The following is a 57,671-nucleotide window of genomic DNA, read 5'->3' on the forward strand; positions in this document are numbered from 1 at the left end:
GAGGAGGCATCACAAACGCCGAGGCGAAAGCGTTTTCCAGGGCGAGCCGCAGGGATGCGGCGAGAATAAGCGCCGCGCCGGGAGCGCGTCGCGCATGGTCCGTCAGGAAAAGGCTTTTGCCGAGGGCACCCACGAAGTGGGCGGTTGTGTTTGCCGGATAGCGCGGGTGCAGGGCCGGGGCGACTGCCGGCCCTGCTCGGGCAGGCTTTAGCCTGGACGAAATGGCCTTTGACCTTGACCTGGGTTTTGACCTTTAGAGGCATCACAAACGCCGAGGCGAAAGCGTTTTCCAGGGCGAGCCGCAGGGATGCGGCGAGAAGGCGCGCTGAGCCGGGAGCGAATCGCGCCTGGTCCGTCAGGAAAAGGGTTTTGCTGAGGGCACCCACGAAGTGGGCGGTTGTGTTTGCCGGATAGCGCGGGTGCAGGGCCGGGGCGACTGCCGGCCCTGCTCGGGCAGGCTTTAAGCCTGGACGAAATGGCCTTTGACCTGGCCCTGCCCGGCCCGCCGTCAGGCAAAAAAAAAGCCCCATTGCTGGGGCTTCTTATCAGGGTAAGGCGTGGCTTATGCCTGGCCTTTCACTTCTTTCAGACCGTTAAACGGTGCTTTTGAACCCAGCGCTTCTTCGATACGAATCAGCTGGTTGTACTTAGCAACGCGATCTGAACGGCTCATTGAACCAGTTTTGATCTGGCCCGCTGCGGTACCTACTGCCAGGTCGGCAATGGTCGCATCTTCGGTTTCGCCTGAACGGTGAGAGATCACTGCAGTGTAACCAGCGTCTTTCGCCATTTTGATCGCAGCCAGCGTTTCGGTCAGTGAACCGATCTGGTTGAATTTGATCAGGATGGAGTTAGCGATACCTTTATCGATGCCTTCTTTCAGGATCTTGGTATTGGTTACGAACAGATCGTCGCCAACCAGCTGGATTTTGTCGCCCAGCACTTTGGTCTGGTAAGCAAAGCCGTCCCAGTCAGATTCATCCAGGCCATCTTCGATGGAAACGATTGGATACTGCTTGGTCAGATCTTCCAGGAAGTGGGTGAACTCTTCTGAAGTGAAGGCTTTGTTGCCTTCGCCAGCCAGCACATACTTGCCGTCTTTGTAGAATTCAGAGGCCGCACAGTCCATCGCCAGGGTGATATCTTTACCCAGCTCATAGCCTGCTGCTTTAACCGCTTCAGCGATAACAGCCAGTGCTTCAGCGTTAGAGCCGAGGTTTGGCGCGTAGCCGCCTTCATCGCCAACGGCCGTGTTCAGGCCTTTAGCCTTCAGCACTTTCGCCAGGTGATGGAACACTTCTGAACCCATACGGACCGCTTCTTTCAGGCTTGAAGCGCCAACCGGCTGGATCATGAATTCCTGGATGTCGACGTTGTTGTCGGCGTGCTCGCCGCCGTTGATGATGTTCATCATTGGCAGTGGCATAGAGAATTTGCCTGGAGTGCCGTTCAGCTCAGCAATGTGCTCATACAGCGGCATGCCTTTAGAGGCAGCTGCTGCTTTGGCGGCTGCCAGAGAAACGGCCAGGATCGCATTAGCACCAAAGTTGGATTTGTTCTCAGTCCCGTCCAGATCGATCATCACTTTATCGATGTTCGCCTGATCTTTCGCATCTTTGCCTTTCACAGCATCTGCAATCGGGCCGTTTACCGCAGCTACCGCTTTGGTCACGCCTTTACCCAGGAAACGAGATTTGTCGCCGTCACGCAGTTCCAGTGCTTCACGTGAACCGGTAGAAGCCCCTGATGGTGCCGCTGCCAGACCCACAAAACCGCCTTCAAGATGTACTTCCGCTTCCACAGTCGGGTTACCACGTGAATCAATGATTTCACGACCGATGACTTTTACGATTTTGGACATTAGATTTTCCTCAGTACTGGTTAAGCTAAGCTTGTTACGATCCTAAGACAAACAACGCGCGAAAAGTTCGCGCGCTGCTCGTGAATACTGCTTACTTCGCTAAACGCTTCTGGTGCTCGCTGGCCGCTTTCACAAAGCCGGCAAACAGCGGATGCCCATCGCGTGGCGTTGAGGTGAATTCCGGATGGAACTGGCAGGCAACAAACCATGGATGATCGGGAATTTCGATAATCTCTACCAGTTGGTCATCTCCGGAGCGACCGGCAATACGTAAGCCCGCCTCTTCGATGCGATTTAATAGCATGTTATTCACTTCATAGCGATGACGGTGACGCTCAACGATGGTGTCAGTACCATACAGCTGACGCACCAGGCTGTCGCCGGTGAGCTGGCACTGCTGGCTGCCAAGGCGCATGGTGCCGCCAAGATCGCTCTGTTCAGTACGCACTTCAACGTTGCCGTTTTCATCACGCCATTCGGTAATCAGCGCCACAACCGGGTATTTACAGTCCGGTACAAACTCCGTGGAGTTCGCGCCTTCCATGCCCGCTACGTTGCGCGCAAATTCCATCAGCGCAATCTGCATGCCGAGACAAATGCCCAGGTACGGCACCTTGTTCTCACGCGCATACTGCGCGGTCATCAGCTTGCCTTCCACGCCGCGATAGCCGAAACCACCAGGGATCAGGATAGCATCTAAATCTTTCAGCAGTTCGACACCGCGCGTTTCTACGTCCTGCGAGTCGATCAGCTTGATGTTCACCGTGACGCGGTTTTTCAGGCCACCGTGCTTCAGCGCTTCAATCACCGATTTGTACGCGTCTGGCAGTTCAACATATTTGCCCACCATACCGATGGTGATTTCACCGCCCGGATTGGCTTCTTCATAAATGACCTGCTCCCATTCGGCGAGATTCGCTTCCGGTGCATTCAGATTAAAGCGTTTACAGATGTAGTCATCCAGGCCTTGCGATTTCAGCATGCCCGGAATTTTGTAGATAGAGTCGACATCTTTCAGCGAGATAACCGCTTTTTCCGGCACGTTACAGAACAGCGCGATTTTCGCCCGCTCATTGGCCGGCACGGCGCGATCGGAACGGCAAATCAGCACGTCTGGCTGGATACCGATCGACAGCAGCTCTTTCACCGAGTGTTGGGTCGGTTTGGTTTTCACCTCACCCGCTGCCGCCATGTAAGGCACCAGCGTCAGGTGCATATACATGGTGTGTTCACGGCCAACATCTACCGCCATCTGGCGAATCGCTTCAAGGAACGGCAGTGATTCGATATCACCCACCGTGCCGCCGATTTCCACCAGCACCACATCGTGCCCTTCACCGCCCTCAAGGATGCGCTCTTTGATCGCATTCGTAATGTGCGGGATTACCTGAATCGTGGCGCCAAGATAGTCGCCGCGGCGCTCTTTGCGCAGCACTTCAGAGTAAATACGGCCAGTGGTGAAGTTGTTGCGGCGTGACATTTTAGTGCGAATGAAACGCTCGTAGTGACCCAAATCGAGGTCAGTTTCGGCACCGTCATCGGTGACAAACACTTCCCCGTGTTGCGTCGGGCTCATGGTACCCGGATCCACGTTGATATAGGGGTCCAGCTTCATGATGGTCACGTTCAGACCACGTGCTTCGAGGATGGCTGCGAGGGAGGCTGCGGCAATGCCTTTACCCAGAGAGGAAACAACCCCGCCGGTCACAAAAATATAGTTCGTTGTCATGCTGAACCTGAGAGTTTAGGTTTAAAGACGATGGAATAACCAGGACGGGAAAACAGTATACCGGAACTCCCATAAGGCCACAATTGATGATTCATTTTCACTCCATCGTCTTATTGCGGATAAAGTAGCCGATTGGCCCGGATTGAATTTTGATGTGCGTCACAAAATCGACGCTTTGCTGAATCGTGTAAGCTCAACTGTCGAAAGGTTGTGCAATCCGCTGCGCCGGGCCGATTTCAGCTCAGCGCAGGGTGAACTTATGCCTGGTTTTTTTCGCCCTGTTTAACCTGCTGCCAGGCGGCCTCCATCTGTTCCAGCGTCGCCTCCTGCATTTGCAGTTGCTGGCTGGCAATGATCGCCTCTACCTGTCGGAAACGGCGTTCAAACTTGTCGTTGGCCTTTTGCAGCGCGGTCTCCGCTTTTTTACCCAAATGTCGCGACAGGTTTACCGTGGCAAACAGCAGATCGCCCATCTCCTCTTCGAGCTTATCCTCGTCAATAACCGTCTGCTGGGCCTCGTGCATCACTTCATCAATCTCTTCATGCACTTTCGCCACCACCGGCCCCAGCGTGGTCCAGTCAAAGCCCACGTTGCTGCAACGCTTCTGGATCTTATGGGCGCGCATCAGAGCGGGCAACGCGCGAGGAATGTCATCCAGCGCCGAATGCTGCGCTTTATCGGCTCGCTCTGCGGTTTTGATTTTTTCCCAGTTTTGCAGCACCTGAGCGCTGTTCTCCGCCTGTGCATCGCCGAAAATATGGGGATGACGGCGCTCAAGCTTGTCGCTGATAGCGTGGCAGATATCGTCAAAGTTGAAGCGGTGTTCTTCCTGCGCCATCTGTGCGTAAAACACCACCTGGAACAGCAGATCGCCTAACTCCCCGCGCAGATCGTCGAAATCCTCGCGCTGAATGGCATCCAGCACTTCGTAAGTCTCTTCCAGGGTATAGGGCGCAATGGTGGCAAAGGTCTGTTCGCGATCCCACGGGCAGCCGTGTTGTGGATCGCGCAGGGTTTTCATGATGTTCAGCAGGCGGTCAATAGCGGTCATAGCGGCGGTCTCGTCATTCTGTTCAGGTGCAATGTTGTCCACATTGCACCTGAGATCGGGCGCGACCGCAAGCTGGCTTAGTGCAGGCGGCGCGCGTCGATGATATCCGGCACCTGATTCAGGCGCGCTAAGACACGGCCCAGCACCTGCTGATTGTAGATTTCAATATCCATATCGATGGTCGCCAGCTGCTTACGGGTATCGCTGCGGCTGGCAACGCCAAGCACGTTGACCTTCTCATTAGCCAGAATGGTGGTGATGTCACGCAGCAGGCCGCTGCGATCGTTGGCGGTGACGCGCACCACCAGCGAATAGCCACTGGAATAGCTTTCGCCCCACACCGCATCGACAATCCGCTCCGGCGCATGGGAAATCAGATCCGCCAGCTGGTCGCAGTCGGCACGGTGAATCGAAATGCCGCGGCCCTGAGTGATAAAACCGACAATATCATCGCCGGGAATTGGCTGGCAGCAGCGCGCAATGTGGTGCATCAGATTACCGACGCCTTCTACCACCACGCGGCCGCTCTGTTTGCTGCTCGGCGCGTGTGACTTCTGTGTCAGCTGGCGCAGCGCCTCACGATCTTCCTCTTCGGCGCTCGGCTTATTCAGCTTCGACTGCAGGAAGTTGACCATCTGATTAAGACGGATATCGCCGCCGCCAATTGCCGCCAGCAGCTCATCCAGCGAGGTGACGTTATAGCGCGGCAGCAGCAGTTTTTCCGCCTCTTTCAGGCTGATGTCGAGCTGGCTCAGCTCGCTGTCGAGAATTTGTCGTCCGGCAACAATGTTTTTGTCGCGATCCTGCTTGCGGAACCAGGCGTGAATTTTAGAACGCCCTCGGCTGGTGGTGATGTAGCCAAGATTGGGATTGAGCCAGTCGCGGCTCGGGTTCGGCTGCTTCTGCGTGATGACCTCGATCTGATCGCCCATCTGCAGCTGATAGGTAAAGGGCACGATGCGGCCGCCAATTTTGGCGCCAATGCAGCGGTGACCGATATCGCTGTGAATATGGTAGGCAAAATCCAGCGGCGTGGAACCCGCGGGCAGATCGATAACGTCGCCTTTTGGCGTAAACACGTAAACCCGATCGTCAAAGACCTGGCTGCGCACCTCTTCCAGCATTTCGCCAGAATCGGCCATCTCTTCCTGCCAGGCGATCAGCTTACGCAGCCAGGCGATGCGCTCTTCGTGGCCCGCCGCGCCGCGCGCATGGCTGCTGCTGGTGGAGCCCTCTTTGTATTTCCAGTGAGCGGCAACGCCCAACTCGGCATCTTCATGCATCTGCCGGGTACGGATCTGGATCTCTACCGTTTTGCCGCGCGGGCCGAGCACCACGGTGTGAATGGACTGATAGCCGTTGGGTTTCGGGTTGGCGACGTAATCGTCAAACTCGCTGGGCAGGTGGCGATAAAGCGTATGCACAATGCCGAGCGCGCCGTAACAATCCTGCAGGCGCTCCGCCACAATACGCACCGCGCGCACATCAAACAGCTCGTCAAAGGCCAGCGCCTTTTTCTGCATCTTGCGCCAGATGCTGTAAATATGTTTCGGACGGCCGTAAACCTCCGCCTTCACGCCCTCTTTCACCATTTCGGTGCGCAGCGAGTTAACGAAGGTATCGATGTATTGTTCACGGTCGATACGGCGCTCGTGCAGCAGTTTGGCGATGCGTTTGTATTCGTCGGGATGCAGATAGCGGAAGCAAAAATCTTCCAGCTCCCATTTGAGCTGGCCGATGCCGAGCCGGTTGGCCAGCGGCGCATAGATATTGGAACACTCTTTCGCTGCCAGCACCCGCTCATCTTCGGTACCATCTTTCACTTCGCGCAGGTGCGCGATGCGCTCCGCCAGTTTCAGCACCACGCAACGGAAATCTTCTACCATGGCCAGCAGCATGCGACGTACGTTATCGACCTGTTCAGAGGCCATGGAATCGTTGTGAATCGCCTTCAGCTGGCGAATTGCATCCATGTCACGTACGCCATGCACCAGCGAGACGATGCCCTTGCCGAACTGCTCTTCCAGCGTCTCTTCCGACACCACGTCGGCGTTAGCCAGCGGGAAAATCAGCGCGGCGCGCAGGCTGTCGATATCCATACTGAGCATCGAGAGGATTTCCACCATCTCAATGCCGCGCCAAAGCAGCAGTGCCTGATCGGGATGATTTTCGGTGGCGGCATGACAATAGCGCCAGATTTCGGCAAGGCGTTCACATGACTGTTGGTTGGTGATCCCCAAACTGGCGATCCATTGGTCGATCGCGAACTCGCCAGCCGTATTCAGATGTGCACTTCTTACCGCAACCATATCCTCTCCTGATCGAACGCTCCGCAGAGCGCTTAGGTTTTGCTGAAAAGCACCATGGATTCGAGATGACCGGTATGTGGAAACATATCGAGCATCGCGACCCTCTCCAGGTGGTAACCGGCAGCCAGTAAAGTCTGACTGTCCCGCGCCAGGGTCGCTGGATTGCACGACACGTACACCACACGCTGTGGGGCCAGCCTGGCGATATGCTGCATTACGCCTGCGGCCCCGGCACGCGCCGGATCCAGTAACACCTTATTAAAGCCTTGCGCCGCCCATGGCTGGCGCGTCACGTCATCGTCTAAATTTTCATGAAAGAAGGTGACGTTATTAAGATTATTCAGTGATGCATTATACGCACCCTGGCGAACTAATGCTGCAACACCCTCCACACCGACAACATTTTCTGCCTGTTTCCCCGCCGGAAGTGTGAAATTTCCCATCCCGCAAAAGAGATCCAGCAGCCGATCTTGCGGCTGCAGATCGAGCCAAGCGAGCGCGCGACTCACCATCTGCTGATTCACCGCATCGTTAACCTGAATAAAATCACGCGGACTGAAACTCAGGCGCAAACCTTGCGAGTAATAAACCGGCGGCTCGCCGTTGACCTGCTCCAGCGTCTCGCTGTCCGGGGCCAAAAACAGCGATACCTGCTCTGTATGCGAAAACTGTTCCAGTTTTTGCCGGTCGGCGGCGCTTAGCGGCTCAAGATGGCGCAGGATCATCAGCGGTCCGTTATCGGCCTGCACCAGCTCAATGTGTCCCAGACGGCGCGCCGCCTGTAAACTGCGCAGGCACTGGCTGAGTGGCGCAATCAGTGCATTAAGTTCGGGCATCAAAACAGGGCATTCGGTGATTTCCACCAGTTCAGCCGAGGCGGCCTGGCGAAAGCCCATCTGCAACCGCTTCTCTTTCGGCAGGTAATTCAGGCTCAGGCGCGCGCGACGACGATAGCCATATTCACTGCCGCTGATGATTTCATCAATGGCGATATCGCGACCCGCTTCCCGGCTGAGCTGACGCGATAACGCCCGCGCCTTGCTCTCCTGTTGTAGCGCAACCGACGCATGCTGCTGCTGGCAGCCGCCACAGCGTGAAAAGTAGGGGCAACGTGGCGTCACCCGCTGCGGGCTGCGGGTGATCAGCTTGCTGGCTTTGCCGCGCGCATATTGGCGCTTCTCCTCCAACAGCGTGACCTCCACTTCCTCGCCCGGCAAGGCGCCGCTAATAAACAGCGCCTTGCCCTGATGACGGGCAACGCCCTGACCAAAGGGATCGAGATCGTCGACCGTTACGGTGATGCGTTGGCGGGTCGTCACGCGCCGCTTTGCAGAGTAGAATTGCGCCATAATGTTCTCGGGATAAGAGTAAAATCGCGCGTAATCTACCGCAGGTGCTGGCGATTTACGACTTCAATGCGCGTTACGCGGCGGCATCCTCGCTGCCCTGAATGGGATAGTATGACCAAATATAGCCTGCGGGCGCGAATGATGATTTTAATCCTGGCCCCGACGCTGATGATCGGGCTGCTGCTCAGCACCTTTTTTGTGGTGCACCGCTATAACGAGCTGCAGCGTCAGCTGATGGACGCCGGCGCCAACATCATTGAGCCGCTGGCGGTCTCCAGTGAATATGGCATGGCATCGCACAGCCGCGATGCGGTGCGCGAGCTGGTCAGCCTGCTGCACCGCCGCCACTCCGCTATCGTGCGCGCCATTACCGTATTTGATGACAACAACGAGGTTTTCGTCACCTCTAATTATCAACAGCATGGCGATCTGCTGCGGCTGCCTGCGGGCGTCGAGCCACCTCAGGCGCTGGCCAGTGAACGTCACGGCAACGTGATTATTCTGCGCACGCCGATTCTCTCCGAAACCTGGTATCCCGACGAGATGCGCGGCAAAGCGCTTAAGCCCACCGGCAATCCGCTCGGCTACGTCGCCATTGAGCTCGATCTGCAATCGGTGCGCCTGCAGCAGTACAAAGAGGTGTTTGTCTCCACGCTACTGCTGCTGTTTTGCCTCTGCATCGCCATGCTGTTCGCCTACCGCCTGATGCGTGACGTGACCGGTCCGATCCGCAATATGGTCAGCACCGTGGATCGCATTCGTCGCGGCCAGCTCGACAGTCGGGTTGAAGGCCATATGCTCGGCGAACTCGATATCCTGAAAAACGGCATTAATTCGATGGCGATGTCGCTGACCGCCTATCACGAAGAGATGCAGCACAACATCGATCAGGCGACCTCGGATCTGCGCGAAACGCTGGAGCAGATGGAGATACAGAACGTCGAGCTGGATTTAGCACGCAAACGCGCACAGGAAGCGGCGCGCATCAAATCTGAGTTCCTTGCCAACATGTCGCATGAGCTGCGCACGCCGCTCAATGGCGTGATCGGCTTTACCCGTCAGACGCTGAAAACGCCGCTCAGTGCCACCCAACGTGACTATCTCAATACCATCGAACGCTCGGCCAATAACCTGCTCAGCATCATCAATGACGTGCTGGATTTCTCCAAACTGGAAGCGGGCAAGCTGGTGCTGGAATCGATCCCCTTTCCGCTGCGCGCCACGCTGGATGAAACTATCGTACTGCTGGCGCCCTCGGCGCATGAAAAAGGGCTGGAAATCACCATCAGCCTGCAAAGCGACGTACCGGATAACGTTATTGGCGATCCGCTGCGTTTGCAGCAGATTGTCACCAACCTGATCGGTAACGCGGTGAAGTTTACCGAGCGCGGCAATATCGCCCTACGCATCGATAAACGCGCGCAGAATCATGAAAAAATTGAGCTGACGCTGCGCGTGCAGGACAGCGGTATTGGCATCGCGGAAGAACAGCAGTCGCAGCTGTTTCAGGCGTTTCGCCAGGCCGATGCCAGCATCTCCCGTCGGCATGGCGGCACCGGCCTTGGCCTGGTGATTACCCAGCGGCTGGCCAACGAAATGGGCGGGGATATCGCCTTTCAAAGTCGGCCCAATGAAGGATCAACGTTTTGGGTGCACTTCTCGCTCGATCTTAACCCCAACGCCAGCAGCAACCCGCATGCGCTGATGGCGCTTCAGGGCAAACGGCTCGCCTACGTCGAGGAGAATGCCATTGCGGCGCAGGCGACGCTGAACATGCTCAGCAGCACGCCGCTGGAGGTGAGCTACGGCACCAGCCTCAACGCCCTGCCCGATGCGCATTTTGATATTTTACTGATGGGCATGCCGGTCAGCCGTCAGCCGCGCGCCATTCCTGCTGAACTGCTGCAGCGCCAGCTGGCGATCGCCAACAGCGTGATCATGGCGTTACCGAGCCAGATGCTGATCTATGCCGAAGAGCTGAAGGCGCGCGGCATTGATGCCTGCATCGCCAAACCGGTTACCTATACGCGCCTGATGCCGATCGTGCTTGAGCTACACACTCGCACGCTTTATGACCTGCCGCCGTCGACGCGATTACCGCTGACCGTGCTGGCGGTGGATGATAACCCGGCCAACCTTAAGCTGATCGGCGCGCTGTTACAGGAACAGGTCGAGCACACGCTGCTCTGCGACAGCGGCGAGCAGGCGATCGCCATCGCGCGCCAGCAGCGACTGGACGTGATCTTAATGGATATTCAGATGCCGGATATTGACGGCATCCGCGCCAGCGAAATCATTCGCGCCATGCCGCAGCATCAGCACACGCCGATTGTGGCAGTCACCGCGCACACCATTGATGGCGATCGCGAGCACCTGATCAAAGCGGGCATGAACGATTATCTTGCCAAGCCGATTAACGAACAGAAGCTGGCGCTGTTGCTGGCGCGCTATTCGCCCGGCGTGGTACATGAGTCGCAGCCGGTGCCGCATCTGCAACTGCCGTCGCTGGACTGGTCGCTGGCGCTGCGGCAGGCGGCCAACAAAACCGATCTCGCGGAGGATATGCTGGGCATGCTGCTCGATTTTCTGCCCGACGTGGCGCAGCAGGTTGAACAGTTTATGGAGCAAAAAGATGCGCAGCGTCTGCGCGATATCATCCATAAACTGCACGGCAGCGCCAGCTACAGCGGTGTGCCGCGACTGAAACAGCTCTGTTTGCAGCTGGAGAAAAGCCTGCGTCAGCAGGAGGATATTGCAGAGTTTGAGCCGGAGATTTTTGAACTGCTGGATGAGATGGAAAACGTTGCCCGCGAGGCAAAACGCCTGCTGGCACGCTAAAGTAAAACCGGGCAGTCCGCGCCCGGTTGCACATTACTTCAGCTGCTGGCCCATCTTCAGCAGCGCGGCAACGTTGCGTGAGCTCAGCCGCAGGTTTTCAGCGGCCTTTTCCAGCGCCTCTTCCAGCGTACAGATACTGTAGATAATGCTGAAGACCGCATCGATACCGTGCTGATGCACCACGCCAACGTCAGCGGTCAGGCTGCCTGCAATGCCAATCACCGGCTTGTTGTAGCGCTTCGCCACCTTCGCCACACCAATCGGCACTTTGCCGTGAATCGTCTGACTGTCGATGCGGCCTTCACCAGTAATCACCAGCGTGGCATCTTTGACCAGCGCATCCAGTCCCAGCGCCTCGGTGACAATTTCAATGCCGCGGCGCAATTCCGCCTGGCAAAACGCATGCAGCGCGGCACCCATGCCACCGGCCGCACCGCCGCCTGGCACGTGCAGCACGTCGATATCCAAATCGCGCTGAATGATCGCCGCATAGTGTTGTAACGCAGCATCCAGTTGCGTGACCTGCGCCGGTGCCGCGCCCTTTTGCGGGCCAAAAATAGCCGATGCGCCCTCTTTGCCGGTTAACGGATTAGTGACATCACAGGCCACCTCAAAGCGGCACTGTTTGATGCGGGCATCGAGTTGACTGTTATCGATACGCGCCAGATCGGGCAATGCGCCGCCGCCAAAACCGATCTGCTGATCCTGCGCATCTAACAACTGCGCACCCAGCGCCTGCATCATCCCTGCGCCGCCGTCATTGGTGGCGCTGCCGCCAATGCCGATAATAAAATGCTTAACGCCTTTATCCAGCGCGTTATGAATCAGTTCACCGGTGCCGTAAGAGGTGGTAATCAGCGGATCGCGCTGGGCGGCAGGCACCAGTTCAAGGCCGCTGGCGGCAGCCATTTCGATAAAGGCGGTTTGCTCATCGCCGGAGAGACCATAAAAAGCGTCGACTTTTTTGCCCAACGGCCCGGTTACCTCCAGTTTGACAATCTTTCCCTGTGTCGCCGCCACCATCGCTTCCACGGTTCCCTCGCCGCCGTCGGCAACGGGCAATTTGACATAGTGCGCCTGCGGGAAGATTTCGCGGAACCCCGCCTCAATCTCCGTGGCGACCTGCAGGGCGGATAAACTCTCTTTATATGAATCCGGTGCGATAACTATTTTCATAAGCGTTCCGAGCGCGGGTGAACTGACAGCCGTCAGTCAGGTATCAGCCTGCTGATGAGACCCGGCGCAACGGCGCCGGGCCAGGATCAAACCTGCCGGGAGACTTCGATCTTCGCTAACTTCTCATAATAGCAGGCCAGCGCGCTGTGGTCGGCGGTGCCCAGACCATCGGCTTTCAGCGCCTGCATCATCTCCATTACCGCGGCGGTCAGCGGCAGCTGTGCACCGATGGAGTGTGAAGTATCAAGCGCGTTAGCCAAATCTTTGATATGTAAATCGATGCGGAAGCCTGGCTTGAAGTTACGGTCCATGACCATCGGCGCTTTGGCATCCAGCACCGTACTGCCGGCAAGGCCGCCGCGAATCGCCTGATAAACCAGATCCGGACTCACGCCCGCCTTGGTGGCCAGCGTCAGCGCTTCGGCCATCGCGGCGATGTTCAGCGCAACAATCACCTGGTTAGCCAGCTTGGTCACATTACCCGCGCCAATTTCACCGGTGTGCACCACCGAACCGGCCATCGCTTTCATGATGTCGTAACATTGATCAAACAGCGTTTTGTCGCCGCCGACCATCACCGACAGCGTGCCTTCAATCGCTTTTGGCTCACCTCCGGAGACCGGCGCGTCCAGTAGGGCAATCTGCTTTTCAGCCAGCGCAGCATGAATTTCGCGGCTGGCCAGCGGCGCAATCGAACTCATGTCGATCACCACCGTGCCCGGCTTCGCGCCGTCCACTACGCCATTTTCGCCCAGCACCACTTCTTGCACCTGCGGGGAATTGGGCAACATGGTGATGATCACATCACTCTGCTCCGCCACTTCTTTAGCCGTTTTGCCCACGGTGGCACCCAGCGCCACCAGCTCAGCTTCGTTTTCTGCATTGTGATCGCGCACCACCAGGCTGTAACCCGCTTTAATCAGGTTTTTGCTCATTGGCTTGCCCATGATACCAAGGCCAATAAATCCAATTTTCATCTGTGACTCCTCACTTTATTTTTTAAAACGATCGCACAGCGCCTGGGTGGCATTGCGGAAAACCCCTAAATCACTGCCGACGGCGACAAAACCTGCGCCCCATTCCAGATAACGGCGCGCATCTGCTTCCACCGGCGCCAGAATACCGCTGGGTTTACCGGCGGCTTTGGCGCGCTCAAAAAGGTACTGGATCACCTTGAGCACTTCCGGATGCGCAGGCTGGCCGAGATAGCCCAGCGCGGCAGAGAGATCGCCCGGCCCGACAAAAATGCCGTCCACCCCTTCCACCGCGGCAATGGCATCAATGTTGTCCACCGCCTGCTGCGTTTCGATCTGCACCATCACCGTGATGTTGTCGTTCACCGTGCTGTTGTAATCGGGCAGCGTGCCGTACATGTTGCTGCGGTGAGAAACCGACACGCCGCGAATACCGGCCGGTGGATAGCGCGTTGAGGCAACCGCCAGCTGCGCTTCCTCTGCGGTTTCGACAAACGGAATCAGAAAGTTGTAAAAGCCGATATCGAGCAGGCGTTTGATGATCACCGGTTCGTTACAGGGCGGCCGGACCACGGCGGCGCTGCTGCTGCCCTTGAGTGCCATCAGCTGTGGCACAAAGGTGGTGATATCATTCGGCGCATGTTCGCCATCCAGCACCAGCCAGTCGAATCCCGCCAGGCCGAGCACTTCGGTGGTCAGCGGATTGGCCAGCGCACACCAGCTGCCAATCAGGGTTTCGCCGGCCAGCAGACGCTGACGAAAGCGGTTCGGATAGATCGCGTTGCTCATAATGACTCCTGTTAATCAGGCTTCGCGCGTGACGCCAAGCCAAAAAGTTAGCGCACCAGGCAAGGACGCTTATTGTCGAAGGTCCAGTCTGGCACCAGAAACTGCATCGCCTGCGCGTCGTCGCGGGCGCCCAGCCCATGCTGTTGATACAGCGCGTTTGCCTTCATCACCTGATCCATATCCAGTTCGACGCCGAGGCCCGGCTTTTGCGGCACCTGCACCATGCCGCCTTTGATTTGGAAAGGCTCTTTGGTCAGCCGCTGATTACCCTCCTGCCAGATCCAGTGGGTATCTATGGCGGTAATGCTGCCCGGCGCGGCGGCGGCAACGTGGGTAAACATCGCCAGTGAAATATCGAAATGGTTATTGGAGTGCGAGCCCCAGGTCAGGCCAAAGTCATGGCACATCTGCGCCACGCGCACCGAGCCTTGCATGGTCCAGAAGTGCGGGTCGGCCAGCGGAATGTCCACCGACTGCAACGACAGCGTATGGCCCATTTGTCGCCAGTCGGTGGCGATCATATTCGTGGCGGTAGGCAGGCCGGTGGCACGGCGGAACTCCGCCATCACCTCGCGGCCGGAATAGCCCTGTTCGGCACCGCAGGGATCTTCCGCGTAGGCGAGCACGCCGGTCAGCTGTTTGCCGAGCAGGATCGCCTCATTCAGCGACCAGGCGCCGTTGGGATCGAGCGTGATGCGCGCCTCAGGAAAACGCTTCGCCAGCGCGGTCACCGCTTCTGCCTCTTCGCTACCGCGCAGCACGCCGCCCTTGAGCTTGAAGTCATTGAAGCCATATTTTTCATAGGCTGCTTCAGCCAGCCGAACGACGGCGTCTGAGGTCAGCGCCTCTTCGTGGCGCAGGCGATACCAGTCACATTTGTCATCACGCTGGTTTTGATAAGCCAGCGAGGTTTTGGTGCGGTCGCCGATATAGAACAGATAGCCAAGCATCTCTACGCTATCGCGCTGCTGCCCTTCGCCAAGCAGGCTGGCGACGTTAACCTGCAGGTGCTGCCCGAGCAGGTCGAGCAAGGCGGCTTCGATGCCGGTGACCACATGAATGGTGGTGCGCAGATCAAAGGTTTGGTTGCCGCGTCCGGCAGCATCGCGATCGGCAAAGGTCGTGCGTACCAGCGTCAGCAGGTTTTTGTATTCGCCCACCGTTTTGCCAATCACCAGCCTGGCGGCATCTTCCAGCGTCTGACGAATTTTCTCGCCGCCGGGAATTTCGCCCACGCCGGTATGGCCTGCGTTGTCTTTGATGATCACGATGTTACGGGTGAAAAAAGGCGCGTGCGCCCCGCTCAGGTTAAGCAACATGCTGTCGTAACCGGCGACCGGAATCACCTGCATGTCGGTGATTTTTGGCGTGCTTGTCTCGTTCATTTGCAGCTCCTTTTACTGATAATCGCGGCCAAACGCCGGGCGTTTACGATCGAATGTCCAGCCAGGAATGAGGTATTGCATCGCCTGAGCATCGTTGCGCGCGCCCGCAGGCAGCGTTTGATACAGCGCATGTGCTTCATGGACTTTGTCCCAGTCGAGCTCGATGCCGAGACCGGGCCGATCCGGCACGGCGATCTTGCCGTCGCGGATTTGCAGCGGTTCTTTGGTCAGCCGCTGATCGCCCTCCTGCCAGATCCAGTGGGTATCGATAGCGGTGGGTTTGCCGGGCGCTGCCGCACCGACGTGGGTAAACATCGCCAGCGAGATATCAAAGTGGTTGTTGGAGTGACAGCCCCAGGTCAGGCCCCACTCATCGCAGAGTTGCGCCACGCGCACAGCGCCGCTTAACGTCCAGAAGTGCGGATCGGCCAGCGGGATATCGACCGCATTGAGCATCACCGCATGGTTCATCTCACGCCAATTGGTGGCGATCATATTGGTGGCAACCGGCAGGCCGGTGGCACGGCGAAACTCCGCCATCACCTCGCGCCCGGAATAGCCCTGTTCGGCGCCGCAAGGGTCTTCTGCGTAACTCAGCACATCCTGCATGTTTTTACAGAGCGCAATCGCTTCTTCCAGGCGCCAGGCACCGTTGGGATCGACGGTAATTCGCGCCTGTGGAAAACGTTTTTTAAGCGCCGACGCCGCCTCCAGCTCGTGCTCGCCCGGCAACACGCCGCCTTTCAGCTTGAAGTCTTTAAAGCCATATTTGTCCTGTGCCGCTTCGGCGAGGCGCACAATCGCCGCGCTATCCATCGCCTGCTGGTGACGCAGGTGATACCAGTCATGGCTGGCGCCTGCGCCATCGCGATAGGCCAGATCGGTTTTCTCACGATCGCCGATATAGAACAGATAGCCGAGCACGGTGACCTCGTCGCGCTGCTGGCCGGGTCCTAACAGTTCCGCCACCGGTACGCCGAGATGCTGACCGAGCAGATCCAGCAGCGCCGCTTCCAGCGCCGCCACCGCATTCACCCGCAGTTCAAAGGTCCAGGCGCCCTTGCCGAAGGTATCGAAATCTGCCGACTGATTGCCTTTATGCACCTGCTGCACCAGACGGTTCATGCGGGCAATCTGCTGGCCTTCCACCTGCGGAATAGCCTGTTGCAGCGTCTGCAAAATGGTTTCCCCACCGGGCGCTTCACCTACGCCGGTGTGCCCGGAGCTGTCGGTAAGCACCACGATATTGCGGGTGAAGCAGGCGCCGTGCGCGCCGCCGATGTTGAGCAACATGCTGTCGTAGCCCGCGACCGGGATCACCTTCATGCTGGTGATCACCGGGCTGCTTTGCGTCGTCATAGTGGATCCTTGTGCATCGGTTTCAGTTCAAAGCGTTTGATGTCGCCGGTGATGAACAGGAAGCTGAACGCAGCGACAAAGGCGTGGATGCCGACATAGACCAGCGCGCCGTTATACGATCCGGTCGTCGCGATGATGTAGCCGATAGCGATAGGCGTTACGATGCCCGACGCGTTACCAAACATGTTGAACAGACCGCCGCTGAGACCGCTGATCTCTTTCGGTGCGGTATCGGCCATCACCGCCCAACCCAGCGCGCCAATGCCCTTGCCGAGGAAGGCCAGCGCCATAAAGAACACCACCACCCATTCGGTATCGACATAAATACAGACCACCATGGAGATCGACATCAGCATGCCCACCACAATCGGCGTCTTACGGGCGATGTTCAGCGAGCCGGTTTTGCGCATCAGCATGTCGGAAATTACCCCGCCCAATACGCCGCCGATAAAGCCGCATACCGCGGGAATCGAGGCGACAAAGCCCGCCTTCAGAATCGACATGCCGCGCTCGTTGACCAGATAGAGCGGGAACCAGGTGATGAAAAAGTAGGTTAGCGCGTTGACGCAGTACTGGCCGAGATAGATGCCCAGCATCATGCGCGAGCTAATGAGCTGGCGAATCTGGAACATTTTTTCGTCCCAGCCGACTTTGCGCTCCTCTTTCTTCTTGTCCATGTTGATCAGCGCACCGCCCTGCTCAATATATTCAAGCTCCGCTTTGTTGACGCCCGGATGATCGTTGGGATCGTGGATCACCTTCAGCCAGACAAAACTGAGGATGATGCCCAGCCCGCCCATAAACCAGAAAACGTGTGCCCAGCCGACGGCAGAGGTCAGCCAACCCATAATCGGCGCAAAAATCACCGTGGCGAAATATTGCGCCGAGTTAAAGATGGCCACCGCCGTGCCGCGCTCCTGCGCCGGAAACCAGGCAGCAACAATGCGGCTGTTGCCGGGGAATGAAGGGGCTTCCGCCAGACCCACCAGGAAGCGCAGGGTGAACAACGCAATCACAATGCCGAAGCCATCAAAGACGTCGACAAAACCCTGTAACAGCGTGAACAGCGACCAAATGAAGATGCTGTAGAAATAGACGCGCTTTGAGCCGAAGCGATCGAGTAACCAGCCACCCGGAATCTGCCCGATCACATAAGCCCATGAGAATGCAGAGAAGATATAACCCATGCCGATCGGATCGAGTCCGATATCCCTGGCCATTGATGTGCCAGCGATGGAGAGCGTGGCGCGATCACCGTAGTTAAACGAGGTGACGATAAATAACATCACGACGATCCAATACCGCGCGTTGGTTCTTTTCTCCACCGCGCTTTTGGCGGGGCTGATTGTACTCATGATGCACTCCTGAAACTGTTTTCACTCTGCATGCATACACATCGCGTTGGGTATCAGAATGAGGTCGGGTTAAAAACAGCGATTTTATTGTTGGCAAACAATCTCTTTGCGCAGTGTCAGGTCATATCCTGGTGCAACGTTGAAAAGTATATGAAGGGCGGCTGGCGCAGGCATTAGATGAACGCACGAGTATTTGCACTAACAAACATCGTTTTTATGGCATTTGCACATTTGAGTGCGCGAGCGCTCACGAAAACTGTTTTTAGCGACGATTTATTACGTCAAATCGCATGCTTTTATCGGGCTTTGTGAGAATCTTCACTTGTACCTGGTGAAGCGCCAGAAAATAGCCGTAATCAACCGGTGAATGGCCGACATTTGCACAGTGTGGTGCCCCCCGCGGCTGCCTATACTTTTTCCGGCAAACAATTTCCGCAGTTGATGTGTATCGCATCACTTTTACCGTTTTCTCACTGTGGGCAGATGAGCAATGAATAAAATCACCGTAGAGACACCGCTTTATATCAAGGTGCATGAGTCGGACAATGTCGCCATTGTGGTGAATAATCATGGCCTTCCCGCCGGTACGATGTTTGCCGGTGGCCTCAGACTGATTGAGCAGGTGCCGCAGGGCCATAAAGTGGCGCTCAGCGCCATTGCCCGCGGCGAACCGATTCTGCGCTATGGCGAAATTATTGGTTATGCCGTGCAGGATATTGCCCAGGGCAGCTGGGTAGAGGAGTCGCTGGTGGCCCTGCCGGAAGCGCCGCCGCTGGCAAGCCTGCCGCTGGCGAATCAGGTGCCGCCGCCGCTGCCACCGCTTGAGGGTTACACCTTTGAAGGCTATCGCAACGCCGATGGCAGCGTTGGCACGCGCAATCTGCTCGGCATTACCACCAGCGTGCATTGTGTGGCGGGCGTGGTCGATCATGTGGTCAGGATCATTGAGCGTGAACTGCTGCCGCGCTATCCCAACGTCGACGGCGTGGTGGCGTTGAATCACCTTTACGGCTGTGGCGTGGCAATCAATGCCCCGGCAGCGGTGGTGCCGATCCGCACCGTGCATAACCTGGCGCTCAACGCTAACTTCGGCGGCGAAATTATGGTGGTCAGCCTCGGCTGCGAGAAGCTGCAGCCAGAGCGTCTGCTGGCGCCGGGCGGCGGGCTGGAGGCGATTAACGTCGGCGATGATGACATTATTCGTTTACAGGATGAGCAGTTTGTCGGTTTTGAGGCGATGGTGACGTCAATTTTGCAGGTGGCCGAGCGCCATTTGCAGCGGCTTAACCAGCGCCAGCGTGAAACCTGCCCCGCCTCAGAGCTGATTGTCGGTATGCAGTGTGGCGGCAGCGATGCTTTTTCCGGCGTGACCGCCAATCCGGCGGTCGGCTTCGCTTCCGATCTGCTGGTGCGCTGCGGTGCCACGGTGATGTTTTCAGAGGTCACGGAAGTACGCGATGCGATTCATTTGCTGACGCCGCGCGTGATCGATGAAGCGGTAGGCAAGCGCCTGCTGGAAGAGATGGCGTGGTATGACGACTACCTCAATCAGGGTAAAACCGACCGCAGCGCCAATCCCTCACCAGGCAATAAAAAAGGTGGCCTGGCGAACGTGGTAGAAAAAGCACTGGGTTCGATTGCCAAATCAGGACGCAGCGCCATTGTTGAGGTGCTTTCTCCCGGCGAACGCCCTACCCGTCGTGGCCTGATTTATGCCGCTACGCCAGCCAGCGACTTTGTCTGCGGCACGCAGCAGTTGGCATCGGGCATTACGTTGCAGGTGTTTACCACCGGCCGTGGGACGCCTTATGGTCTGGCGGCCATTCCGGTGATCAAAATGGCAACGCGTAACGCGCTGGCGGAGCGGTGGCATGATTTGATGGATATCAACGCGGGTACTATCGCCACCGGGGAAGAGACGATTGAGCAGGTGGGCTGGCGGCTGTTTGAATTAATTCTGGATATTGCCAGCGGCCGCAAACAGACCTGGTCCGATCGCTGGGGAATTCATAATCAGCTGGCGGTATTTAACCCTGCGCCGGTGACCTGAAGGCCGCCAGCACAGGCTGGCGACGCTGGAATTACAGCAGTTGCATCCACTGCTCAACCCATGGCATGGCCACGGACTCCGGCTCAGGATGCTCTTCAGCATCAATCAGCAGCACGTCGCCCAGCCGTTGCGCGCCCTGCTCCTGCAGCAGGGCGTCAAACTTCTTGCCGCCGCCGCAGAAATGCTCATAGCTACTGTCGCCCAGCGCGATAACGCCGTAACGCAGATCGGGCTGGTGGCCCAGCTTTTCACGCATCTCTTCGTACAATCTGCCGATGCTGTCAGGCAGATCGCCCTGGCCAGTAGTCGAGGTGATAATCAGCGTCACCTCACTGGCGTAGGGTTGCCAGTCAGCCAGCGTGGCGTCTTCATAAACATGCACATCGTGCCCGGCCGCCTGCAAAACAGGCTGCGCTTCTTCCGCCACTAACAGGGCATTGCCGTACATCGTGCCCACAAATATTCCAATCCTGGCCATTGCTGCTCTCCTCAGGGTAATGCGATATCCTGGCCTGCCGACGGCGTAATTTCAACCCGAGGGAGATCGGGGAGAAGCTGCTGCCAGCCAAAATGCGTCATCATCGTTTGCCAGACACCATCAAGCCCGGCGGTAATGCACAGTGGCTCACCGGTTACAGGGTGCGTTAATGCAAGTTTACTGGCGTGCAGCATGAGCCGATTGCAGCCCCAGTGCTCGGCAGCGGCGCGATTCTGTTTGAGATCGCCGTGATTGGTATCGCCAATAATCGGATGGCGTAAGTGCACCAGATGGCGACGCAGCTGGTGTTTACGGCCGGTTTTTGGCTTCAACTCAACCAGGCTATAGCGCGCGCTGTCGTAGCGCCCGACCGCAATGGGCATTTCTACCCTGGCCAGCCCGCGATAATGAGTCACCGCAGGCTGCGGCAGACGATCGGCGGAGGCAAACTTATCTGCCACCTTGTCCAGCTCTTCCACCAGCGGGTAATCCAGCAGCGCTTCATCCTGCAGCCAGCCGCGCGTCAGCGCATGGTAGGTTTTTTCGATTTGATGCTGCTCAAACTGCTGCGACAGCAGCCGACCCACTTCACTCGACAGGCCCATCAGCAAAACGCCGGAGGTCGGACGATCGAGACGATGCACGGTAAACACATGCTGACCAATCTGGTCGCGCACCGTCTGCATCACTACCACTTTTTCTTTGCGATCCAGCCAGCTACGATGTACCAACCAGCCAGCGGGTTTGTTCACCGCGACCAGCCACTCATCCTGATAAAGAATCTCCAGCATTAAGCCTGACCGTCCGTAAATACTGCATCCAGACGATTCAGCACCAGCAGCAGTTCGGTGCGGCCACTGAGATCGGCCTCCAGCGCCATCTCGTAATAAGGCACAATGGCAAAGCTGCCCGGCAACGGCCGTTGCGCATCCAGCAGCGCACGCATCCGCGGAATTAAGATCCATTGCAGCCACTCAAGTGCATGCATGGTATCGACGCAGAAAGGCTCCACGCTGGTGAAAGCGGCTGCGTCAGGCGCTGCGGTGCGCCACAGATCATATTTTTTTAGCACCTGCTCAATCTCATTCAGATAAGCGGCGACTTGCTGTTCAGGCGTCAAAAGCATCTCCGGGGGAACAGATTTGGGGGCGAAAAGGATAGCACTGGTCGGCCAAAATCAGCATAAAAAAAGGGAGCACTGTAAAAACAGTGCTCCCGGTTCGTTTGTAGACGTCCTGCTACGCTTATGCTCCCTGCTCGTCCATGAAAACTTTTCCTGCGTGACATCCTGCCACTCTCGTCATCATGACCTGTATTCCTTTAGCATCCTGGCCCACCGCACATTCCGTAGCGGCTCTCATTCTCCATCCTGGAGGTGTCCTTTATCCTCATCCTGAGGTGTCCTGCTTCAACCCTGAAGCCTTCCTTGAGGCGCGTATCCTTCTGCGATCCGCTTCTTCATCCTGAATCGACATCATCCTGATGCCGCTTAATCCCGGTGGTCTCCTGACCGACCTGCAACATTCTGCCAGACTCTTATAACGACACAAGGTAACGAATAATTTAACGATAAGTGCTTACAGGTTAGCAAATCGTCACGCTTATATAATTTTTTGATTTATTTACATTTTTGTAACGTCTGAAGAATTAAACCCAGCATTATTTTGGCGATCTCTCACAAGCTATGTGCGAGATCTCTTACAAAGCATATAGCTAAAGGCTTACATCTGGCTGGAGGGCATTTAAAAAGGAGGGCACATCTTCAGACAATATCTCACGCTTATTGGTTCCCAACTGTTCAAGAATAACCTCACCGCGGAGATTACACAGCGAAACCACTTCCAGCTCTGAATCTGTGGTCGCGATAAACAGCGTGGGTGACTGCTTCAGCCGGCGCTTCATCACCAGGTGGCCGATCAGGTTTTCCTGTATGCGAATAAAATCGTCCTCGCTCCACACCTGCAACAGCGTAAGCGGGCGCGTACCAAGGCGTGCCGTCATATCACCAGCAAACTGCGTGGTATACCAGGCGGTAATGGCTGGCTGAAGTGCGAGATCGAGAGCATGAGAAACCGCATCAAGGTTCTGTGGCAGTGTAAACGGCTGGGGCTGCCATAAGACGCTCGTCTCACGCGTAGTTATAATACAGGATGAAGGCACGCTGTAAAGCGCTTCGCTCTCTGGCGCATGACCGTATTGCTGCTGCCACTGCTGGCAATAATTTGTTGTAAAATTTCGCAGCGCATTTGCCGTTTCAACCATCATTAATTTTCTCACTCCACAGGGGTACGTTACACTTAACCCCTTATTTCTGATTTTCGGTAACCGTTATGTCTTACGACAACCATCAGGCGCTAAACAGCCTGACGCTGGGCAAGCCCACAGCCTACCACGATATTTATGATGCCAGCCTGTTGCAGGCGGTGCCACGCAGTATGAATCGTGAACCGCTGGGTCTCTATCCCGAAAGCCTGCCCTTTCAGGGCGCCGATATCTGGACGCTGTATGAGCTCTCCTGGCTGAACAGTAAAGGCGTGCCACAGGTAGCGGTCGGCGAAGTGGTTCTGGATGCCAGCAGCCAAAACCTGATTGAATCCAAGAGCTTCAAACTCTACCTCAACAGCTTCAACCAAACCAAATTTGCTGACTGGGGCAGCGTCCGCACCACGCTGGAACGCGATCTCTCCGCCTGTGCGCAGGGCGACGTTAGCGTGGCACTGTTTCGTCTGCAGGAGGTCGAAGGTCAGCCGATTGGGCACATGGCCGGCGTCTGCATTGATGAGCAGGATATCACTATCGATGATTATCAGTTCAACACTGACTATCTCGACAACGCCACGCGTAGCGAAGTAGTGGAAGAGAGCCTTGTCAGCCATCTGCTGAAATCAAACTGCCTGATTACCAATCAACCAGACTGGGGTTCGGTGATGATTCGTTATCGTGGGCCGCGCATCGATCGCGAAGCGTTACTGCGCTACCTGGTCTCTTTCCGTCATCACAATGAGTTTCATGAGCAGTGCGTTGAGCGCATCTTTAATGATGTACTGCGCTACTGCAAGCCAGAGCAGCTCACGGTTTATGCACGCTACACACGGCGTGGCGGCCTGGATATTAATCCCTGGCGCACCAACACGCCGTTTGTGCCCTGCCGTTCGCGTCTGGTCAGGCAGTAATTGCGAGAAGCCTCGCAGCGCAGTGCGATAGCGTTGTTAAAGCGCTGGCAGGACGGTTAACCTGTTTATCACAGCGGCCTTTTGCCGTCAGAACAAGGATTTCGCTGCCGCGCGTGAACCTCGTCCGGCAGCGACAACTATCACCGAAACGGGTGCAAAGGAGTTTATTTGATTACGCATATCAGCCCTCTTGGCTCAATGGATTTACTTTCGCAGCTTGAAGTCGACATGCTCAAGCGCACCGCCAGCAGCGATCTTTACCAGCTTTTTCGCAACTGTTCGCTGGCCGTCCTGAATTCAGGTAGCCAGACCGACAGCAGTCAGGAGTTGCTGTCGCGCTTCGAGGATTTTGATATCAACGTGCTGCGCCGTGAACGCGGCGTGAAGCTGGAGCTGATTAACCCGCCGGAAGAGGCGTTTGTCGATGGGCGTATTATTCGCTCGCTGCAGGCTAACCTGTTCGCCGTGCTGCGCGATATTCTGTTTGTAAACGGTCAGCTCAACAGCAATTTGCTGGAACAACAGCAAGATAACAACACATCGGCGTATATCACCAATCAGGTCTTTTCCATTCTGCGCAATGCGCGCGCGCTTCATGTCGGCGAATATCCCAATACCGTGGTGTGCTGGGGCGGCCACTCAATCAATGCGGTGGAATACCAGTATTGCCGCAACGTGGGTTCGCAACTCGGCCTGCGCGAATTAAACATCTGTACCGGCTGTGGGCCGGGCGTGATGGAAGCGCCGATGAAAGGTGCGGCGGTCGGCCATGCTCAGCAGCGCTATAAAGAGAGCCGTTTTATTGGTTTGACCGAGCCTTCAATTATCGCCGCTGAACCGCCTAATCCGCTGGTGAATGAGCTGATTATCATGCCGGACATTGAAAAACGTCTGGAAGCCTTTGTGCGCATTGCGCATGGCATCATTATTTTCCCTGGGGGCGTGGGCACGGCGGAAGAGCTGCTTTATCTGCTGGGCATCATGATGAACCCACATAATAAAGATCAGGTGCTGCCGCTGATTCTGACCGGACCCAAAGAGAGTGCGGATTACTTCCGTGGTCTGGATGATTTTATTGTCAGCACGCTGGGTGAACAGGCTAAACGTCACTACACCATCATCATTGATGACGCCGCTGAAGTGGCTCGCCGCATGAAGCAGGCAATGCCGCTGGTGAAAGAGCATCGCCGCGAAACCGGCGACGCTTACAGCTTTAACTGGTCGATTCGCATCGCTCCCGATCTCCAGCAGCCGTTTCTGCCAACGCACGAGAATATGGCGAACCTTAATCTTTATCCTGACCAGCCTGCGGAACAGCTTGCCGCCGCGCTGCGGCGGGCGTTCTCCGGCATCGTGGCAGGTAACGTTAAAGAGATGGGCATTCGCGAAATTCGTGAGAAAGGTCGCTATAAGCTGCACGGCGACGCGGCGATCATGCATCGCATGGATGAATTGCTGCAGGGCTTTGTCGCGCAGCACCGCATGAAACTGCCGGGCACGGCTTATATCCCGTGCTACGAAATCATCAAATAACCGCAGGCGGGCAGCAGGATGCTGCCCGAAACCGATCATGACGTTTCATCTGTTAATCGTCGATGCGCTGAACCTTATCCGTCGCGTCCACGCCGTGCAGGGTTCCCCCTGCGAAGAGACCTGTGTTGGCGCGCTGCGTCAGCTGCTCAACCATACTCAGCCGACTCATGCCGTGGCGGTTTTTGACGACGATCGCCGTTTACCCGGCTGGCGTCATCGCCTGCTGCCTGATTACAAAGCGGGCCGCCCGGCCATGCCGGACGATTTGCAGCGTGAAATGCCCGCGCTGCGTGCGGCCTTTGAAAAGGCGGGTGTTGCATGCTGGACGGCGAATGAAGATGAGGCTGACGATCTGGCGGCCACGCTGGCGGTGAAAATGGCGGCCCTGGGTCACCGCGCCACCATCGTCTCTACCGATAAAGGCTATTGCCAGCTGCTGGCACCGGCGATTCAGATCCGCGACTATTTTCAGAAGCGCTGGCTGGATATGGCATTTATTGAAAAAGAGTTTGGCGTGGCGCCGCATCAGCTGCCCGACTATTGGGGGCTATGCGGCATCAGCAGCAGCAAGATCCCGGGCGTTGCCGGTATCGGTCCAAAAAGCGCGCAGCAGCTATTGCAGCAGTTTGGCTCACTCGCCGCCATCTGGCAGCAGCTGGAGGCAGTACCCGATAAATGGCGCAATAAGCTGCAGGACCAGCAGGAGATGGCGCAGATTTGCCGACAGGTGGCAACGCTGCGCGCTGATTTACAGCTGGCAGGCAATTTGAAATCCCTGCGTCTGGCACCCTGAATAGCAGGCTCGGCCTGCTGTTCAGCAACCTTTAGCGCTCGTCGCGACGGCCCGGCGTGGCGCTCCAGATGCGACGGATATGCACCGTCACTTCCTCACGATCGTGATAAAGCTGGCGGGCATGAATTTGTGCGTTGATGCCTTTTTCCTGCAAACGCTCCTGAATCAGCTGCAGGTTTTGCGACACCTCTTCATAGCGCTTTTTCATCGGTAATTTAAGGTTGAAGATCGCCTCACGACACCAGCCATTAACCAGCCAGTCAGCCATCAGGTTCGCCACGCGCACCGGTTTTTCAACCATGTCGCAAACCAGCCAGTAAATGTTGCTGCGCGTTGGGCGATAGCGAAAACCATCTTCTTTGTGATGGGTCACCTGGCCGGTGTCCATCAGGCTCTGCGCCATCGGTCCATTATCCACCGAGTGCACCATCATGCTGCGTTTCACCAGCTGATAGGTCCAGCCGCCGGGGCAGGCACCGAGATCCACAGCATACATGCCGCTCGCCAGACGCTCATCCCACTCGTCGGCGGGAATGAAAATATGAAATGCCTCTTCCAGCTTTAACGTTGAACGGCTCGGCGCATCGGACGGAAACTTCAGGCGTGGAATGCCCATAAAGAACGGCGAATTATTTTCCGGCAGCGAATAGCCGACGTAACAGGTGCCCGGTGCGATAAAGAACACATGCACCACCGGCCGTTTCGCGCTCTCATAGTTGAGCAGGATTTTGTTGGCACGCAGGCTCGCGCGCAGCGGCACGGTAAATTTGCGGCAGAACTTCAGCAGTTCTTTGGCTTCGTTGGTATCAGGCACCTCGACGCGTAGGTCGCCGCCCTTCTCAACCGCTCCGGTCAGCATGCCGGTCACCGGCGTGATGCGATCCTCGCTGGGCAGATCGCGCAGCAGTTCGCCGACCACCACCATCTGACGGGCAAAAATCAACGACTGAAACGGCAGCTCACGCAGCAGCTTCTCCGCTTCACCCTGCTGATAGCATTCAAACAGCACGTAACCGGACTGCTCTTTCACGCGAGCAAAGCCGAAGACGTTCCGCTCCGCGGCTTTGGCCGTAATCTCAGCCGCGCACTCTTTCTCAAAGCCGGAACGGCAATACAACAACACTTTATTCATGGCGATCTGCCTTTTTTTTCAGACGCAGCGCGCCAATCAACATCAAAAACCAACCGATAAGCAGGCAAAAGCCGCCAACCGGGGTGATAAATACCAGCATATGCAGGTGAGAGAGCGCCAGACAATAAAGGCTACCGCTGAACAGCACGGTGCCCAATGCCAGCAGCGCGCTGCTCCAGTAAAACCAGATATTTGCCCGACGTAACATCGCGGCAGCGAGGCCCATCATCGCCAGCGTATGGTACGCCTGATACTCAAGACCGGTGTGGATCCACGCCATTTCGGTTGGACCCAGCGATTTGCTCAATACATGTGCGCCAAAGGCGCCAAACGCCACCAGCAGAAAGCCACTGATGGCGGCAAAGATGAATGTGGCACGACTGGACATCAGACTATCCTCAACACAGCACGCCATCCCGTGGCGCACCGAAATAATTAGTGTTCGTAGCGAAAGCGGAACTTTTCCTGTTCGCTGGCGGCCTTGGCCAGAATCCACTGCCGAAAGGCGGCTATTTTACCCAGTTCTGCCTGGCTGTCATGACAAACCAGATAAAAAGCATTTTTGCTCACCAGCACATCATTAAAGGGACAGACCAGTCGGCCCGCTTCCAGCTCGGTTTGCGCCATAACGTTATTGGCCAGCGCAATGCCCTGACCATGAATCGCCGCCTGGAGCACCATGGCGCTGTGGCTAAAGATCGGTCCCTGCTGCACATTAATATGCTGCAAACCCAGCTGGCGCGTATAGGCCAGCCAGTCACGGCGCGAGGCATCATGTAGCAGCGTGACTTGTGCAAGATCGGCAGGCGTTTTCAGCGCGCGTTCGCCAATCAGCAGCTGAGGCGAACAGACCGGCAGCAGATATTCGGCATAGAGTTTTTCCGCGCGCAAGCCTGGCCAGTTGCCACGACCATAAAAAATTGCCACGTCGACATCGTCCGCCAGCTTCTCCTCTTCGCGGTCAACCGCCTGGATGCGCACGTCGATGCCCGGATAAGCTGAATTAAAGCTGGTTAGCCTCGGCACCAGCCACTGAATGGCAAAACTGGGGGGCAAACTGACGGTCAATGCGCCTTTTGCGCTGCGCGCCTGGAGCTTGCGGGTCGCATCATTCAGCGCGGAGAAGATCTCTTTGATATCGAGATAGTAGCTTTGGCCCTCTTCGGTCAACAGCAGCGAGCGATTGCGCCGCCGAAACAGCTTCAGGCCAAGGAAATCCTCCAGCGATTTAATCTGATGGCTTACCGCAGCCTGAGTCACAAACAGCTCTTCAGCCGCTTTAGTAAAGCTAAGATGTCGGGCTGCGGCGTCAAAAACGCGCAGTGCATTGAGTGGTGGAAGACGCTTAGACATAGTTCCCGCGCAGACGATAGAGGCAAAACCAGATGAACTGGCAAGGTTGCGTTACGTATTAGATTTTTTTATCCGAGGCATTATAAATTGTCCGTTGAGGAAGCTCCAGCAAATACCTATAGTTGCGCCACTTCCGGAGCCGGAACGAAAAGTTTTTGCAGATTTGTGCGAGAGATCGCGGAAAGAAGAGAGACTTTTGGCTTGTGGTTGTGATGTTGTGTTTGCATTTTTGATCTGACATTTTCAGATCTGATTTTTCTTCCTGTAGATTTATCCTGTCTGTCCATAGTGATTTAATACAGCACCGCAAATTGCGGTGCTTTTTTTTTGCTGCGATTACTGTCCGGTTTCAACCATCTCTTTTACGTCTGAACGGTTGATCTGCTGCTTGTTGCCATTGGCATCTTTATAGCTGATCATACCGGTATCGCTATCCACGACTGGCTTGCCATCGGCAACAATGGTGCGTCCATCATTGGTATGCATCACATAGTTGCTTGAACAGGCAGCCAGGGTAAAAGTCATGGCACACGCGGCTAACACTGCGGCGAATTTTTTCATTTTCTATTTCCTTGTAGATAGATTGCGATAAACCACCCGCTAAATGCGCACGCGAAAAGGAAAAATCCCTTTACAGACAACAGCATTTTGCGGCGGGAAAAAGTTTACACCTTGCATCTAACAGCATAACCCGCTTTTTCAGCTTTGCCAGTTGCCGCGCCATACGTACTGAGTTCCTTACCGACGAGCAGGATATGACACCCTTCAATCCAGTAACATTTCGCAGCCAGTTTCCCGCCCTGCACGATGCTGGCGTTTACCTTGATAGCGCCGCCACCGCCCTGAAACCGCAGGTTGTCATTGATGCGACACAGCAATTTTACAGTCTCAGCGCTGGCACCGTGCATCGTAGCCAGTTCGCGGAGGCGCAAAAACTGACCGCACGTTATGAACAAGCACGTGGCCAAATCGCCGACCTGATTCATGCTGCCAGCCCGCTGGAGATCGTCTGGACGCGCGGCACCACCGATGCGATCAATCTGGTGGCAAACAGCTGGCTGCGCCCTCGTTTACAGTCGGGCGATGAGATTTTGGTTTCCCGCGCAGAGCATCATGCCAACCTGGTGCCGTGGCTGATGCTGGCGGCGCAAACCGGCGCTCGCGTCGTGGAATGGCCGCTGAACGCGCAGCTGCTGCCCGACATGACTCTGCTACCGACGCTGCTAACCGCTAAAACGCGGCTGCTGGCGGTCAGCCAGATGTCTAACGTGACCGGCGGCGGCCCCGATCTCGCGCAGGTGATTGCGCTGGCGCACAGCGTGGGTGCCAAAGTAATGGTGGATGGCGCGCAGGGCATCGTGCATAACGCGCCCGACGTTCAGCAGCTGGATATCGATTTCTACGCGTTTTCCGGTCACAAGCTTTACGGGCCGATGGGCATCGGCGCACTGTACGGCAAGGCAGCACTGCTGGAGGAGATGCAACCTTCGCAGGGTGGCGGCAAAATGTTAACCGACGTCAACTTTACCGGCTTCACGCCGCAGCCGGTGCCGTGGCGCTTTGAAGCGGGCACGCCCAACGTCGCTGGCGTGATTGGCCTGAGCGCAGCGCTGGAATGGCTGCAGACCATCGACATGGCCGGTGCCGAACGCTGGAGCCAGCAGTTGGCCAGTCAGACAGCTGAACAGCTGGCGCAGATTGCCGGTTATCGCAGCTTTCGCTGCGGCAATTCCAGCCTGCTCTCTTTCACCATTGATGGCGTACACCACAGCGATATCGTCACGCTGCTGGCGGAGAGCGGTATCGCACTGCGCGCCGGTCAGCACTGTGCGCAGCCATTGATGGCGGCGTTAGGCGTGAGCGGCACGCTGCGGGCATCTTTTGCCCCCTATAATAATCAGCAGGACGCAGAGGCGCTGGTTAGCGCGCTGTATCACGCACTGGACATACTGGCAGACTAGAGATGACAACCCTGATTGCACCGCACCCCTTCGGCACCCTGCTCACCCGTGACGCACTGGAGGCGAAATTTGACGCCTGTCGGCTGTGGGAAGAGAAATATCGTCAGCTGATTCAGCTGGGCAAGCAGCTGCCTGCGTTGGCAGAGGCGTTAAAAACAGCAGAGATTGAGCTTAGCGGCTGTGAAAATCGCGTCTGGCTGGGCCATCAGCGTCTGACAGACGGCACGCTGCATTTTTACGGTGAGAGTGAAGGACGTATCGTGCGCGGGCTGCTGGCGGTGTTGCTCACCGCGGTTGAGGGTCAAACGCCGGATACGCTGCTGGCGCAGGATCCGCTGCTGATCTTTGATCGCCTTGGGCTGCGTGAACAGCTCAGCGCCTCACGCAGCAGCGGCCTGCAGGCGCTGGCCGCTGCGGTGATCGCGGCCGCACACGCGCATTAAGCCTGCGCTGCGCGCTGGCGCGCCAGCAATTTTTTCAGCGCATGCGACACGGCGACAAAGCCAAAGGTCGCCGTCACCATCGTAGCGGCACCGAATCCTGAGGCGCAATCCATGCGTTTTGGCCCTTCTGCGGTGCTGCGTGAAGCGCACACTGAACCATCCGGCTGCGGATACATCAACGCCTCGGTAGAAAACACGCAGTCGATACCCAGCCGGCCTTTGCTGTTCTTCTTGATGCCAAAATCCTGCTTCAGACGCTCACGCAGCTTTGCCGCCAGCGGATCCTGAATGGTTTTTGCCAGATCGCTGACCTGAATTTGCGTGGGATCGATCTGTCCGCCCGCGCCGCCGGTGGTCACCAGCGGAATTTTGTTGCGGCGACACCAGGCCAGCAGCGCGGCTTTTGGCCGCACGCTATCGATGGCGTCGATCACGTAGTCAAACGCCGGTGCCATCAGCTCAGCGGTATTGTCTGGCGTAATAAAATCATCAACGCAAATCACGCGGCATTCCGGGTTAATTTCGCGGATGCGTTCCGCCATCACCTCGGTTTTCGCCTTACCGACGTTATCGCGCAGCGCGTGAATTTGTCGGTTGGTGTTGGTGACACAGACGTCATCCATGTCGATCAGCGTCAGCGTGCCAATGCCGGTCCGCGCCAGCGCTTCCGCCGCCCACGAACCCACGCCGCCAATGCCCACCACACAGATGTGCGCATCAGCAAATCGTTGCAGCGCATCCTGACCATACAGGCGCGCCGTACCGCCAAAGCGTTGCCGCCAGGCTTCAGAAATCAGAGTCATAATTACCTTCAGAGGCTGCGGGCAGAAAGCCCGCAGCAGAGAACATTACAGAGCGTTGCCAGAGAGCAGCATACCATTACTTTTTTGCTGGTTGCTGAACAGTAATTGCCCTGCGCCAGGCGCAGAGCGCAGCACCCAAACGCGGCCATAATGGTTATAGAAGCCGGCCATATGTCCGGCATCAGTGCCAATACCCTGATAGATATCGAAATGCTGTCCTTTAATCGCGCCGCCGACATCCAGTGCCACCATCAATCGCATCTCATAGCGACCGTTGAACTTCCCTTTTTGATCCAGCAACGGCACTTCCGCCAGCAGCACGGTGCCTGGCGGCAGCAGCGCGCGATCGGCAGCCACAGACGCTTTGGCAACCAATGGCACGGCGCTGGCACCGCGAACCGGCGCAAAGTTTTCCGGCTTGAAGAAAACAAACGACGGGTTAGTTTCCAGCAGCTTGCGCACATCCGCTGCGCTATGCTCTTCCGCCCATTTGCGAATCGCCTGCATCGACATATCTTCGCGCTTCACTTCGCCGCGATCGATCAGCTCTTTACCGATGCTGTGATAACCCCAGCCATTTTTCCCGGCGTAGCCAAAGAAAGTCAGCGGGCGACCATCACCATAATCGACGTAGCCACTGCCCTGCACATCCATCATGAAGTTGTCGATCAGTGAGTTGCTGTAGCCCGCAATATAACGTTCATCGATGGCACCGCTGTAAATCTGCGCACGGCTGGGCAGCTTTCTTCCTTTACTGCGCGGCGGCATGCGGTAGATCGGATACTGGAATTCACCCTGACGGGTATAGCGCGCCTGCACCACCGGCGTGTAATAGCCGGTGAACTGCACGTTACCGTAATTGTCGACGCCTTCCATCTGGAACGCATCCAGCCCGAACTGGCGAAGCTGACGCGTATCGGCGCCCGCCATCAGCCAGCTTTCCACTGCGCTGTAGGTGCTGCTCTGTCGGGAATAGAGCGATGAGGAGGCGAATTTGATCTGCCCCACCTGATCGCCAAAATCTTTGCCGTTCACCGGTCGTCCTTTGGCGTTAGGCTGATTCACCAGCGCCAGCGGTTGATGCAGTTTTCCGTCTTTATATTGCTGACCGCGATCGGTCGGTTTTGACGAACATCCCGCCAGTAGCGCCAACAGCGCGCCAGTAAATGCAAGCTTTGCCCAACGTCCTTTCATTGCGTTCTCTTTATTGCTGATGGTGGCTGATAAATGCAGGCTGAAGATAGCAAAGAGCCGCGAGGATTTAAACGCATCGCCGGGCCGCAACGAGAAATTGCGCAGAAAAAAATCGTATTGACGATAAAGCCAACACTCTGTTCCCGTTTGTTAATTTATGCAAAAAAAGGGTTGCGTCATAACGCCGAAAGAGTATAGTGCGCTTCCACGGACGCGGGATGGAGCAGCCTGGTAGCTCGTCGGGCTCATAACCCGAAGGTCGTCGGTTCAAATCCGGCTCCCGCAACCAACTCACGAAAGTGAGCGCAGTAAAGAAACAAGCTGTTGTGATGGAAGCAACAGACACGGACGCGGGATGGAGCAGCCTGGTAGCTCGTCGGGCTCATAACCCGAAGGTCGTCGGTTCAAATCCGGCTCCCGCAACCAACTCACGAAAGTGAGCGCAGTAAAGAAACAAGCTGTTGTGATGGAAGCAACAGACACGGACGCGGGATGGAGCAGCCTGGTAGCTCGTCGGGCTCATAACCCGAAGGTCGTCGGTTCAAATCCGGCTCCCGCAACCATTTAAACACCCAATCGGGTGTTTTTTTGTATCTGAAATTCGTCATACCACCTGCCGTTCAGGGCTTCCCTGCCCATCTCACTACTTATGCGCCGCGCCCGATGCCACCCAGGCTTTGATGCCAGCCAGAATCGCCTCTGCCACCTGCTGCTGATAACGCGTGGTGCGCAACTTCCGCTCTTCGGCAACGTTACTGATAAATGCGGTTTCCACCAGAATCGACGGAATGTCCGGCGCTTTCAGCACGGCAAAGCCCGCCTGATCAACAGTGCGCTTGTGCAGATGATTAATTTTTCCCATTCTGGCCAGCACCTCTTTACCCAGCTTCAGGCTGTCGGTGATAGTTTGCCGCTGCACCATATCCAGCATGGTGTGATCGAGATAGCGATCGCCGCTCATGCTGACGCCGCCAATCAAATCCGCCTCGTTCTGTGACTGCGCCAGAAAACGCGCTGCGGCTGAGGTCGCACCGCGGGTCGACAGGGCAAACACCGACGAACCGCGCGCCGCCCGGCTGGTAAACGCATCCGCATGGATCGACACAAAGAGATCGGCACGCTGTTTGCGTGCCTTTGCCACCCGGACTTTTAGCGGAATGAAGACATCTTCGTTGCGCGTCATGTAAGCGCGCATCTTCGGCTCTTTGTCGATCAGCGCCTTGAGCCGCCGTCCGATTTTCAACACGATATCTTTTTCGCGCGTTTTGTATTTGCCGTGTGCGCCCGGATCTTCGCCGCCGTGACCCGGATCGATCATGATCACAATCGGCCTGTCGCGCCCCGCTTTGCCTGGCAGCGGCGCACTGACCGGCTGGGTTTTCTCCAGGTCGCCCTGGTTATAATCTTTCAGCAACGCGAGCAAGGGGTCGTCATGCGCCACTTCAGTTTGCGCGTAGAGATCGACCACCAGTCGATGGCGAATACCGGCCACTGGCGCCAGGGTGAAGATCTTCGGCGCCACGCTGCGCTTCACCTGAAATACGATGCGCACCGTATTGTGATTAAATTGCCCGACTCGCGCCTCTTCAATAAAGGGATCGTCGCTGCGCACCAGTTTGCTCACGCCTTTCAGCACGTGGTTCAGCTGCGCATGCTCAATGTCGATCACCAGCCGATCGGGATTACTCAGGAAAAATTGCTTATATTTCAGCGGAACCGTCGATTCCAGCGTAACGCGCGTATAAGTTGAGGAAGGCCAGATGCGAATAGCCACCACATGGCTGCTGGCCGCCAGACCATCACGACTGATGGTTAACATCCATGCGGCACCAATGCCTTGCAGTAATCGTCGTCGGGATAAAACAGGGGTTGATTCGGACATGCCACTCCATGCTGCTGTGTACGTCTAAAAAATCGCCAACAGAAAAAAAATCAAAGCGGAACTTTAACGAATCTCAATTTTCAAGTCATCCCAAAATTGCCAGAAAATGCAGACCGTTAGCGCGGCGGAGCGGAGTTAACCGTTGCGCCGCCAGCTGAATTGGCACTTGCAAAAACCCTCACAAAAGAATAAAAATACAAAAAATACGAATAAAAATGCAATGAGGTTGGCCGTGAAGGAACGTAGTACTGAACTGGTTCAGGGTTTTCGCCATACCGTTCCCTATATCAATGCCCATCGGGGCAAAACCTTTGTCATCATGCTGGGTGGCGAGGCGATCGAGCACGAAAACTTCTCCGGAATCGTCAATGATATTGGCCTGCTGCATAGCCTGGGTATCCGGCTGGTGGTGGTTTATGGTGCACGTCCGCAAATTGACGCTAATCTCGCGGCACATCAGCTTGAGCCGCAATATCACAAACATACGCGCGTTACCGATGCGCAATCGCTTGAGCTGGTCAAGCAGGCCGCCGGGCGTTTGCAGCTCGATATTACCGCCCGCCTTTCAATGAGCCTGAACAATACGCCGCTGCAGGGCGCGCATATTAATGTGGTCAGCGGCAACTTTATTATTGCCCAGCCGCTGGGCGTGGATGACGGCGTGGATTATTGTCACAGTGGCCGTATCCGTCGCATCGATGAAGAGGCGATTCATCGCCAGCTGGACAGCGGCGCTATCGTATTGATGGGACCGGTTGCGGTATCGGTGACCGGCGAAAGTTTTAATCTGACCTCAGAAGAAGTGGCGACACAGCTGGCGATCAAACTTAAGGCAGAGAAGATGATCGGCTTTTGCGCCGAACAGGGCGTCACCAATGATGATGGTGAAATTATCTCTGAGCTCTTTCCTGCCGATGCGCAGCAGCGTATTGACGTGCTGGAAACGCGCCACGACTATCTCTCGGCCACGGTGCGCTTTCTGCGCGGCGCGGTGCGTGCGTGCCGCAGCGGCGTGCGGCGCAGTCATCTCATCAGCTATCAGGAAGATGGCGCGCTGCTGCAGGAGCTGTTCTCACGCGACGGTATCGGCACGCAGATTGTGATGGAATCGGCAGAGCAGGTGCGCCGGGCCACTATCAACGATATTGGCGGTATTCTTGAGCTGATTCGTCCACTGGAGCAGCAGGGTATTCTGGTGCGCCGCTCGCGTGAACAGCTGGAGATGGAGATTGATAAATTCACCATTATTGAGCGTGATAATTTAACCATCGCCTGCGCTGCGCTCTATCCTTTCCCGGAGGAGCAGATTGGCGAAATGGCCTGCGTGGCGGTGCATCCCGATTACCGCAGCTCATCGCGTGGCGAAATGTTGCTGCAACGTGTGGAGATGCAGGCGCGCCAGATGGGCTTGAAAAAACTGTTTGTGCTGACCACGCGCAGTATTCACTGGTTTCAGGAGCGCGGCTTTACGCCGGTGGATATTGAACTGCTGCCAGAAAGCAAAAAAGAGATGTACAACTATCAGCGCCGATCCAAGGTGTTGATGGCCGACCTGCGTCAGTCGAGCGCCAGATGATAAAAAAAGGCACCCTGTGAGGTGCCTTTTTTATTAGTCTGCCAGCCGCTCCACCAGCCCACTGCGCCGCTGCGTACGCAGCTGAACCGCCCGGCTGAACACCGTTTTATCGCTGTATAATGTCAGCTGTTTACGCGCGCGAGTGATCGCGGTATAGACCAGTTCCCGCGTCAGCACCGGCAGAAACTGGTTTGGCAGCACCAGCGCCGTGTGATCAAATTCCGATCCCTGCGATTTATGCACGGTCATCGCCCATGCCGTTTCATGCGGTGGCAAACGGCTTGGCTGCACGGCTTTGATCGAGCCATCCGGCAGCGGAAAGAAGACCTTCAGCGCGCCTTCACTGTCATACATGGCTACGCCGATATCGCCGTTGAACAGGCCAAGCGCCCGATCGTTGCGGGCGATCATGACCGGACGCCCGGCATACCATTTTCCGACGCTGAGCGGCTTATCCAGTAGCCGTTTACGCATCAGCGTTTGTACGATGCGCTCATTGAGCCCGGCGACCCCAAACGGCCCTTCACGCAGCGCGCACAGCAGCTGATAGCGACCAAATGCCTCCAGCACCGCCGCAGGCTCTGCCTTCTGCCGCAATAGCTGCACATAGTCGTGGTAGCCGGTGACCACCTCATCCAGCATCTGCTGATAGCTGTCGGCATCAGCCAGATCAACACGCTGAAGATCGGTAAATCCGCGCTGAAATACCTGCTCTGCTTCAACGGTATCGCCTGCATTGACCGCGCTGGCCAGCTGACCGATGCCTGACTTCGCATCAAAACGATAGCTTTTGCGCAGCAGACAAATGCTGTCGCGCACCGCTGACACGCTATTGTCGTCAATGCCTTCAACCTTGCAGCCGGTCAGGGCGCTAAGCAGCCGCGCACGTTCCACGCTGTAACCCGCTTCGGCGCAGCGGCAGATATCACCCAGCACTGCGCCCGCTTCCACGGATGCCAGCTGATCGCGATCGCCTAGAAAAATCACCCGCGCATGGCCAGGCAGCGCGGCGATCAGGTTAGCCATCATCGGCAAATCCACCATTGAGGCTTCATCGACCACCAGCACATCAAGGTGCAGCGGGTTGCCGGCATGATAGCGCAGGCGCTGGCTGTCCGGCTGTGCGCCCAACAGGCGATGCAGCGTGGTCGCTTCGGCGGGAAAGCGCTGCCGCTCTTCTTCGCTGACCGGCAAGCCCTGTAGTGCCTTACCCAGCGATTCCGTCAGCCGCGCCGCCGCTTTGCCGGTCGGTGCGGCAAGCTGAATGCGTAACTTGCCGCCTTCCAGACGGATCATCGCCGCCAGCAGCCTGGCAACGGTGGTGGTCTTACCGGTGCCAGGCCCGCCGGAAATCACCGCGGTTTTTCGGGTCAGCGCCACCGCAGCGGCAATTTTCTGCCAGTCCTGCTCGGCTTCGCCAAACAGCGCATCCAGCACCTGGCGCATGCGTGTGGGATCGGCTTCCTCTGCGGCGGGCGGTGTGGCGATAAATGACGCCACATGACCTTCACTGCGCCACATACGATTCAGGTAAAGACGTTCGCCGCTGAGCACCAGCGGTGCCGGTGATGAACCATCGCTGACCGCTGGATGTTGCGCCAGCAGATCGCGCCACGCCGTCGGCGCGCCCGCTTTTTGCCACAGGGCACGCGCCAGTTCAGGATGCCGTCCGGCAAACAGGTTGTCGACCGTGAGATGCGCCAACGGCAGACACACATGACCCGCACCCGCCTCTGCACTGAGCCAGGCAGCGGCCAGCATCAAAGCAGGCTGCTGTTCGTTAGCCACCATACGGGCGAACTGCACGTCAAGCGGTCGCAGCAAGCGTTTGGTCAGCGCTTCAATCAACAGGTTATTCATGCTAACTCCACGTCGGTACCGGCAAAAAGCCGATCCAGCGATGTAATCAAATGCGCGGCAGGGCGGGTATAAAAGATGCCGTTATCCGATGCGCTGCCATCAATGCCGCGCAAAAAGAGATAGAAGACCCCGCCAAAATGACGTTGATAGTCATAATCGGGCAAACGGTGCCGCAGATATCGATGCAGCGCAAGGCTGTAGAGCTGATACTGCAAATCATAGCGATGAGAAATCATCGCCTGTGCCATGGCGGTTTGCGTATAGGCTTCGCTCTGCTCACCCAGCCAGTTTGATTTGTAATCGAGCAGGTAATATTTCCCCTGCCAGCAAAACACCAGGTCAATAAAGCCTTTCAGCATGCCCTGCACCTGACGGAAATCGAGCGGGGGCGCGGCCGCCGACAACGGATCGTAGTGGCGAATCACGCGATCGAGACGATCCGCGGTAAGCATCGCCGAGATAGGCAGATAGAATTCCAGCTCCACCTGACGCTGTTTAGCCGACAGCTGGCGTAACTCAATTCCCTCTTCGCCCAACGGTGCTGCCAGCACGCGCTCGGTCCAGCTTTGTAACACCGGCAGCCAACTCAACGGATAACCCTGCTCTTCCAGCTGCTGGCCCAGCCAGCTTTCGGCAACCGGCTGGGTAAAATCGATCTGCTCAAACAGACCGTGCAGAAAGGTGCCCGGCGAGGCACCGCGCGGAAAGTGATGTGGTGTCAGCGCCGGTTCGATCACCGCCGATGCATCACCCACCGCGTCGATATCGAAACGCGGCGTCAGATCCAGCGCCACGGTGGGCCCATGCTGCTGCAACGCCGAATAACTGGTTACGCGCCAGTTATCATTTAGCGTGCGGCTCAAACGCAGGCTGCCCAGCGCGCTGCTGGCCGGACGCTCAGGCCGCCATATTTGATCTTCCGGTGCCGGTTCGCTGACCAGCGCCACGTTGTCATTACACATCTGCGTTAAGTAATGCATTAACTGACCCGCATCGGCGGCCTCGCCCTGCTGCACCAGATAACCCAGCGCACTTTTGTGCAGATCGCTGGCACCCTCTTTTTTACGATTGCCTTTTACCAGCGGCGCGATACCGACGCTGCAGTGCCAGACCGCACGCGTCAGCGCCACATAAAGCAGGCGCAAATCTTCCGCCAGACGCTCCTGCTCAGCCAACTGCTGGCTCTCTTCGCCACCGCGCAGATCCAGCAGCGGCTGAAAAGTTTGCCGATCGTGATAGACCGCCGCGCTGCTTGCTTCACGAAAATTTGCAATAAACGGCAGCCAGACCAACGGATATTCCAGCCCTTTGGATTTATGCACTGTGACAATCTGCACCAGATGACGATCGCTCTCCAGACGCAGCTGCTGATTGCTGGCCTGGCTGTTGGGCTGCTCAATCTGCTGCGCAAGAAAACGCAACACCGCGTGCGGGCTGTCGAGCTGCGCTGAGGCTTCCTGCAGCAGTTCGCCGAGGTGCATCAGATCGGTCAGACGCCGCTCGCCGCTTTCCGACGCCAGCAAATTTTCTGCCAGCTGACGTTTCACCATCATATCGCGCAGCATAGGCAGCAGGCCGCGCTGCTGCCAGAGGCGCTGCCAGTTGGCAAACTCGTCCACCAGCGCATCCCATGCCTGCTCATCGCGGCTCAGCCGATCGATGGCAGCGGCATCCAGCCCTAAAATACTGGTTGCCAACGCGCTGCGTAAGGTTCGCTCATGCTCTGGCATCAGCACCGCCTGCAGCAGCCAGAGCAGTTCGCGCGCCTCCGGAGTGGTGTAGACGCTGTCGCGATTGGAAAGGTAAACCGAGGGAATATTGTAATGATTGAGCGCTTCACGCATGACCGTGGCTTCGCTGCGGCTGCGTACCAGAATAGCGATATCGGATGCCTGCACCGGACGCAGGTCGCCTTGCTTGCCGATCATCGCACTCTGCTGCTGTCCGCCCTGCAACCAGCTGCAAATCTCGCTGGCGCACTGCAGCGCCATATATTGCTGATAGTCGCTGACGCCGACGCCTTCGCCTGGCTGTAGCAGAAACCGTAAGGCGGGCTGTGCCTGACCATTGATCTCGAAGCGCAACCCGGCGTTTCTGGCCGCGGCGTTAACCGGCAGAAAGGGAATCTGCTCGAATAAAAACGGGTTTTCCAGCCGCGAAAACAGCTGATTCACGCTGGCAATCATCGCAGGAGAAGAGCGCCAGTTAGTATCCATGGTGTAGTGTGCGCTCACTTCAGAGCGTGCATGCATATAGGTGAAGATATCGGCACCGCGAAACGCGTAAATCGCCTGTTTAGGATCGCCGATCAACAGCAGCGCATGCTCAGGTTGCTGCGCGTAGATTTTACGGAATATACGGTACTGTTGCGGATCGGTATCCTGGAATTCATCGATCAGCGCAACCGGAAAACGGCTGCGAATGGTCTGCGCCAGTAACGCGTTATCTTCATGCTGCAGCGCCTCATCAAGCCGACTGAGCAGATCGTCAAAGCCCAGCAGCGCGCGCAGCTTTTTCTCTTTGCGCGTCATGATGCGAATTTCCTGCAGCGCGCGGGCGATGATCAGATCGCGCAGCGACAGCGGCTCAGCCAGAAAGTCTTCAATGGCGCTAAACAGCGCATGTACCGGCGGCGCGCTCTTTTTGGTTTTCTCATGCAGCGTGCTTTGCTGAAATCGCTCCAGCTCTTTGGGCACACTATACGTTTTGGTTTCCTGTTGCGCCCACTCGCCGATTTTTTCCAGCCAAACCGGCAGGTTTTTACTGCTGTAGCTGCGTTTATCAACGCCAGACTCGTGAATCAATCCATGCAGTGAATCGGCGGCTTCTCGCCACTGCGCTTTGATAGCGACGATACGGGCAATCAGCTTTTCATGTCGCACGGCGAGGGTTTCATCCTCCGCAGGCGGATGCTTGAGCGACGGCGACTCGCCCTGCAGCCAGGGCATCAGGGTAGTCAGCAGCTGCACCGGGCCGGTCCACTCTTCGGCGATCACCTGCGCAATGTCCATCGACAGCGGATAGCAGTGGCGACGCCAGAAATCTGCCGCGGCCAGGCGCAGCAGATGCTGCTCGTCTTCAATCAGCTGCTGGTCAAACAGCATGCCGGATTCAAAGGCGTTCAGGTTGAGCATGCGCCGACAGAAACCGTGGATGGTGAAAATGGCGGCCTCATCCATTTGCCGTTCTGCCGCCAGCAGCAAATTAGCCGCGTCGCTGAGATCCGCAATTTCAGCCATCAGCGCGGCTAATTGAGGATTGCTGCTGCTGCCGCGAACGCAGGCAATGCGCAGCTCGTGAATATTGGCACGAATACGGCCGCGCAGCTCAGCGGTGGCCGCCTCGGTAAAGGTCACAACCAGGATCTCCTCAACCGATAACGGTCGGAAGTAGCCGTGTTCGCCACCATGCCCTAACAGCAGCCGCAAATAGAGCAGCCCGATGGTAAAGGTTTTGCCAGTTCCCGCAGATGCCTCAATTAATCGTTCATCACGCAGCGGCAAGGTCAGCGGATTAAGCGGCCAGGCAACCTGTTCACTCATTGCAACGCACTCTTAACCGGCATCGACTGCTGCAAGTCAGACAGCGCCGCCCAGGTGTGATAATCAGGCAAGATGGCGTAATCTGCCGCGCCCTGATGGCTGCCTGAAACCTGCGACATCATGGTCAGGCCATTTTGGGCGATAACCGCCTGATGGAAGAAATCCGCCAGTGAAGCGGGCGTAACCTGTTTGATCTGTTCCACTGCTTTTTCACGCGTATCGAACTGATAATTTTCCCGGTCAAAATCTTTGCTGTAACGTCCAGCCTCTTCGTCCAGCGTCTGCGGGCGTTGCTGCAGATCGTTAATCATCGCCAGCTGATACTGTGCAAAATCTTTCTGCTGCATGTCGCGCAGACGCTTTTCCGCCTGCGGATAAAAAGCCTGATAGCGCTGTAACAAATAAGCGGGCTGCTTAACGTTGCTTTGTAACAGGAAGCCAATACCCCACTGACGGCCTATCGGCATCTGAAACGCGAACACCGCATAACCCAGCTGTTCTTCAGTGCGCAGCTGATTGTAAAACCACGGCTGGATAATCTGGCTAATCATCGAACTGTGCGCGATGCCCTGATACTCGTTGTAACCCAGTGGCGCATAGAGCGCGGCCAGCGCCGAATCAGTACTGCTGCCTGGCTGCTGCAGGTTGGCTTTAATCGGTTTATCGAAGGCGATGTGCTCACTGTGCCACCAGCCGTCGCCCTGGCAGCCCAACTGTTTTTTCAGTTCGGTGGCAAGAGCGGTCACGCTGTCGGCACGCATATTACCGATGACCATCATTTCAGGCGTCGCCTGCTGGATCAGCTGCTGGCGATAGTGCTGCAGGTCGTCCAGCGTCAGCGTTTTTATCACTTCGCGACGCTCGCTACGCTGGGTATAGGGCAGGCGCGACAACATTTGTGCCGGTTGAATCGCCTGCTCAAAGGCTTTGCCGCGATCGGCGGCATCAAGCTGCTGCAGGTAAAACGACTTCGCCTGGGCAAACTGCGCCTCATCGGGCTGATAGCTGATATAGCCATGCAACATCTGTTGCATCAGCGCTGGCAGATGCTGTGTAAAGCCGCTGGCGTTAAACATGATGCCGTCATCTTCGCTGCTGGAAAAGCTGATCCCCGCGACGTTAGCCTGCGAGTTAAGCTCATCCAGCGCCAGGCCAGCCAGGTAATCGTTTAGGCCAAACAGTACCTGGCTGCGCGCATCGCGCATCGCCGCTTTATTACGTAATGCCAGAGTGATATTGGCTTTTGGCTCACTGGCAAAATAGCGGCTCGGCATGTAGAACACGCGCAGGCCCGGCTGGTTTACCAGCTCCTGCGGATGAATATAGGCTTTCTCAAGCGGCGGAATCAGGCTGAAATCATCGGGAATATAGGGGTTTAACGTGGGCATGGCCAGATGCATGTCATCAGACATCTTTTGCCACTGCGCAAATTTTTCGCTGCTAATCTTATCAACCTGATAAGGCGCATCGACAAAATAGGCGACTTTATTGTGCGGCTCTTTCTCGCCGATATACCAGATACGTGCATGCTGCGGCGTCATCATGGCGAGCCGGGCATTGATCGCCTCGGCATCATACCGATCGGCCAGATAAGGCGCATCGAGCGTGTGCGCTACCGGCACACGCAGCATCAGGTCAACCAGCCATTCGATATAGCCCATATCGCGGGTTATCGACGGATAACGGAAATCGATATTCAGCACCTTGGCTACCTCATCGAAGTAGCGTTTATCCACGCCCTGCTGACGCAGCAGGTTGATATAGCTGAACACCGCGGCAACTACCTTATCGCGCTCCAGCATGCCTTTGTCGGTAAGGTTAACGGAAATAGCAAACAGACCGCCATTGCGATCGATAACCGGATCGGCTCCGGCATTAATCGCGTCCGCGAGTCCCTGCTTTTGCAGCCAGTCTGACAGCGTATCGTGACTGCGATTACCCAGTAAGTAAGCGATCAGCGTGTCGCTTTTGGTGCGAAATTTATCGCTGTTATTATCGATACGAAACTCAATTTTCAGCTGCTTACGCGGCTGCGCAGGCACGTAATGAATGATGATTCCCTGCTGTGCATCGGTTGCCGCGGGTACGCTGATCGCCGGCACGCTGGCCTGACGATTGGGCACGCGACCAAAGGTATTGGCAGCGATGTGAGCCATTTCCGGCAGCGGGCGATTACTGTAAATCACCGCTTTCATCAGGTTGGCGGAATAGTGCTGCTGATAAAACTGCTTCAGGGTGTCCAGCAATTTGCTGTCCGGCTTGTCGCGCAACGTATCCAGATTGCCGCCGGAAAAGCGCGAGCCCGGATGGGCCGGATTCAGGGTTTCGGCGCCCACTTGCTGCATGCGCAGGCCATCGCGGGCACGCGCCATGGTTAGCTCGGCGTTAACCGCATTGCGTTCACGCTCAACGTTAATGGGATCGAGTCGCGGCGCAGCAATGGCATCCGCTAAACGATCCACCGCCGGTGCCAGCGCATCGTTTTCTACTTCAAGATAAAAAGCGGTGCGATAAGAGGCGGTGCTCGCATTGTGGCTGCCGCCATGCATTTTCAGGAATTCCGCGAGGTTATCAGGCTGGGGATAGCGCGCAGATCCCATCAGCACCATGTGCTCCAGGAAGTGCGCCAAACCGAGTTGCGAGTCAGGATCGTCCAGCGAACCAATCGGCAGGGTCAGCGCCGCCAGTGATTTGGGTGCCTGTACATCGGAAACCAGCATGACCGTCATACCGTTATCCAGGCGAATCGCCTGATATTGACGGGTATCTTTATCGCTTTTATTGATGGTTTCATTGATGGGTTGCCAGCCATCGGCAGCGCGCGCGCTGATTGCAACCAGGGAACAACATAACAGACTGATAATCCAGACAGCATTCTTGCGCATTACAACCTCTTCTTAACCCTGGCATTACCCGGCGCTGTGCCACCGGGCAATAAAGTACAACAAACCGACAAAACGTTATAAAGTCACATTACAACAACCTACTGGCGATGTCCGCTATTGTGTAAGAAATACTGTTTATTCGTCCAGCCGCGCCTGACGTAACGGCAGTAGCCAGCGTGTTGCCTGGCGGGTGATTTCCGCAATGTGCTCTTCACCCAGTTGACGAATCAGCCGTTGCAGATAGGGATCGCTGCCCTCACCTTCTACCTGATAATTTCCGCTCCACGCCAGCAGCAGTTTGCCTCGCGCTTTCGCCAGGGTTGCATCGTCGCTCAGCAACTGGCCCGATTTTTCATCAAAGCACGCTTCAAGCCAGGCGCCGCCGCTGGCGGGTAACAGCAGTAAAGGCTGGCTCATGCCCTGCTTAAAACCGATGACGTACGCTTCAAGCTGCTGTTTCGCCACTTCCGCCGGAAGCGCTGCAAACTGCCAGGCGCTCTGTTTGCGGCCAAACATCCGGCTGTTCCCCGTGCCGCCAAGCGCGCAATAGATCAGGTGTTCCAGCCAAAGAATCAGACCATCTTTTAGCGTCAGTACGCCGGGACGCCAGCGTAACAGGCCATCGTCCTGCACCTGCGCCAGCCAGCCGGTTAGCTCAACGCCATCCACCGGCAAGGCAATTTCCCAACTGCTGCTGCTGCGACGATGGGACTTAACCTGCTCTGCCAACTCCAGCATCTCCTCCTGCTGCCCGCGCCAGAACAGCTCACCAAAGGCGCCATAGGGCAAGGCGCCAGCAGCACGATAATGCGCAAACAGCTGCTCACTGTCCTGATCCTCAATCAGCGCATTGAGCAGCTGCGCGTTGATCTGATAGCGATCCAGCGTTTCGATCACAAAGGGTTCGGCGTCCGGTAGCTCGCTGGACTCCAGCGCAAAGCTCACGCCCAGCCGCTGAGTAAAGAAAGCACGCACCGGATGACGCCAGAAGCTCAGCAGCTGCTCTGCGGTTATCTGGGTTAATTCTGGCGCTGGCAAAGGCTGAATAAAGTCAGGATGTGGCTTACCGGCAGCACTGGCCGCGGGCAGCCACTCAGCGGCAAAGCTGCGAAACTCTTTTTCCACCGCAAAGTTGTCGGCGTCAAAAGGTGTGCGGCTGTGCAGATGATGCAAATGTCGACTGACCTTGCGGGCGCTGCTGTCAACGTCCAGCGCTTCATCACCCTGCAAACAGAAGCTCTGGGTAATGTAATCGGTCAACTCGGTGACCAGCACCGACGGAAAACGCTCGCTGTTATCCTGAATCGATCGGCCAATGTAGCTGATATAGAGCTGTTGCTGCGCAGAGAGCAAGGCTTCAAGAAAAAGGTAGCGGTCATCATCGCGGCGGCTGCGATCGCCTTTTTGCGGCTGCTGGCTCATCAGGTCAAAACCCAGCGGCGGTAACGTGCGTGGATAAACGCCATCGTTCATCCCTAACAGGCAGACCACCTTAAAAGGAATAGAACGCATCGGCATCAGCGTACAGAAGTTCACTGGCCCGGCGAGGAAACGCTGGCTGATGCGCTGCTGATCGAGTCGCGAAGTCAGTTCATCGCGCAGCAGCGTTATCGGCACCGGCGCGCTGTAGCTCACCTCAATGCCAAAATTGATGCACTGCTTCCACTGCTCTTCGATAAGCGCCAGCGCAACCTCGGTGTCCGCATCGGCGGCAAAAAAATCGTCGAGTATTTCCCGACAGAGCGGCAGCCATTCGGTCAGAATGCGCGGCGCACGGAGCCGTTGACGCCACTGGTTGAGCTGCATCAGTAAATCGGCAAGGTTGCCCGCCAACTCGGCTATCAGTCCGCTGGACTCGTCATAAGGCAGAATACCCTGCCAGTCGCCATGATGGCTCTCCATCGCGTACCCCAGCAGCATGCGCGTGATGCCGAACCGCCAGGTGTGCTGCCCGGTAGCGGGCAGTTCAAGCTCACGTACGTTCTCATCATCCAGCCCCCATCGCACGCCCGATTCTGCCACCCAGCGCCGCAAACGGCGTAAGCCATCCTCATCAATAGAAAAACGCGCCGCCAGCGACGGCACCTCCAGCAGGGCCAGCACCTCTTCAGAGGCAAAGCGGCTGTCGGGCAGCGCCAGTAGCGTCAGGAATGCCTGAATCGCCGGGTGCGCCTGACTGGCGCGCCGATCTGAGAGCGCAAACGGCAGGTAACGCTCGGGCGGCGCGCTGCCGAAAACGGCCTGGATAAAGGGTGAATAGGCGTCAATGTCCGCCACCATTACGATGATGTCGTGCGGCGTCAAAGCCGGATCGGCTTCCATCATCGACAGCAGGCGATCCTGCAAAACTTCAACTTCACGCTGCGGGCTGTGGCAGACATGAATCACGACGGAGCGATCGTCAGCACGCAGCAGGCGCTTGTTGTGGCTGCTGTCCAGCTCCTGTGCGGTCAGGCCGATGCGCGCATGGTCTTCCAACTCCAGCAAATCGTGCTGCATGGCGTGCAGCAGATTATCCTCGCCGACATCGACAAAGGCATCCACCTCATTGGCTTCCATTTGCGCCAGCAGAAACAGATTGTCGCGGCCCAGCTTGCCCCATGAGGCAAGCAGCGGATTAGTGAGCTGCTGCTCACCCAACTCATTGAACAGTACGCTGGCATCGGCCGGTTCACGAAACAGGCCGCGTTCGCTTTGAGTCTGATAAACGCGCCGCTGGCGGCTTTGTAGCCGTGCCAGAAACGCATAATCCTGGATATCGCCCCAGTAATGACGGCAGGGATTGGTGAACAGCAGATGGATATCGATGTGTTTGCCCAGCGCCTTTAATGCCTGCAGATAAACCGGCGGCAGGGCTGAAATTCCGCAGATAAACACACGTTCCGGCAGGTTTGCAGGTCGCTCATTGCTGTTTTCCAGCGTGCGGATAAAGCGTGAATAGAGGTTGGCACGATGCCACTCGGGTTGCCCGAGCACCGCGGTATAACGCACCAGCTCTGCCCATAATGGTGCCTGCCAGCGCTGCACGTCACCCAGCCCGTCTACTAACTCGCCTTTTTCCCAGCGGTTAAGCCATTCCGCCCGATAAACCAGATACTGGTCAAACAGATCGGCTACCCGTGAAGCAAGCTGGAATAATTTTCGCTGGTCGCCATCGTCATGCAAATAACTGCGTAACGAAACAAACTCTTCATGATGCAGCATTTCCGGCAGGATGGACATCAGCTTCCAGCCCATGCTCGCTTTATTGAAGGCGCTGACCTCGGGGATGCCCGGCAGCACACGGACAAACATCTCCCAGATAAATGAGGCGGGCAGCGGAAAGTGCAGGTTAGCAGCAATGCCAAAACGCTCGGCAAGCTGCATCTGTAGCCACTGCGCCATGCCCGGGCTCTGCACCAGCACCACTTCCTGCTGAAAAGGGTCGCTTAACGGTTTATTTTCAATGAGATAACCAGCCAGCGTTTGTAGCATATCAAGCTGATTGGAATGGTAAACCGTAAACATGGAGACTCCTTTTTTGTGCTGCCGGATGTAGCAAATGCGCCGTCACTTTAGCGCGATAATGACTGGATGGAAATGCAGTATCGGCATTAACCCCTGGGTTATTTCCGGGTTTACTTATCACATCGTAACTGGCGGATAGTGGCCTGCCGCTGAAGCGGGCTGCGCACGTCGGCAATCAGCCAGCGACAGCCATCCGGTCCCGCCAGCTGACGAAACTGGCTGCTCCAGCCGGGCTTTTCATAGCCTTCAAGGCGCAGTACAGCCAGCCGCCAGGCTTCCCGCTGTTGCCATTGCGCCATAAATCCCTGCGCCAGACGCTGCTGATAGTGCAGCAATCCCAGCGATGCCACCGCAAACAGCAGCATGGCCACCAGTGTCTCGATCAGGCTAAAGCCCGCCTGCTCACTGCGCATCGTCACAGGCCTGTGCTGGCGACAACGGACAGTAATCGATCCATCCGCCGGGTAGCGCGTCCAGGCGGTTGCCATTTGTTCTTACCCAGTGCCACAGCCGCAAAGCAGGGACATCATCGCCTGGCAACAGCGCCTGCTGTGCAGCGGGCTCGCCGAACAGCAGTGCCTGCGCATCCTCCTGATGTAGCAGACAGGCACGCCACTGATATTCAACCTGTGTGCGGCATGACCATCCTGGCAGCTGCGGCCAGGCCTGCTGTAACCCCCAATTCAGCGCTGACTGCGCCTGATGAAAGTCACGCACGTGCTGCTGCTCGTCCGCCACCAGCGACAGCGAGAGATCAAGCTGCCGCTGCATGGCATGAAGCATCAGGGTTGCCAGCATGACCAGCATGATGGTCATGCCCAACACCGCACCGCCCTGCTGCGACCGCATCACAAATTGCCTCCATAACTCCACTGCTCGGTCTGCTCGCGCAACTGAGGAAACTGGCGCACATGGCCACTGAGCACGATGCGAATCGTCTGCTGCTGCTGAAGCAGCTGCAACTCATCAAGCACCACAATGCGCGGATCGGAAATACGTTCCCAGCCGGTGCCTTCGCAACCGCTGGCACCGCGCAACACCTCCAGGCTTTGGTTACGTAATCGATATCCCCAGCGTTCACTTTCTGCATGCTCGCTGCCCTCCCATTTACCGTTACTGTTTTCATCCCACCGCACCAGCAAGCAGCGCGGTTGAATCTGTAATGCTTCGCCGCTGCAAACGCCATGACAATAGCCCGCGCGGCGCACGGCTTTTTCCATCAGTAGCACCAGCTGTAACAGCTCTTCCTGCAGCTGCACGCGAAGCTGTAACTGCAATGTGTCGCGCTGTAGCAGCGGCAACATTTTTCCCACCGCCATCATCAGCACACTGCTTATCGCCACCGCCAGCAGCATTTCAATGAGGCTAAATCCCTGCTCTTTCACTGGCAGTTTTCCTCCTGCGGCTGGCACTGGCGGATTCGACCAAAGGCCGAAATGATGATACGTCTGGTGCCTGCCTTACCGCGTAATTCAAGATGGCCCGCTTTTGCCGTATTGCGCACGCCGTAAAAACCCGGCTCGCCGACGATTTTGCTGATGACGACATCTGCATAGGGCAACACCAGTTGCATTCGCTGTGACGCTACGCAGCTCTCTGGCTTTTTTCCGCTCCCCAGGCAACCCGGATTACCGTCAATCAGCCACAAGCTCTGGCCGCTGTTGTGCCAGTTAGCCCAGGATCGAAGACGCAGCAGAAATTGCTGCACCTGCCGCGAGCTCTCCTCCAGCCGCTGTATCTGCTGCCAGTGCTGCCAGCCGCTGAATGCGCTGCCGGTAAGCACCGCGGCGATAGCCAACACCACCATTAACTCGATCAATGTAAATCCCAGCTGCGATGTTCTGTTCATAGTCAGCGACATTACGCCGATAAAACGCGATGGAAATAGATCAGATCGCAAAGCATAAGGTCGCTTCCAGCACATTCGCGTCAGCAACACTGGCTTACCTTTTACTGCGAGGCATGCCGCAAAAGCCACTGAATCGGCACGCACAAAAGCCGCCTGCTAATGGACTGAGCAGGTAAACAAAAACAGCAGGCTCACAAAGACAGAAAGCCAGGATTCAGGATTCAGGATTCAGGATTCAGGATTCAGCATTCAGGATTTCAGGATTTCAGGATTCAGGATTCAGGATTCAGGATTCAGGATTTCAGGATTTCAGGATTTCAGGATTTCAGGATTTCAGGAAAAGCAGAGCATCGAGCCGGCAAGCCATTAAACAAGGCTCGCTGCGGCAGATATTCGACCTTTAAGAGCGTCATTGCGGGTATCGGAGAGAGCCGTAGAGGATCGCCCGGCAGAAGGCGAGAAAAAAGCAAGAAGCTCGGCACAGCGCCCCTGTGGTTTTGAGCGGCACCTGCGCGGCCAGGGCATTGCAAGCCTTTGAATGAGATAGTAACGCTGAAAATTAATGGTCGCTGGGGAGTAAGAATTTACAGGAACGGTAGGTGAGGGAATGCCTGTCAGAGAGCTCAGGCAGAGGCGATGGTCGCTCTGGGCTGAACTCTCCGACAGTAATGTAACAGTTTAAAGTGTCTGGCTCTGGGTGCGATCCTGACGGCCTGTGAATTCATCGCCGTCACTCTTGCATCCGGTTCTTAAACCGCGACTGGCGCTTTGATCGCCGGATGATATTCGTAGCCTTCAATCACAAAATCTTCAAAGCGATAATCAAACAGTGAATCAGGCTTACGGGTAATCACCAGCTTCGGCAACGGATGCGGTTCACGGCTCAGCTGCAGTCGCGCCTGTTCCAGATGGTTGCTGTATAGATGCGTATCGCCACCGGTCCAGACAAAATCACCCACTTCGAGATCGCACTGCTGCGCCACCATATGCACCAGCAGCGCATAACTGGCAATATTGAACGGCAAACCGAGGAAGACGTCGCATGAGCGCTGATAGAGCTGGCAGGAGAGCTTGCCATCCGCAACGTAAAACTGGAAGAAAGCGTGGCACGGCGCCAGCGCCATCTGATCCAGCTCGCCGACGTTCCATGAAGAGACGATGATGCGGCGAGAATCGGGATCCGCTTTCAGCTGCTGCATGACCTTGCTGATTTGGTCAATTTCAGTGCCGCTGGCGGTGCCCCAGCTGCGCCACTGTTTGCCATACACCGGACCTAAATCGCCGTTCTCATCTGCCCACTCATCCCAGATCGATACCTTATTCTCTTTCAGGTAGGCGATGTTGGTATCACCCTGCAGGAACCACAGCAGTTCATGCACGATAGAGCGTAAATGGCAGCGCTTGGTGGTCACCAGCGGAAAGCCTTCCTGCAAATTGAAACGCATCTGATGACCAAAAATAGAGAGCGTGCCGGTGCCGGTACGATCGTCTTTTGGCGTGCCTTCGGTCAGCACTTTGTTCATTAATTCCAGATACTGTTTCATTTTTCCTCACGTAAATGTTGCTGCGGACGGCGGCGATACGCCCAAACCATCATGATAATACCGGCGAGGATCATCGGGATAGAGAGAATCTGCCCCATACTGATCACGCCGTCAAACAGGCCAAGCTGCGCGTCAGGCTGGCGGAAGAATTCCACAATAATGCGGAAGGCGCCATAGCCAATCAGGAACAGGCCAGAGACGCTGCCCATCGGGCGCGGCTTGCGAATAAACAGGTTGAGAATGACGAACAGCACGATGCCTTCCAGCAGCAGCTCATAGACCTGCGACGGATGGCGCGGCAGAACGCCGTAGGTTGCCAGCAGCGACTGCCATTCCGGGTGGGTTGCCGCCAGTGCAACGTCTTCGCTGCGTGAGCTGGGAAACAGCATCGCCCATGGCAGATCGGGTGCCACACGGCCCCACAGTTCGCCGTTGATAAAATTACCCAACCGACCGGCACCCAAGCCAAAAGGAATCAGTGGTGCAATAAAATCAGCGACCTGGAAGAAGTTACGTTTGGTGCGACGGGCGAACCAGAGCATCACAACAATGACGCCAATCAGGCCACCGTGGAACGACATGCCGCCATCCCAGACTTTAAACAGATAAAGCGGATTTTCCAGAAATAACGGCATGTTATAAAACAGCACATAACCAATACGGCCGCCAAGAAATACGCCCAGGAAGCCAGCATAGAGCAGGTTTTCCACTTCATCTTTTGTCCAGCCGCTGCCGGGCTTGTTGGCGCGACGCACGGCCAGCCACATGGCAAAAAGGAACCCCACCAGATACATCAAGCCGTACCAGTGCAACGATATCGGACCGATGGAGAAGATCACCGGATCGAACTGCGGAAACGCAAGGTAGCCGTTACTCATTTTTCACCATTATTTTTCTGCCCTGAAAAGGGGCGATTAAAGGATTAAGCTAAGCGGAATATAAGGCTGCGCACTATAGCACAGCCTTTTTTATGGCGACGCGCGCAAATGTAAACGTCGGTCAACGGCCACCGCGAATCAGGCCGCCCAGTCCACGTCGTTCCATAAACATGGCAACCTGCTGACGCACTTCACTGGCGGTTTGCGCACGTAGCGCTTTACCGGCCATCTGTTGCGCCTCTTCCAAATCGGTATGGCGCAGCAGATATTTCACACGCGGGACGTTCTTGCCGTTCATGCTGAGATGAAAATAGCCGAGGCCGACCAGCAGCATCACGCACATCGGATCGCCCGCCATTTCACCGCATAAGCAGAGCTCCAGACCTGCCTGCGCGGCGTCCTGAGCAATGCGGTGCAGCGCCTGCAGCATCGCCGGATGCAGCGAATCATACAGGCTGGCAACGCGCGTATTGTTGCGATCCACTGCGAGCAGATACTGCGTTAAGTCGTTGGTGCCGACCGAGATAAAATCGACGCGGCTGGCGAGATGGCCAATCATATAGAGCATGGAAGGCACTTCTATCATCACGCCGATGCGCGGCCGCGGAATGCGGTAGCCGATCATCTCTTCCACTTCACGACCGGCGCGATCGATCAGTTTTTTCGCCTCGTCAATCTCATCAATGCTGGAGATCATCGGCAGTAAAATGCTCAGGTTGCCGGTTGCCGCATTGGCACGCAGCATAGCGCGGACCTGCACGAGGAAAATTTCCGGCTGATCCAGTGTTAAGCGAATGCCACGCCAGCCCAGACACGGATTCTCTTCACTGATTGGCATGTAAGGCAGCTGCTTATCGGCGCCGATATCGAGCGTACGCAGGGTCACCGGCTTATGGTGAAACAGCTGCAGCATGCCCTGATACTGCGCCACCTGTTCCTCTTCCGTCGGGAAGCCGCTTTGCAGCATAAAAGGAATTTCGGTGCGATAAAGGCCGATGCCATCGACCCAGCTGTCGAGTGCGCGTTCATGCTCGGCGCTGAGACCGGCATTCAGCATCACCTGTACCCGCTGGCCGCTTTTCAGCTCGCCAGGCTGCTCGACCACGCCTTCAGCTACTTTGCTGAGCGCGTTCTCTTCAACAATCAGCCGCTGATATTCCTGCAGCAGTACCGGCTCTGGATCAATCAGCACTTCACCGCGATAGCCATCTACCACCAGCAACCGCTTGTTCAGCAGCTCAGGCTGAATGTCTGCGCCCATCACCGTTGGAATGCCCATGGCACGTACCAGAATCGCGGCGTGCGAATTGGAGGCGCCATCGCGCACGACTACGCCCGCCAGCCGCTCCTGCGGCAGTTCCGCAAGCGTGGTGGCGGTCAGTTCATCCGCAACGAGAACAAAACGTTCCGGCCAGGCGTTGGTGCCCTGCAGCGTATCATCGAGGTGAAACAGCAGGCGCTGGCCGAGCACGCGCAGATCGCCGGCGCGCTCGCGGAGATAGTTATCCTGCAGCCGGGCAAACTGCGCCGCGTACTGCTCAATCACGGTTTTAACCGCCCATTCCGCCACGGACCCCTGCTCAATCTCGGCAAAGAGATCTTTTTTCAGGCGCGCATCGCTGAGCAGGTGCGAATAGAGATCGAAAATTGCCGCGCTCTCTTTCTGCACGCTGGCGGTGAAGCGTTTACTGAAGCGCCGGAATTCGGTCGCCGCCTCGCCCATTGCCAGCGTCAGGCGTTCGCGTTCGCTTTGAATATCGAGCGTGGAAGCCTGTGTGACCTGATCGAGGGAAGGCTGCGTGGTATCAACCCAGCCAGGTGCCACCGCCACGCCGGTCGCGGCGGCGATAGCGCGAATACGCGTCTGTCGAAACTGGCCAAATAGCTGGCCAAGCTGAGCCTGCGACAGCAGCGTGCCCAGCTGCGTAGCCAGCGTAACCAGAAACGACTCTTCGCTTTCATCAAACTGACGGTGTTCACGCTGCTGAACCACCAGCACGCCAGAGAGCTGGCGACGGGTGATAATCGGCACGCCGAGAAAAGAGCGATAGCGCTCTTCTTTTACTGAGGGAATGTATTTAAAACTGGGATGGCTCTGCGCATCGGCAAGGTTGATCGGCTCAGCCAGACGGCCAACCAGACCCACAATGCCTTCATCAAACGCGAGCGTGATGGTACGGCCACGGGGCTTTTTCAAACCGCGCGTGGCCATCAGGTAATAACAGCGGCGATCGTGATCGGCGAGGTAAACCGAGCACACCTCGGTGTTCATCGCAAAGCAGATCTCATTTACGAGAATTTCGAGCGCTTCACTCAGACGTGGCGCACCGGCAACCTTCTCTACAATTTCGCGCAACTGAGTGAGCATAATCTGGGTCGACTAACCTCTTTTACGCCGCCAGGCAGGCGCATTACGCTGAACTGTATTCTCCTGCATCGGCATAACCACGGTAGAGAACTCTTTCATCACGCGGCGATATACGTCGCGCTTAAACGAGACAACCTGCCGTACCGGATACCAAAAGCTGACCCACCGCCAGCCGTCGAATTCTGGCGTACTGCTGGTTTGCATATTGATATCCGCTTCATTACACATCAACTGCAGAAGAAACCATTTTTGTTTCTGGCCGATACAGACCGGCTTTGTATCCCAACGCACCAAACGCTTCGGCAACTTGTAGCGTAACCAGTTACGGGTTGAGGCAAGAATACGCACATCTTTGCGATGCAAACCCACTTCTTCAAAAAGTTCGCGGTACATCGCCTGTTCCGCCGTCTCACCAGGATTAATACCGCCCTGAGGAAACTGCCACGAGTGCTGACCAAAACGTCTGGCCCATAAAACTTGTCCCTGCCTGTTACAGATTACGATACCTACATTCGGGCGGTAGCCATCATCATCGATCACTGGACTACCTCAAACTAAAATTCAGATAGCCTGATTGTTTCATACTCCTTACAGACGGTAAACCACTGGTTAAGCGCACCGACAGCGGATAACAAAGGGATAACTCACAGAAAAAGTCATACTTATAAACAGAGGCAGCGAAATCTATGCGATCTTATGCACGTTTTCTGTGGATAGCTTTGTGCAGAACAGGGTAAAGAATGGGATCAACCTGTTCGCCGTCGCGCGCTAAGCCCAAAGAGCTAACAATAAAAGTCTATATTATTCAGTGAAATGAAATTTTATTCATGCAGTTATCCCCGTCTCATGGATCGCTTTTTGGCGAGACAGATCGATCAGTGGTGAAAGATCGACCAGTGGCGATGTTATCCACAGCAATTGCCAAAAAGATCGGCACTCACGCACAAAAACTGGGCAAAAAGGTGTTCGTCAAGCCTGTAAATCGAACCAGTAGCGGTAACATTGCCCGGTTATCCCATTTTTCTGTGGATAAACCGGTGTAAGATCCTGTTCATTGTTGATGACAAGCTGGTAAAAGTGTCACGTCATATAAAACAGTTGTATGAACAATCGGTGAAAAACGCATGATTTATCATGCTATTATTTTTCCTTAAACTGCACTGGCGCCCTGTATAAAACGCGCCATGACAAACTGATTAAATTTTGAACAGCAGCAGGCTTGCTTATGACTCCCCTTTTACTGCCCGCAGGACCACCTGAAAGTGAAGCCGAACTGTTGGCGCGCGCACAGCTGCTGGCTGGTTTGACCCTGAGCGAGGTGGCAGAACAGGTGGGTATGGTGCAACCGCGCGATCTGAAAAGAGATAAGGGCTGGGTTGGTATGCTGCTGGAAACCGCGCTGGGCGCCAGCGCCGGCAGCAAACCGGAGCAGGATTTTGCCCATCTCGGTGTTGAGCTAAAAACCATCCCGATCGACAGCCAGGGAAAGCCGTTGGAAACCACCTTTGTCTGCGTCGCGCCGCTGACCGGCAACAGCGGGCTGACGTGGCAGCGCAGCCACCTACGGCATAAACTGTCGCGCGTGCTGTGGATTCCAGTCGAGGGCGAACGCACTCTTCCACTGGCGACGCGGCGCATCGGTTCCCCTTTGCTGTGGAGCCCGGATGCTGAAGAAGAGGCAGAGCTGCGCCGTGACTGGGAAGAGCTAATGGACATGATCGTGCTGGGCGAGGTAGAGCAAATCACCGCTCGCCATGGTGAGGTCTTACAAATCAGGCCAAAAGCGGCCAACAGCCGTGCCCTGACCGCCGGTATCGGTAAAGATGGCCAGCCAATCATGACATTACCGCGCGGATTTTATCTTAAGAAACGTTTTACCGCTGCGCTGCTGGCGCGCCACTTTCTGCTTTAAAGTTGGTTAACCTGCTGATTTTTCTCTCTCCTGACGCCAAACTGCGCTGTGCTGGCAGCGTTGACATTGTCAAGAACAACCCATGCTTAGCGCCTATTTTAAGAATGGTGCGATTAAACTGCGCGCGCAAATGGATTATTACTACACTGTTGAGAGTATCAGTGAGGGAGAATCAGGAATGAGGTGGATGTCTGGCGTCGTATTAGCGACGGTAACGTGTTTGTTAGGTGGTTGTAGTAGCGATTATGTGATGGCAACCAGGGATGGGAAAATGATCATGACCGACGGCAAGCCGGAAATTGATAAAGAGACCGGGCTGGTGAAATACACCGATCAGTCAGGCCATGAAATGCAGATCAATAGTGATGAAGTCTCAACCATTATTGAACGCTAAGTTCCTCATTCATCGCCTGTTATACCTTTCAGCTATAGCAGGCGCATTTCCCGATAAATCCCCCCTTCCCCCACTGCGATGACGCGGTTATAGTCAAAAAAGCCCCGATCAGCACTGCGTTATCTATTACATAAAGAAAAAGGAAGCCGGCAATGCAATATCACCGTATCCCCCACAGCTCGCTGGAGATCAGCCAGCTGGGATTAGGCACCATGACGTTTGGTGAGCAGAACAGCGAAGCCGACGCCCACGCACAACTCGATTTAGCCCTGCGCAGCGGGATCAATCTGATCGACACTGCAGAAATGTATCCTGTACCACCGCGTCCTGAGACCCAGGGCCTGACGGAAAAGTACATTGGCAGCTGGATTAAAGCGCGCGGCAA

The 57,671-nt window shown here is 56.3% G+C and carries 45 protein-coding genes and 3 tRNA genes (1 of these 48 running past the window's edge); 14 read left to right on the top strand and 34 right to left on the bottom strand.

What is annotated here, in order from left to right; genetic code table 11:
* Positions 1 to 562: 562 nt before the first annotated feature.
* From eno to rlmD, 5 genes are all read right to left on the bottom strand, one after another.
* A complete protein-coding gene (gene eno, locus ACJY2L_RS18090; protein WP_067433242.1) occupies positions 563 to 1,861 on the bottom strand; it encodes a phosphopyruvate hydratase in 1,299 nt (432 codons plus the stop codon).
* A gap of 91 nt (positions 1,862 to 1,952) precedes the next feature.
* Positions 1,953 to 3,590 (bottom strand): glutamine hydrolyzing CTP synthase, encoded by a 1,638-nt coding sequence (pyrG, locus tag ACJY2L_RS18095; protein ID WP_067433245.1) that lies wholly within the window; start codon positions 3,588 to 3,590, stop codon positions 1,953 to 1,955.
* Positions 3,591 to 3,847: 257 nt separating this feature from the next.
* Complete coding sequence (gene mazG, locus ACJY2L_RS18100; protein WP_439213912.1) at positions 3,848 to 4,642, bottom strand: nucleoside triphosphate pyrophosphohydrolase; 795 nt, start codon at positions 4,640 to 4,642, stop codon at positions 3,848 to 3,850.
* A gap of 77 nt (positions 4,643 to 4,719) precedes the next feature.
* Complete coding sequence (gene relA / locus ACJY2L_RS18105) at positions 4,720 to 6,951, bottom strand: GTP diphosphokinase (protein WP_067433248.1); 2,232 nt, start codon at positions 6,949 to 6,951, stop codon at positions 4,720 to 4,722.
* A 32-nt stretch (positions 6,952 to 6,983) separates the two neighbouring features.
* Positions 6,984 to 8,300 carry a 23S rRNA (uracil(1939)-C(5))-methyltransferase RlmD gene (gene rlmD / locus ACJY2L_RS18110; RefSeq protein ID WP_439213872.1) on the bottom strand — a complete coding sequence of 439 codons (1,317 nt, stop codon included), beginning with the start codon at positions 8,298 to 8,300 and terminating at the stop codon, positions 6,984 to 6,986.
* Between the two features lie 111 nt (positions 8,301 to 8,411).
* Here rlmD and barA point away from each other — a divergent pair, with 111 nt between their 5' ends.
* Positions 8,412 to 11,138, top strand: a complete 2,727-nt coding sequence (barA, locus tag ACJY2L_RS18115; protein WP_439213871.1) for a two-component sensor histidine kinase BarA — start codon at positions 8,412 to 8,414, stop codon at positions 11,136 to 11,138.
* 33 nt (positions 11,139 to 11,171) lie between these two features.
* Here barA and ACJY2L_RS18120 read toward each other — a convergent pair whose 3' ends face one another.
* The 6 genes from ACJY2L_RS18120 to ACJY2L_RS18145 form a co-directional block, all read right to left on the bottom strand.
* The gene (locus ACJY2L_RS18120; RefSeq protein WP_067433257.1) at positions 11,172 to 12,314 is read right to left on the bottom strand and encodes a glycerate kinase; all 1,143 of its coding nucleotides are present in this window, start codon (positions 12,312 to 12,314) and stop codon (positions 11,172 to 11,174) included.
* An 86-nt stretch (positions 12,315 to 12,400) separates the two neighbouring features.
* Complete coding sequence (gene garR, locus ACJY2L_RS18125) at positions 12,401 to 13,291, bottom strand: 2-hydroxy-3-oxopropionate reductase (protein WP_439213870.1); 891 nt, start codon at positions 13,289 to 13,291, stop codon at positions 12,401 to 12,403.
* Between the two features lie 15 nt (positions 13,292 to 13,306).
* Entirely contained in the window at positions 13,307 to 14,077 is a 771-nt protein-coding gene (gene garL, locus ACJY2L_RS18130; RefSeq protein ID WP_439213869.1) for a 2-dehydro-3-deoxyglucarate aldolase, read from the bottom strand.
* A gap of 47 nt (positions 14,078 to 14,124) precedes the next feature.
* Positions 14,125 to 15,462, bottom strand: a complete 1,338-nt coding sequence (gudD, locus tag ACJY2L_RS18135; RefSeq protein WP_209501481.1) for a glucarate dehydratase — start codon at positions 15,460 to 15,462, stop codon at positions 14,125 to 14,127.
* Positions 15,463 to 15,474: 12 nt separating this feature from the next.
* A complete protein-coding gene (locus tag ACJY2L_RS18140; protein WP_439213868.1) occupies positions 15,475 to 16,821 on the bottom strand; it encodes an enolase C-terminal domain-like protein in 1,347 nt (448 codons plus the stop codon).
* Complete coding sequence (locus ACJY2L_RS18145; protein ID WP_209501479.1) at positions 16,818 to 18,176, bottom strand: MFS transporter; 1,359 nt, start codon at positions 18,174 to 18,176, stop codon at positions 16,818 to 16,820. The genes ACJY2L_RS18140 and ACJY2L_RS18145 overlap by 4 nt, the downstream gene beginning before the upstream one ends.
* A gap of 490 nt (positions 18,177 to 18,666) precedes the next feature.
* On the opposite strand from ACJY2L_RS18145, the gene garD reads away from it, so the two are divergent.
* Positions 18,667 to 20,226: a galactarate dehydratase gene (garD, locus tag ACJY2L_RS18150; RefSeq protein WP_067433278.1), complete on the top strand. Its 1,560-nt coding sequence runs from the start codon at positions 18,667 to 18,669 to the stop codon at positions 20,224 to 20,226.
* 31 nt (positions 20,227 to 20,257) lie between these two features.
* Here the strand turns inward: garD and ACJY2L_RS18155 are convergent, their stop codons facing one another.
* From ACJY2L_RS18155 to syd, 4 genes are all read right to left on the bottom strand, one after another.
* Positions 20,258 to 20,704, bottom strand: coding sequence for a flavodoxin (locus ACJY2L_RS18155; protein ID WP_439213867.1), 447 nt, complete (start codon positions 20,702 to 20,704; stop codon positions 20,258 to 20,260).
* An 11-nt stretch (positions 20,705 to 20,715) separates the two neighbouring features.
* Positions 20,716 to 21,495, bottom strand: coding sequence for a tRNA pseudouridine(65) synthase TruC (gene truC, locus ACJY2L_RS18160; protein WP_067433282.1), 780 nt, complete (start codon positions 21,493 to 21,495; stop codon positions 20,716 to 20,718).
* Positions 21,495 to 21,824 carry a YqcC family protein gene (locus tag ACJY2L_RS18165; RefSeq protein ID WP_067433283.1) on the bottom strand — a complete coding sequence of 110 codons (330 nt, stop codon included), beginning with the start codon at positions 21,822 to 21,824 and terminating at the stop codon, positions 21,495 to 21,497. The genes truC and ACJY2L_RS18165 overlap by 1 nt, the downstream gene beginning before the upstream one ends.
* A 593-nt stretch (positions 21,825 to 22,417) precedes the next feature.
* Positions 22,418 to 22,969 (bottom strand): SecY-interacting protein, encoded by a 552-nt coding sequence (gene syd, locus ACJY2L_RS18170; protein WP_067433284.1) that lies wholly within the window; start codon positions 22,967 to 22,969, stop codon positions 22,418 to 22,420.
* A gap of 65 nt (positions 22,970 to 23,034) precedes the next feature.
* On the opposite strand from syd, the gene queF reads away from it, so the two are divergent.
* From queF to xni, 3 genes are all read left to right on the top strand, one after another.
* Positions 23,035 to 23,877 carry an NADPH-dependent 7-cyano-7-deazaguanine reductase QueF gene (gene queF / locus ACJY2L_RS18175; RefSeq protein WP_439213866.1) on the top strand — a complete coding sequence of 281 codons (843 nt, stop codon included), beginning with the start codon at positions 23,035 to 23,037 and terminating at the stop codon, positions 23,875 to 23,877.
* A gap of 168 nt (positions 23,878 to 24,045) precedes the next feature.
* Complete coding sequence (gene ppnN, locus ACJY2L_RS18180) at positions 24,046 to 25,410, top strand: nucleotide 5'-monophosphate nucleosidase PpnN (protein ID WP_439213864.1); 1,365 nt, start codon at positions 24,046 to 24,048, stop codon at positions 25,408 to 25,410.
* 37 nt (positions 25,411 to 25,447) lie between these two features.
* Positions 25,448 to 26,203 (top strand): flap endonuclease Xni, encoded by a 756-nt coding sequence (xni, locus tag ACJY2L_RS18185; RefSeq protein WP_225701392.1) that lies wholly within the window; start codon positions 25,448 to 25,450, stop codon positions 26,201 to 26,203.
* A 31-nt stretch (positions 26,204 to 26,234) separates the two neighbouring features.
* Here xni and rlmM read toward each other — a convergent pair whose 3' ends face one another.
* The 4 genes from rlmM to ACJY2L_RS18205 form a co-directional block, all read right to left on the bottom strand.
* Positions 26,235 to 27,335 (bottom strand): 23S rRNA (cytidine(2498)-2'-O)-methyltransferase RlmM, encoded by a 1,101-nt coding sequence (rlmM, locus tag ACJY2L_RS18190; RefSeq protein WP_067433293.1) that lies wholly within the window; start codon positions 27,333 to 27,335, stop codon positions 26,235 to 26,237.
* Positions 27,328 to 27,723, bottom strand: a complete 396-nt coding sequence (locus ACJY2L_RS18195; protein ID WP_439213863.1) for a DUF423 domain-containing protein — start codon at positions 27,721 to 27,723, stop codon at positions 27,328 to 27,330. The genes rlmM and ACJY2L_RS18195 overlap by 8 nt, the downstream gene beginning before the upstream one ends.
* Before the next feature lie 47 nt (positions 27,724 to 27,770).
* Positions 27,771 to 28,688, bottom strand: a complete 918-nt coding sequence (locus ACJY2L_RS18200) for a transcriptional regulator GcvA (protein ID WP_439213861.1) — start codon at positions 28,686 to 28,688, stop codon at positions 27,771 to 27,773.
* A gap of 336 nt (positions 28,689 to 29,024) precedes the next feature.
* Positions 29,025 to 29,249: a YgdI/YgdR family lipoprotein gene (locus tag ACJY2L_RS18205; protein ID WP_067433305.1), complete on the bottom strand. Its 225-nt coding sequence runs from the start codon at positions 29,247 to 29,249 to the stop codon at positions 29,025 to 29,027.
* Positions 29,250 to 29,443: 194 nt separating this feature from the next.
* Here ACJY2L_RS18205 and csdA point away from each other — a divergent pair, with 194 nt between their 5' ends.
* Together csdA and csdE are read left to right on the top strand one after the other, a co-directional pair.
* Complete coding sequence (gene csdA, locus ACJY2L_RS18210) at positions 29,444 to 30,649, top strand: cysteine desulfurase CsdA (RefSeq protein ID WP_439213859.1); 1,206 nt, start codon at positions 29,444 to 29,446, stop codon at positions 30,647 to 30,649.
* Between the two features lie 2 nt (positions 30,650 to 30,651).
* Complete coding sequence (gene csdE, locus ACJY2L_RS18215; RefSeq protein ID WP_439213858.1) at positions 30,652 to 31,092, top strand: cysteine desulfurase sulfur acceptor subunit CsdE; 441 nt, start codon at positions 30,652 to 30,654, stop codon at positions 31,090 to 31,092.
* Here csdE and tcdA read toward each other — a convergent pair.
* Positions 31,089 to 31,895, bottom strand: coding sequence for a tRNA cyclic N6-threonylcarbamoyladenosine(37) synthase TcdA (gene tcdA / locus ACJY2L_RS18220; RefSeq protein ID WP_067433313.1), 807 nt, complete (start codon positions 31,893 to 31,895; stop codon positions 31,089 to 31,091). The two genes, csdE and tcdA, sit on opposite strands and share 4 nt — an antisense overlap.
* 45 nt (positions 31,896 to 31,940) lie before the next feature.
* Positions 31,941 to 33,089, bottom strand: a complete 1,149-nt coding sequence (gene mltA / locus ACJY2L_RS18225; RefSeq protein WP_439213856.1) for a murein transglycosylase A — start codon at positions 33,087 to 33,089, stop codon at positions 31,941 to 31,943.
* A 212-nt stretch (positions 33,090 to 33,301) separates the two neighbouring features.
* On the opposite strand from mltA, the gene ACJY2L_RS18230 reads away from it, so the two are divergent.
* The 3 genes from ACJY2L_RS18230 (at position 33,302) to ACJY2L_RS18240 (ending at position 33,652) form a co-directional block, all read left to right on the top strand.
* Positions 33,302 to 33,378 (top strand) — tRNA-Met (locus ACJY2L_RS18230).
* 60 nt (positions 33,379 to 33,438) lie between these two features.
* Positions 33,439 to 33,515 (top strand) — tRNA-Met (locus ACJY2L_RS18235).
* A 60-nt stretch (positions 33,516 to 33,575) separates the two neighbouring features.
* Positions 33,576 to 33,652, top strand: a tRNA-Met gene (locus tag ACJY2L_RS18240).
* 80 nt (positions 33,653 to 33,732) lie between these two features.
* Here the strand turns inward: ACJY2L_RS18240 and amiC are convergent.
* On the bottom strand, positions 33,733 to 34,971 hold the full coding sequence (gene amiC / locus ACJY2L_RS18245) for an N-acetylmuramoyl-L-alanine amidase AmiC (RefSeq protein ID WP_067433316.1): 1,239 nt from the start codon (positions 34,969 to 34,971) through the stop codon (positions 33,733 to 33,735).
* Between the two features lie 220 nt (positions 34,972 to 35,191).
* Here amiC and argA point away from each other — a divergent pair, with 220 nt between their 5' ends.
* A complete protein-coding gene (gene argA, locus ACJY2L_RS18250; protein WP_173645377.1) occupies positions 35,192 to 36,547 on the top strand; it encodes an amino-acid N-acetyltransferase in 1,356 nt (451 codons plus the stop codon).
* 33 nt (positions 36,548 to 36,580) lie between these two features.
* On the opposite strand, the gene recD is transcribed toward argA, so the two are convergent.
* From recD to rppH, 12 genes are all read right to left on the bottom strand, one after another.
* Positions 36,581 to 38,407: an exodeoxyribonuclease V subunit alpha gene (gene recD, locus ACJY2L_RS18255; protein ID WP_439213855.1), complete on the bottom strand. Its 1,827-nt coding sequence runs from the start codon at positions 38,405 to 38,407 to the stop codon at positions 36,581 to 36,583.
* Positions 38,404 to 41,949: an exodeoxyribonuclease V subunit beta gene (gene recB, locus ACJY2L_RS18260; RefSeq protein WP_439213854.1), complete on the bottom strand. Its 3,546-nt coding sequence runs from the start codon at positions 41,947 to 41,949 to the stop codon at positions 38,404 to 38,406. Before recB ends, recD begins: the two co-directional genes overlap by 4 nt.
* Positions 41,946 to 44,834 carry a pitrilysin gene (gene ptrA, locus ACJY2L_RS18265; protein WP_439213853.1) on the bottom strand — a complete coding sequence of 963 codons (2,889 nt, stop codon included), beginning with the start codon at positions 44,832 to 44,834 and terminating at the stop codon, positions 41,946 to 41,948. Before ptrA ends, recB begins: the two co-directional genes overlap by 4 nt.
* Before the next feature lie 135 nt (positions 44,835 to 44,969).
* Positions 44,970 to 48,341, bottom strand: coding sequence for an exodeoxyribonuclease V subunit gamma (gene recC / locus ACJY2L_RS18270; protein WP_439213851.1), 3,372 nt, complete (start codon positions 48,339 to 48,341; stop codon positions 44,970 to 44,972).
* A 110-nt stretch (positions 48,342 to 48,451) separates the two neighbouring features.
* Positions 48,452 to 48,754 (bottom strand): prepilin-type N-terminal cleavage/methylation domain-containing protein, encoded by a 303-nt coding sequence (locus ACJY2L_RS18275; RefSeq protein ID WP_067433332.1) that lies wholly within the window; start codon positions 48,752 to 48,754, stop codon positions 48,452 to 48,454.
* Positions 48,744 to 49,190: a YgdB family protein gene (locus ACJY2L_RS18280; protein ID WP_264290294.1), complete on the bottom strand. Its 447-nt coding sequence runs from the start codon at positions 49,188 to 49,190 to the stop codon at positions 48,744 to 48,746. Before ACJY2L_RS18280 ends, ACJY2L_RS18275 begins: the two co-directional genes overlap by 11 nt.
* Positions 49,190 to 49,726 (bottom strand): prepilin peptidase-dependent protein, encoded by a 537-nt coding sequence (locus tag ACJY2L_RS18285; RefSeq protein WP_439213850.1) that lies wholly within the window; start codon positions 49,724 to 49,726, stop codon positions 49,190 to 49,192. The genes ACJY2L_RS18280 and ACJY2L_RS18285 overlap by 1 nt, the downstream gene beginning before the upstream one ends.
* Positions 49,723 to 50,190, bottom strand: coding sequence for a prepilin peptidase-dependent protein (locus ACJY2L_RS18290; protein WP_439213849.1), 468 nt, complete (start codon positions 50,188 to 50,190; stop codon positions 49,723 to 49,725). The genes ACJY2L_RS18285 and ACJY2L_RS18290 overlap by 4 nt, the downstream gene beginning before the upstream one ends.
* Before the next feature lie 749 nt (positions 50,191 to 50,939).
* Entirely contained in the window at positions 50,940 to 51,734 is a 795-nt protein-coding gene (gene thyA, locus ACJY2L_RS18295; RefSeq protein ID WP_187488655.1) for a thymidylate synthase, read from the bottom strand.
* Positions 51,731 to 52,612: a prolipoprotein diacylglyceryl transferase gene (gene lgt / locus ACJY2L_RS18300; protein WP_067433346.1), complete on the bottom strand. Its 882-nt coding sequence runs from the start codon at positions 52,610 to 52,612 to the stop codon at positions 51,731 to 51,733. Before lgt ends, thyA begins: the two co-directional genes overlap by 4 nt.
* A 121-nt stretch (positions 52,613 to 52,733) precedes the next feature.
* On the bottom strand, positions 52,734 to 54,980 hold the full coding sequence (gene ptsP / locus ACJY2L_RS18305) for a phosphoenolpyruvate--protein phosphotransferase (RefSeq protein ID WP_187488654.1): 2,247 nt from the start codon (positions 54,978 to 54,980) through the stop codon (positions 52,734 to 52,736).
* Positions 54,981 to 54,992: 12 nt separating this feature from the next.
* Entirely contained in the window at positions 54,993 to 55,520 is a 528-nt protein-coding gene (rppH, locus tag ACJY2L_RS18310) for an RNA pyrophosphohydrolase (protein ID WP_067433352.1), read from the bottom strand.
* 685 nt (positions 55,521 to 56,205) lie between these two features.
* On the opposite strand from rppH, the gene mutH reads away from it, so the two are divergent.
* From mutH to ACJY2L_RS18325, 3 genes are all read left to right on the top strand, one after another.
* The gene (gene mutH, locus ACJY2L_RS18315) at positions 56,206 to 56,892 is read left to right on the top strand and encodes a DNA mismatch repair endonuclease MutH (RefSeq protein WP_209501464.1); all 687 of its coding nucleotides are present in this window, start codon (positions 56,206 to 56,208) and stop codon (positions 56,890 to 56,892) included.
* A gap of 178 nt (positions 56,893 to 57,070) precedes the next feature.
* A complete protein-coding gene (locus ACJY2L_RS18320; protein WP_173645403.1) occupies positions 57,071 to 57,286 on the top strand; it encodes a YgdI/YgdR family lipoprotein in 216 nt (71 codons plus the stop codon).
* 152 nt (positions 57,287 to 57,438) lie between these two features.
* Positions 57,439 to 57,671, top strand: partial view of an NADP(H)-dependent aldo-keto reductase gene (locus ACJY2L_RS18325; RefSeq protein ID WP_067433358.1) — the start only. 808 nt of this gene lie beyond the right edge of the window; the window shows 233 of its 1,041 coding nt (coding positions 1-233); the start codon lies at positions 57,439 to 57,441; its stop codon lies beyond the right edge, outside the window.

The organism is Duffyella sp. Ts4 (assembly GCF_051851875.1).
Lineage (GTDB): Bacteria > Pseudomonadota > Gammaproteobacteria > Enterobacterales > Enterobacteriaceae > Duffyella > Duffyella gerundensis.

Excerpts from the sequence above, each read along its gene's own strand:
- eno (WP_067433242.1), bottom strand. The coding sequence starts at position 1,861 with ATGTCCAAAATCGTAAAAGTCATCGGTCGTGAAATCATTGATTCACGT.
- pyrG (WP_067433245.1), bottom strand. The coding sequence starts at position 3,590 with ATGACAACGAACTATATTTTTGTGACCGGCGGGGTTGTTTCCTCTCTG.
- mazG (WP_439213912.1), bottom strand. The coding sequence starts at position 4,642 with ATGACCGCTATTGACCGCCTGCTGAACATCATGAAAACCCTGCGCGAT.
- relA (WP_067433248.1), bottom strand. The coding sequence starts at position 6,951 with ATGGTTGCGGTAAGAAGTGCACATCTGAATACGGCTGGCGAGTTCGCG.
- rlmD (WP_439213872.1), bottom strand. The coding sequence starts at position 8,300 with ATGGCGCAATTCTACTCTGCAAAGCGGCGCGTGACGACCCGCCAACGC.
- barA (WP_439213871.1), top strand. The coding sequence starts at position 8,412 with ATGACCAAATATAGCCTGCGGGCGCGAATGATGATTTTAATCCTGGCC.
- ACJY2L_RS18120 (WP_067433257.1), bottom strand. The coding sequence starts at position 12,314 with ATGAAAATAGTTATCGCACCGGATTCATATAAAGAGAGTTTATCCGCC.
- garR (WP_439213870.1), bottom strand. The coding sequence starts at position 13,291 with ATGAAAATTGGATTTATTGGCCTTGGTATCATGGGCAAGCCAATGAGC.
- garL (WP_439213869.1), bottom strand. The coding sequence starts at position 14,077 with ATGAGCAACGCGATCTATCCGAACCGCTTTCGTCAGCGTCTGCTGGCC.
- gudD (WP_209501481.1), bottom strand. The coding sequence starts at position 15,462 with ATGAACGAGACAAGCACGCCAAAAATCACCGACATGCAGGTGATTCCG.
- ACJY2L_RS18140 (WP_439213868.1), bottom strand. The coding sequence starts at position 16,821 with ATGACGACGCAAAGCAGCCCGGTGATCACCAGCATGAAGGTGATCCCG.
- ACJY2L_RS18145 (WP_209501479.1), bottom strand. The coding sequence starts at position 18,176 with ATGAGTACAATCAGCCCCGCCAAAAGCGCGGTGGAGAAAAGAACCAAC.
- garD (WP_067433278.1), top strand. The coding sequence starts at position 18,667 with ATGAATAAAATCACCGTAGAGACACCGCTTTATATCAAGGTGCATGAG.
- ACJY2L_RS18155 (WP_439213867.1), bottom strand. The coding sequence starts at position 20,704 with ATGGCCAGGATTGGAATATTTGTGGGCACGATGTACGGCAATGCCCTG.
- truC (WP_067433282.1), bottom strand. The coding sequence starts at position 21,495 with ATGCTGGAGATTCTTTATCAGGATGAGTGGCTGGTCGCGGTGAACAAA.
- syd (WP_067433284.1), bottom strand. The coding sequence starts at position 22,969 with ATGATGGTTGAAACGGCAAATGCGCTGCGAAATTTTACAACAAATTAT.
- queF (WP_439213866.1), top strand. The coding sequence starts at position 23,035 with ATGTCTTACGACAACCATCAGGCGCTAAACAGCCTGACGCTGGGCAAG.
- xni (WP_225701392.1), top strand. The coding sequence starts at position 25,448 with ATGACGTTTCATCTGTTAATCGTCGATGCGCTGAACCTTATCCGTCGC.
- rlmM (WP_067433293.1), bottom strand. The coding sequence starts at position 27,335 with ATGAATAAAGTGTTGTTGTATTGCCGTTCCGGCTTTGAGAAAGAGTGC.
- ACJY2L_RS18195 (WP_439213863.1), bottom strand. The coding sequence starts at position 27,723 with ATGTCCAGTCGTGCCACATTCATCTTTGCCGCCATCAGTGGCTTTCTG.
- ACJY2L_RS18200 (WP_439213861.1), bottom strand. The coding sequence starts at position 28,688 with ATGTCTAAGCGTCTTCCACCACTCAATGCACTGCGCGTTTTTGACGCC.
- ACJY2L_RS18205 (WP_067433305.1), bottom strand. The coding sequence starts at position 29,249 with ATGAAAAAATTCGCCGCAGTGTTAGCCGCGTGTGCCATGACTTTTACC.
- csdA (WP_439213859.1), top strand. The coding sequence starts at position 29,444 with ATGACACCCTTCAATCCAGTAACATTTCGCAGCCAGTTTCCCGCCCTG.
- csdE (WP_439213858.1), top strand. The coding sequence starts at position 30,652 with ATGACAACCCTGATTGCACCGCACCCCTTCGGCACCCTGCTCACCCGT.
- tcdA (WP_067433313.1), bottom strand. The coding sequence starts at position 31,895 with ATGACTCTGATTTCTGAAGCCTGGCGGCAACGCTTTGGCGGTACGGCG.
- mltA (WP_439213856.1), bottom strand. The coding sequence starts at position 33,089 with ATGAAAGGACGTTGGGCAAAGCTTGCATTTACTGGCGCGCTGTTGGCG.
- amiC (WP_067433316.1), bottom strand. The coding sequence starts at position 34,971 with ATGTCCGAATCAACCCCTGTTTTATCCCGACGACGATTACTGCAAGGC.
- argA (WP_173645377.1), top strand. The coding sequence starts at position 35,192 with ATGAGGTTGGCCGTGAAGGAACGTAGTACTGAACTGGTTCAGGGTTTT.
- recD (WP_439213855.1), bottom strand. The coding sequence starts at position 38,407 with ATGAATAACCTGTTGATTGAAGCGCTGACCAAACGCTTGCTGCGACCG.
- recB (WP_439213854.1), bottom strand. The coding sequence starts at position 41,949 with ATGAGTGAACAGGTTGCCTGGCCGCTTAATCCGCTGACCTTGCCGCTG.
- ptrA (WP_439213853.1), bottom strand. The coding sequence starts at position 44,834 with ATGCGCAAGAATGCTGTCTGGATTATCAGTCTGTTATGTTGTTCCCTG.
- recC (WP_439213851.1), bottom strand. The coding sequence starts at position 48,341 with ATGTTTACGGTTTACCATTCCAATCAGCTTGATATGCTACAAACGCTG.
- ACJY2L_RS18275 (WP_067433332.1), bottom strand. The coding sequence starts at position 48,754 with ATGCGCAGTGAGCAGGCGGGCTTTAGCCTGATCGAGACACTGGTGGCC.
- ACJY2L_RS18280 (WP_264290294.1), bottom strand. The coding sequence starts at position 49,190 with ATGCGGTCGCAGCAGGGCGGTGCGGTGTTGGGCATGACCATCATGCTG.
- ACJY2L_RS18290 (WP_439213849.1), bottom strand. The coding sequence starts at position 50,190 with ATGAACAGAACATCGCAGCTGGGATTTACATTGATCGAGTTAATGGTG.
- thyA (WP_187488655.1), bottom strand. The coding sequence starts at position 51,734 with ATGAAACAGTATCTGGAATTAATGAACAAAGTGCTGACCGAAGGCACG.
- lgt (WP_067433346.1), bottom strand. The coding sequence starts at position 52,612 with ATGAGTAACGGCTACCTTGCGTTTCCGCAGTTCGATCCGGTGATCTTC.
- ptsP (WP_187488654.1), bottom strand. The coding sequence starts at position 54,980 with ATGCTCACTCAGTTGCGCGAAATTGTAGAGAAGGTTGCCGGTGCGCCA.
- mutH (WP_209501464.1), top strand. The coding sequence starts at position 56,206 with ATGACTCCCCTTTTACTGCCCGCAGGACCACCTGAAAGTGAAGCCGAA.
- ACJY2L_RS18320 (WP_173645403.1), top strand. The coding sequence starts at position 57,071 with ATGAGGTGGATGTCTGGCGTCGTATTAGCGACGGTAACGTGTTTGTTA.